This window comes from Collimonas rhizosphaerae, assembly GCF_038896935.1.
In the GTDB taxonomy this organism is placed as follows: Bacteria; Pseudomonadota; Gammaproteobacteria; order Burkholderiales; family Burkholderiaceae_D; genus Collimonas; species Collimonas rhizosphaerae.
In genome coordinates this window covers 57672-115342 of record NZ_JBANDC010000008.1, presented here as the reverse complement: position 1 = coordinate 115342, position 57671 = coordinate 57672, and the positions used below count along the sequence as shown (strand labels likewise).

53 protein-coding genes (2 of these 53 cut by a window edge) are annotated in these 57671 nt (G+C 58.1%); 9 read left to right on the top strand and 44 right to left on the bottom strand.

From position 1 onward, the window contains the following. The 6 genes from V8G57_RS13160 to V8G57_RS13135 form a co-directional block, all read right to left on the bottom strand. Positions 1-186, bottom strand: partial view of an ATP-binding protein gene (locus V8G57_RS13160; protein ID WP_342829783.1) — the start only. The gene continues 375 nt to the left of window position 1, outside the view; 186 of the gene's 561 nt are visible here — the first part of the coding sequence; the start codon lies at positions 184-186; its stop codon lies off the left edge, out of view. After that, positions 183-512 carry a hypothetical protein gene (locus V8G57_RS13155; protein ID WP_342829782.1) on the bottom strand — a complete coding sequence of 110 codons (330 nt, stop codon included), beginning with the start codon at positions 510-512 and terminating at the stop codon, positions 183-185. Before V8G57_RS13155 ends, V8G57_RS13160 begins: the two co-directional genes overlap by 4 nt. 94 nt (positions 513-606) lie before the next feature. Beyond that, on the bottom strand, positions 607-2022 hold the full coding sequence (locus V8G57_RS13150) for a PIN domain-containing protein (RefSeq protein ID WP_342829781.1): 1416 nt from the start codon (positions 2020-2022) through the stop codon (positions 607-609). A gap of 123 nt (positions 2023-2145) precedes the next feature. Beyond that, the gene (locus tag V8G57_RS13145) at positions 2146-3987 is read right to left on the bottom strand and encodes a DEAD/DEAH box helicase (protein WP_342829780.1); all 1842 of its coding nucleotides are present in this window, start codon (positions 3985-3987) and stop codon (positions 2146-2148) included. Between the two features lie 232 nt (positions 3988-4219). Further along, the gene (locus tag V8G57_RS13140; protein WP_342829778.1) at positions 4220-4867 is read right to left on the bottom strand and encodes a CPBP family intramembrane glutamic endopeptidase; all 648 of its coding nucleotides are present in this window, start codon (positions 4865-4867) and stop codon (positions 4220-4222) included. 41 nt (positions 4868-4908) lie between these two features. After that, entirely contained in the window at positions 4909-5175 is a 267-nt protein-coding gene (locus tag V8G57_RS13135; RefSeq protein WP_342829777.1) for an SRA domain-containing endonuclease, read from the bottom strand. A gap of 317 nt (positions 5176-5492) precedes the next feature. On the opposite strand from V8G57_RS13135, the gene V8G57_RS13130 reads away from it, so the two are divergent. From V8G57_RS13130 to V8G57_RS13120, 3 genes are all read left to right on the top strand, one after another. Beyond that, entirely contained in the window at positions 5493-5702 is a 210-nt protein-coding gene (locus V8G57_RS13130; protein WP_092395940.1) for a helix-turn-helix domain-containing protein, read from the top strand. 67 nt (positions 5703-5769) lie between these two features. Further along, positions 5770-6066 carry a hypothetical protein gene (locus V8G57_RS13125; RefSeq protein WP_342829776.1) on the top strand — a complete coding sequence of 99 codons (297 nt, stop codon included), beginning with the start codon at positions 5770-5772 and terminating at the stop codon, positions 6064-6066. A 1-nt stretch (position 6067) separates the two neighbouring features. Next, complete coding sequence (locus tag V8G57_RS13120) at positions 6068-6850, top strand: SDR family NAD(P)-dependent oxidoreductase (RefSeq protein WP_342829775.1); 783 nt, start codon at positions 6068-6070, stop codon at positions 6848-6850. 272 nt (positions 6851-7122) lie between these two features. On the opposite strand, the gene V8G57_RS13115 is transcribed toward V8G57_RS13120, so the two are convergent. The 5 genes from V8G57_RS13115 to V8G57_RS13095 all read right to left on the bottom strand — a co-directional run bounded on the left by V8G57_RS13115 (position 7123) and on the right by V8G57_RS13095 (position 10496). Then, positions 7123-7659 carry a hypothetical protein gene (locus tag V8G57_RS13115; RefSeq protein WP_342829774.1) on the bottom strand — a complete coding sequence of 179 codons (537 nt, stop codon included), beginning with the start codon at positions 7657-7659 and terminating at the stop codon, positions 7123-7125. A 10-nt stretch (positions 7660-7669) separates the two neighbouring features. Further along, a complete protein-coding gene (locus V8G57_RS13110) occupies positions 7670-8020 on the bottom strand; it encodes a hypothetical protein (RefSeq protein WP_342829773.1) in 351 nt (116 codons plus the stop codon). Positions 8021-8082: 62 nt separating this feature from the next. Next, positions 8083-8565: a hypothetical protein gene (locus V8G57_RS13105; RefSeq protein ID WP_342829772.1), complete on the bottom strand. Its 483-nt coding sequence runs from the start codon at positions 8563-8565 to the stop codon at positions 8083-8085. Positions 8566-8578: 13 nt separating this feature from the next. Next, entirely contained in the window at positions 8579-9829 is a 1251-nt protein-coding gene (locus V8G57_RS13100; protein WP_342829771.1) for a PAAR domain-containing protein, read from the bottom strand. Positions 9830-9839: 10 nt separating this feature from the next. Next, a complete protein-coding gene (locus V8G57_RS13095) occupies positions 9840-10496 on the bottom strand; it encodes a hypothetical protein (protein WP_342829770.1) in 657 nt (218 codons plus the stop codon). Positions 10497-11077: 581 nt separating this feature from the next. Between V8G57_RS13095 and V8G57_RS13090 the strand changes: the two genes are divergently transcribed. Next, positions 11078-12247 carry a Fic family protein gene (locus tag V8G57_RS13090; protein ID WP_342829768.1) on the top strand — a complete coding sequence of 390 codons (1170 nt, stop codon included), beginning with the start codon at positions 11078-11080 and terminating at the stop codon, positions 12245-12247. A 106-nt stretch (positions 12248-12353) separates the two neighbouring features. Here the strand turns inward: V8G57_RS13090 and V8G57_RS13085 are convergent, their stop codons facing one another. The 17 genes from V8G57_RS13085 to V8G57_RS13005 all read right to left on the bottom strand — a co-directional run bounded on the left by V8G57_RS13085 (position 12354) and on the right by V8G57_RS13005 (position 32168). Continuing rightward, complete coding sequence (locus tag V8G57_RS13085; protein ID WP_342829767.1) at positions 12354-12941, bottom strand: hypothetical protein; 588 nt, start codon at positions 12939-12941, stop codon at positions 12354-12356. A 23-nt stretch (positions 12942-12964) separates the two neighbouring features. Continuing rightward, positions 12965-13729 carry a DUF899 domain-containing protein gene (locus V8G57_RS13080; RefSeq protein ID WP_342829766.1) on the bottom strand — a complete coding sequence of 255 codons (765 nt, stop codon included), beginning with the start codon at positions 13727-13729 and terminating at the stop codon, positions 12965-12967. A gap of 28 nt (positions 13730-13757) precedes the next feature. Then, the gene (gene gstA / locus V8G57_RS13075) at positions 13758-14369 is read right to left on the bottom strand and encodes a glutathione transferase GstA (RefSeq protein WP_092395961.1); all 612 of its coding nucleotides are present in this window, start codon (positions 14367-14369) and stop codon (positions 13758-13760) included. A 111-nt stretch (positions 14370-14480) separates the two neighbouring features. Continuing rightward, the gene (locus V8G57_RS13070) at positions 14481-15167 is read right to left on the bottom strand and encodes a Vgb family protein (protein WP_342829764.1); all 687 of its coding nucleotides are present in this window, start codon (positions 15165-15167) and stop codon (positions 14481-14483) included. A gap of 57 nt (positions 15168-15224) precedes the next feature. Further along, entirely contained in the window at positions 15225-16451 is a 1227-nt protein-coding gene (locus V8G57_RS13065; RefSeq protein ID WP_342829763.1) for a helix-turn-helix domain-containing protein, read from the bottom strand. A gap of 73 nt (positions 16452-16524) precedes the next feature. Continuing rightward, positions 16525-17232: a hypothetical protein gene (locus V8G57_RS13060; RefSeq protein ID WP_342829762.1), complete on the bottom strand. Its 708-nt coding sequence runs from the start codon at positions 17230-17232 to the stop codon at positions 16525-16527. 22 nt (positions 17233-17254) lie between these two features. Further along, complete coding sequence (gene tmpT, locus V8G57_RS13055; RefSeq protein WP_342829761.1) at positions 17255-17920, bottom strand: thiopurine S-methyltransferase; 666 nt, start codon at positions 17918-17920, stop codon at positions 17255-17257. 239 nt (positions 17921-18159) lie between these two features. After that, positions 18160-19368 carry an MFS transporter gene (locus V8G57_RS13050; protein ID WP_342829760.1) on the bottom strand — a complete coding sequence of 403 codons (1209 nt, stop codon included), beginning with the start codon at positions 19366-19368 and terminating at the stop codon, positions 18160-18162. Between the two features lie 130 nt (positions 19369-19498). Next, a complete protein-coding gene (locus V8G57_RS13045; RefSeq protein WP_342829759.1) occupies positions 19499-22492 on the bottom strand; it encodes a beta-galactosidase in 2994 nt (997 codons plus the stop codon). 419 nt (positions 22493-22911) lie between these two features. Beyond that, entirely contained in the window at positions 22912-23439 is a 528-nt protein-coding gene (locus V8G57_RS13040) for a hypothetical protein (RefSeq protein WP_342829758.1), read from the bottom strand. Positions 23440-23488: 49 nt separating this feature from the next. Further along, positions 23489-24139, bottom strand: a complete 651-nt coding sequence (locus V8G57_RS13035; RefSeq protein ID WP_342829757.1) for a hypothetical protein — start codon at positions 24137-24139, stop codon at positions 23489-23491. A 36-nt stretch (positions 24140-24175) separates the two neighbouring features. Beyond that, positions 24176-24685 carry a hypothetical protein gene (locus V8G57_RS13030; protein WP_342829756.1) on the bottom strand — a complete coding sequence of 170 codons (510 nt, stop codon included), beginning with the start codon at positions 24683-24685 and terminating at the stop codon, positions 24176-24178. Positions 24686-24692: 7 nt separating this feature from the next. Next, entirely contained in the window at positions 24693-25169 is a 477-nt protein-coding gene (locus V8G57_RS13025) for a hypothetical protein (protein ID WP_342829755.1), read from the bottom strand. A gap of 435 nt (positions 25170-25604) precedes the next feature. Beyond that, positions 25605-26567 (bottom strand): SEL1-like repeat protein, encoded by a 963-nt coding sequence (locus V8G57_RS13020; protein ID WP_342829754.1) that lies wholly within the window; start codon positions 26565-26567, stop codon positions 25605-25607. 98 nt (positions 26568-26665) lie between these two features. Beyond that, a complete protein-coding gene (locus tag V8G57_RS13015; RefSeq protein ID WP_342829753.1) occupies positions 26666-28672 on the bottom strand; it encodes a phospholipase D-like domain-containing protein in 2007 nt (668 codons plus the stop codon). A 94-nt stretch (positions 28673-28766) separates the two neighbouring features. Beyond that, positions 28767-29381, bottom strand: a complete 615-nt coding sequence (locus V8G57_RS13010; protein ID WP_342829752.1) for a hypothetical protein — start codon at positions 29379-29381, stop codon at positions 28767-28769. A gap of 69 nt (positions 29382-29450) precedes the next feature. After that, on the bottom strand, positions 29451-32168 hold the full coding sequence (locus V8G57_RS13005) for a type VI secretion system Vgr family protein (RefSeq protein WP_342829751.1): 2718 nt from the start codon (positions 32166-32168) through the stop codon (positions 29451-29453). Positions 32169-32966: 798 nt separating this feature from the next. Here V8G57_RS13005 and V8G57_RS13000 point away from each other — a divergent pair. Continuing rightward, positions 32967-34004 (top strand): AraC family transcriptional regulator, encoded by a 1038-nt coding sequence (locus V8G57_RS13000; RefSeq protein WP_342829750.1) that lies wholly within the window; start codon positions 32967-32969, stop codon positions 34002-34004. A 46-nt stretch (positions 34005-34050) separates the two neighbouring features. On the opposite strand, the gene V8G57_RS12995 is transcribed toward V8G57_RS13000, so the two are convergent. The 11 genes from V8G57_RS12995 to V8G57_RS12945 all read right to left on the bottom strand — a co-directional run bounded on the left by V8G57_RS12995 (position 34051) and on the right by V8G57_RS12945 (position 44858). Next, on the bottom strand, positions 34051-34848 hold the full coding sequence (locus V8G57_RS12995) for an alpha/beta fold hydrolase (RefSeq protein ID WP_342829749.1): 798 nt from the start codon (positions 34846-34848) through the stop codon (positions 34051-34053). A 69-nt stretch (positions 34849-34917) separates the two neighbouring features. Beyond that, entirely contained in the window at positions 34918-35940 is a 1023-nt protein-coding gene (locus V8G57_RS12990) for a Rieske 2Fe-2S domain-containing protein (RefSeq protein WP_342829748.1), read from the bottom strand. 152 nt (positions 35941-36092) lie between these two features. Further along, the gene (locus V8G57_RS12985) at positions 36093-36278 is read right to left on the bottom strand and encodes a rubredoxin (RefSeq protein WP_120233877.1); all 186 of its coding nucleotides are present in this window, start codon (positions 36276-36278) and stop codon (positions 36093-36095) included. Further along, entirely contained in the window at positions 36271-37215 is a 945-nt protein-coding gene (locus V8G57_RS12980) for an alpha/beta fold hydrolase (RefSeq protein ID WP_342829747.1), read from the bottom strand. The genes V8G57_RS12985 and V8G57_RS12980 overlap by 8 nt, the downstream gene beginning before the upstream one ends. A gap of 43 nt (positions 37216-37258) precedes the next feature. Continuing rightward, positions 37259-38359 carry a fatty acid desaturase gene (locus V8G57_RS12975; RefSeq protein ID WP_144740855.1) on the bottom strand — a complete coding sequence of 367 codons (1101 nt, stop codon included), beginning with the start codon at positions 38357-38359 and terminating at the stop codon, positions 37259-37261. Positions 38360-38373: 14 nt separating this feature from the next. Then, positions 38374-38706 carry a phosphopantetheine-binding protein gene (locus V8G57_RS12970; protein WP_144740858.1) on the bottom strand — a complete coding sequence of 111 codons (333 nt, stop codon included), beginning with the start codon at positions 38704-38706 and terminating at the stop codon, positions 38374-38376. Positions 38707-38758: 52 nt separating this feature from the next. After that, on the bottom strand, positions 38759-39733 hold the full coding sequence (locus tag V8G57_RS12965) for a fatty acid desaturase (protein ID WP_144740861.1): 975 nt from the start codon (positions 39731-39733) through the stop codon (positions 38759-38761). A gap of 15 nt (positions 39734-39748) precedes the next feature. Next, complete coding sequence (locus tag V8G57_RS12960) at positions 39749-40699, bottom strand: acyl-CoA desaturase (RefSeq protein WP_342829746.1); 951 nt, start codon at positions 40697-40699, stop codon at positions 39749-39751. A gap of 3 nt (positions 40700-40702) precedes the next feature. Continuing rightward, complete coding sequence (locus V8G57_RS12955) at positions 40703-42586, bottom strand: fatty acyl-AMP ligase (RefSeq protein ID WP_342829745.1); 1884 nt, start codon at positions 42584-42586, stop codon at positions 40703-40705. Positions 42587-42893: 307 nt separating this feature from the next. Beyond that, on the bottom strand, positions 42894-43973 hold the full coding sequence (locus tag V8G57_RS12950) for a Rieske 2Fe-2S domain-containing protein (RefSeq protein ID WP_342829744.1): 1080 nt from the start codon (positions 43971-43973) through the stop codon (positions 42894-42896). A 177-nt stretch (positions 43974-44150) separates the two neighbouring features. Beyond that, positions 44151-44858: an SDR family oxidoreductase gene (locus V8G57_RS12945; RefSeq protein WP_342829743.1), complete on the bottom strand. Its 708-nt coding sequence runs from the start codon at positions 44856-44858 to the stop codon at positions 44151-44153. A gap of 258 nt (positions 44859-45116) precedes the next feature. Here V8G57_RS12945 and V8G57_RS12940 point away from each other — a divergent pair, with 258 nt between their 5' ends. After that, positions 45117-46835 carry a GMC family oxidoreductase gene (locus V8G57_RS12940; RefSeq protein ID WP_342829742.1) on the top strand — a complete coding sequence of 573 codons (1719 nt, stop codon included), beginning with the start codon at positions 45117-45119 and terminating at the stop codon, positions 46833-46835. Between the two features lie 10 nt (positions 46836-46845). Here the strand turns inward: V8G57_RS12940 and V8G57_RS12935 are convergent, their stop codons facing one another. Beyond that, positions 46846-47478: an ABC transporter ATP-binding protein gene (locus V8G57_RS12935; RefSeq protein WP_342829741.1), complete on the bottom strand. Its 633-nt coding sequence runs from the start codon at positions 47476-47478 to the stop codon at positions 46846-46848. 243 nt (positions 47479-47721) lie between these two features. Between V8G57_RS12935 and V8G57_RS12930 the strand changes: the two genes are divergently transcribed. The 3 genes from V8G57_RS12930 to V8G57_RS12920 all read left to right on the top strand — a co-directional run bounded on the left by V8G57_RS12930 (position 47722) and on the right by V8G57_RS12920 (position 51474). Further along, complete coding sequence (locus V8G57_RS12930; protein WP_342829740.1) at positions 47722-48003, top strand: hypothetical protein; 282 nt, start codon at positions 47722-47724, stop codon at positions 48001-48003. 53 nt (positions 48004-48056) lie between these two features. Further along, positions 48057-49682: a PA domain-containing protein gene (locus V8G57_RS12925; RefSeq protein WP_342829739.1), complete on the top strand. Its 1626-nt coding sequence runs from the start codon at positions 48057-48059 to the stop codon at positions 49680-49682. Between the two features lie 94 nt (positions 49683-49776). Then, positions 49777-51474, top strand: a complete 1698-nt coding sequence (locus V8G57_RS12920) for a YadA family autotransporter adhesin (protein WP_342829738.1) — start codon at positions 49777-49779, stop codon at positions 51472-51474. Here V8G57_RS12920 and V8G57_RS12915 read toward each other — a convergent pair whose 3' ends face one another. From V8G57_RS12915 to ahpC, 4 genes are all read right to left on the bottom strand, one after another. Beyond that, positions 51475-53931 (bottom strand): phosphocholine-specific phospholipase C, encoded by a 2457-nt coding sequence (locus V8G57_RS12915; protein WP_342829737.1) that lies wholly within the window; start codon positions 53929-53931, stop codon positions 51475-51477. 217 nt (positions 53932-54148) lie between these two features. Then, positions 54149-55186 carry an isocitrate/isopropylmalate dehydrogenase family protein gene (locus V8G57_RS12910; protein ID WP_342829736.1) on the bottom strand — a complete coding sequence of 346 codons (1038 nt, stop codon included), beginning with the start codon at positions 55184-55186 and terminating at the stop codon, positions 54149-54151. 226 nt (positions 55187-55412) lie between these two features. After that, positions 55413-57008 carry an alkyl hydroperoxide reductase subunit F gene (gene ahpF, locus V8G57_RS12905; protein ID WP_342829735.1) on the bottom strand — a complete coding sequence of 532 codons (1596 nt, stop codon included), beginning with the start codon at positions 57006-57008 and terminating at the stop codon, positions 55413-55415. 102 nt (positions 57009-57110) lie between these two features. Continuing rightward, positions 57111-57671: the 3' portion of an alkyl hydroperoxide reductase subunit C gene (gene ahpC / locus V8G57_RS12900; protein ID WP_092396014.1), read on the bottom strand. The gene runs 3 nt beyond the window's last position; 561 of the gene's 564 nt are visible here — the last part of the coding sequence; its start codon lies beyond the right edge, outside the window; it ends in the stop codon at positions 57111-57113.

Sequence of the window (57671 nt, the reverse complement as noted above, 5' to 3'; positions counted from 1 at the left end):
AATCAGAGCAAGTTGATTATCTTCTATATCGGCCACCAGTTTTCGGTCCCCCCAAGTCGCATGACCCTTTTCTTCACGAATAAGTCGACTTGCCGTGTGATGGACCATTTCTAAAGTTGCCGCGACCGGGGCTCCCAAGTATCCTTTGCCAACCCCATGTACCCCAGCGAGAAAGATTACGCTCATTGTGATTCCTCTTCATCTAACAAATCTGCAAGCCTCTGAAGCTCTTCTTCGGTCAGATATTTGAACGATTGAGGTGGCGTAAATGCTTTAAAAAAAATCTTGGGGTCAATCGGCCTATCGAATATTCGTACCCTGCCCAGCATAAGGGCAAATCCAGTTTTTTTTAATTCGAAGTAGGCCCGCAGCTCTGCCCTTGTTAGTCCACCGCCATTGTCTCTAGCTAAATCCCATAATTTTGATGGGCAGGTCTCAATTGTTTCTCGCACATCGACCAAAGCGATGATGGCCTGTATGGGCGAGGAAGAATAAAGCGCAATTGTGCTCACAGGATGTACCGGGACCGCACGACGTAGTTCAACAAGCTTTGTGCCCGCGACAATAAGGTCCGCGAATCTGGGTTTTACCGAAAGTAGAATTGCCTTACTGCTGGGAGAGTCTGAGTAATCTGGAAAAAGAGTCATCGGAAATCTTTGTAATTGACTGAATTGCGCCTGATACTATATTTTCTTGTATCAATTTCGTATACCTAATTGGGGTTGGGAAATGCCCCACAAGGCGGAACAACATGACTTTTGTCGGTGTCGTTGCCATTACCTCAATATCTCTTTGACTGTATACCGTGCGGCGGCTGACGAGCTGCATGATATTCGTCGCACTATCATGGATTTCGTAACACTCCACAATGCCTACCGTGGTCACCGCCTTTGTGTCCTCTGTCCTGTAAAAGAGAACTATATCGCCAGGTTGAACTTGGTTGGTTGGCGCTTTGCACAAGTAGGCTTGCTTGATGGCGTTCCCAGCGGCAGAACTGTTCTCGAACAATTGAGTTTGTTGTGCTAGCTCAGGGAAAAGTATTTGATGATACTGCGGCTTTATCGGAACTAAGAATTTTTGAACTGCAGTGTCTTTGCGATAGTGCGGAAAATAAAGACGGGCATAATCAAGTGCGGGCAGTTTTGCTTCTGGCGGTGAGCTAGGGTGAGCCTTAACAAGCATTATATCGGCGCCATACATTCCACGTTGCTCAAAGCCGAAGTCACTTAATAATTCCAGCAAATAGACCTGTTCAGGGTTTGTGTGAATAAAGATGTTTTCGCAGCGATTCTCCGTGGCAAAGCGAAATGCCGCCTTGAGGAAAAGTTCACCAATTTTTCTTCCGCGAATTTGCTCACCAACTTTAAAGGTGCATAGTTTCAGTGACAATCCGTGAAGGCATTCTCTATCGTTATTGATGATCTCATCTGTCTGCATCGCATAGATGCATAGTGCCTCGATTTCTCCGTGATCGATTCGAGCCACCCACGTTTTTCTGCCAGTTTGGGCCTTCTCGTGAAACCAAGTATTAAAACTCCGTTCCGGGGTGTCGTAACTTGCCCGCAGGCTGTCAAAAAGTGCCGAATTTAGCTGCCCAGTGAGACTGTACATGTGTACGTCCTCAATATTGGGGAAATGTACTGCCGAAGGCTCATGCAAACGACGTAGCCAATCTTCAGCCGTTTGAATGTTATAGATTCGATGACCAAAACCCGCTAGACGAGCTTTGGCATGGATGTCCTTGTCTTCAGTTACGAGAGCATGAACCGCAGAACATTCGAGCGCGTGCAGAATGTCGTTGTCACAAGAGTCATTTGGCGATGTCTGGGGCGTATTGCGTGGGCTTGGCGGCGTACCTTCAAGCTTGGTGTACAGGTCCAGTCTGGCGAGTGTCCTTGCTCGCCGTACAGAATCTTTATCGCGCTCAATGTCGATCTGGGACGCTGGATGGTAGAGCAATTGATGCCCACCAACACCAGCCAAACGAGCAAAATTTGCCAGACTGGGTTCGAGCACAAGCATCGAATCCTGAAGCGGGATTAGGATGTTTGTATCGAGTAAAAATCTTAGACGTTGGGTCAAAATTTAGCTTTAAAATTTTGGTTAATTTTATTAAAAGGTAATACAGATCCCAATTCAGCACCGCTATAGAGATTGCAATGTCTGCATAGCTTTCTGCATCTTTTCAACAAACAAAGTCTGTTCCCCATGAGTTATGATTAATTCATGCGTTGCCCGAGTCATCGCAACGTAGACTAAGCGCGCCTCGTCATGAAGATCATCATCCGCGATAGCTTCGGCGCCGAGGGCGGGAATGCAGACCATCGGAAATTCGAGCCCCTTACTGCTATGCATAGTTACGATCTTGACGCTGTTGTCCGCAGGATTGTAAGAATGCTTTTTATCCATTTGCGATTCAAATGGAATACTTTTTCGCTTCAGGCTATCTGCAAGCGTGCTACCGGTTGCATAGTGCCTGCAGATAATTGCAATGTCATTCCAGGCGGTGCCTGTCTTGTTGGCTTCAAGCAGTCTTTCGGCAAGATAGTCTGCTTCGTCTTTCAATGTCGGAAATTTGACCAACAAAGGTTTAGGCCCTCTGCGGCCAGTACTCATAGGAAGAAGAGTCGGCGCCTGATCGTCTTCAGCATCGTTTTGCGATAAAAGATCATCAGCAAATGCACGTGCGACCGATAAAATTTCTGCGGTATTTCTATAGTTCAGTTTAAGAATGGTAGTGCGCCCCTGCGCTTGTACACCAACACTAGAGAACGAGAATCGAAGCTTCTTCTTGCCTCCATAAATCGACTGCGCGTCGTCGTACAGCACCAACAGCGAGTTGGAATCTGGATGAATCATTTGGACCACTAACTTGAACCACTCAGGCTTGAAATCGTGCCCTTCATCGATCAATACAGCGTCATATTGCGCAGACGGAATGAGCTTGTTGTCGACGGATTGAATGACCTTCTCAACACAAGCCTCGAAGAAATTGTTCTTGTTGAAATCTTGAGGCGGCATCCCGACGTTGTATGCTTTTATTTGGCGTGCGCACCAGGCGTGGAAATTGACGACGTTAACCTTGTCTTGCAACCCTTTGGCTTCAATCATGCTGCCAAGTTTTGTCGCCAGAGTCTTGTTATAGCAAAGCACCAGGATCGGACGTTGGCATAGCTTGGCGAGGTGTTCTGCGCGATAGCCCAATATTAGTGTCTTCCCAGATCCTGCGACGCCATGAATGACGCGATGCCCCTCGCCTAAGCTGCGAGCCAATTGCTCTTGCTGCAGATCCATGACTTGCAACAAGTCTGGAATTTCAGTCATTTTTTGTCCGACATCTTCAAACATATCTTGCTGCGCCGGGATACGGATTTCTGGAAACATGTGCCAGCGAATACGATCAATCTGCGGCAGAGACAGATGCCGAGTAAATTTGATCGGAAACATTTCCCAAAGCCGTTGCTGAAACGACTCGGCATCAACACTTTCAAGCATCTCATCCTGGCAGATGACCAAATGAGGCGGGATCACCTCGCCGATATCGGTGCTGTCGAATTGCTTGCGGCTGATATTGGTCAACACTACGCCGTGCCCATATGGGAAGGACGGTTTTCCCTTCAACGACCCACTTGGCCAAATCAATTGCGGATCGCGCTCAAACAGATTGGTGACTGCGAACATGTAGTGCCGCGCTTGCACTAGCGGATTCAATACATGCTTTAGGCCTTGGGAGGTGATGATGCTGACGTTTTGCTTGTCGATGCTTTGAATGGTGTCGAGCTTCCAGTCTTTGACTTCCAGCACCAGCAATCCGCGGCTGGGATGAACTACAACAAAATCAGGGTGTTTGGTCTTCTCGCCGATGGAAACGTCATACCAGCAAAGGTAATCAGCCTCGAGCTTCTCTTCCAGCCGGAGCGCGAATCGCCTTTCGCCAGAAGTCATTCTGGAGGAGCAGGAGCCTATTGCGGGAATAAGTGTCGCCATATAAACGTTTCCTCTTGGTAACGTCTATATTACTCGCGTTATTGCAGTATTAACACGTTGAATAAATATTATTTAAGCAAAGGAGATTGATGTGTGTCGCTTAGCGGTTCGTTCGTATACTTATTGCCCGTTAAGACTTGATCAAATATTTATCATCAATGCTCCAGCCTCTAGCTTTCGCACAAATCACTTCTGCATGGTGAAATGCTTTTCCGTCTTGGGCTCAGACAGTTCATAGGAACGGAATGATATCAGCCAGAACATGTGCAAACACTGCGGAAAATAGCGAACCGGTTCGGACGTAATTGAGGCTGAGGACGAGGCCAAAAGCGAAGACCGAGATTGCTCCAAGCGGCCCTTGGTAAAGGTGATAAAGCACGCGTACTAGTAGCGATACCCCCATCGCAATTGAAAGACCATAGCCTCTCATTCCTCGAAGGAGGAAGCCAAGTAAAAAAATCTCTTCGTACGCGCCATTTATCAGCGCCAATGGGACTACGGTCGACAAGGAAACAGATGCATGCGCCACCATGCTATCGATAGGCTGAGCCCCTTGGCTGGATGCGAACGGGGCTGTAGATATCCATACGGCGCCCACTGCCACCACATAAGTAGCGATCCCGACAGCAATCCCAGCTATGGATGGCGCAGGATAGAGCGTGGAGATCGCGAACCCTCGAACGTAAAGGACCAGAAGCGCTATGCCTCCGAGGATGATCTCCATGACCATGAGGGATTGTAGATTTGCGTCTGTAAATGCGCCACCGCTGAAGCCTGCGGATACCATCTGAGTTGAAGAGTAAATCGACCAACCGAAACAGATCATCGTAATTGCAATAGCTTCGAGCGGGCTTGTAATCGTGCGTGGCGTGGAACGCATTCATGAATCCTAACTAGTTTTATGCGGAAAAACTGAAAAAATCAGATCTGGTTTTGATATGGTCGCGGATCGCACGATTTCCCCTGACGAAAGGAACTGCATGGGGCAACCTGCCCTTCATCCGTATAGATGAACAAGCCGTTCTCGTCGTAGCCATCGTGATAGCCGTGCTGTTCGCCAGCTTCGCTCGTAAAAAGAAAGATATAAGGCGCGTTCGCCGGTGTCGAGATTCCGCCCAGCCGCTGTCTTCCGAATTTTTCGTGAATATCTTTGCGATGGCTATAAAGTTTTTCGAGTTCGAATGCCACGGTTATTTTTCATTCTTGATAATTCCCAACATACTAACTTAAGGCAATTGAATTTATGCAACATTTTGCCAATAAGCATCAAGAAAGACCAATGGATGACACAATTTCTTGTGTGCCATCTGAGTGGCTGATGCGAGCCTCGCATGACCCCTCATTTCGTTGATGTATATGGCAAAGACCATTTTCTATATACGTCAACATTTACATGTATAAAAAACGATTTTTCTATACATATTCAGGATGTCCAGGATGTGGGATCACCCATATGTGACGATTAGTCCGTTCACTACTAGCCAAAAAAATGGCCCAATGCGTATGTGAAACCTTTATCAATACACTTCGGTGAACGAATACGAAAGCTAAGAAAAGATCGAGGTCTTTCTCAGGATGGATTTGCCGATTTGTGTGGCTTTGATCGCACATACATTAGCGGCATCGAAAGAGGACGTCGTAATCCGTCTCTGTTAGCCATAGAGGCTTTGGCTAAAGCATTGAGTGTCACCGTAGCGGAGCTTTTGGACGGCTGATGGCTATATACAACTTTGGTTATGAAACAAGAGTGAAGGAGACAAGGTCTTGACGGCGGCCGGATCAATGAACGCTTCCATCGTGACCCAAACACGCGATAAGGAATACGAAATGCCATTATTTGCCTTACCAGATCCCCAGGATCTCGCTGATATCATTGCCGATCGCCTGGATCTGTTGTGCAACGATCCTCTCTCGGTGGAGGCCCGGGCGCAGGTGATCGACAACTGCATCGCGCCAGCAATGCTAATGATCCGAGCCGGCGAAATGGTGTGCGCCGCCGGCGAGTTGGAGCAGATGGTCTTCGTCAACCTGATCGGTTCGCTGGTGGCGCAGGCCGAAACCTCGACATGGTTGAACTGACATGAATCCACTCAACGCTTACTTCCCCCTCAAAAACAAAGTGGCGGTGATTACCGGTGCAGCACGCGGCATGGCTTTACACATCGCCGGCGCACTGTCCGCCGCTGACGCTCGGCTGGCGATTCTGGACGTGCGCGCGCAGGAAGGACATGCCGTCGCCAGGATGCTTGGCGGTGCGCGGGACCGTGCCCGATTCTGGCAACTCGATGTCAGCGACAACAATGCAGTGCGGCGGACGATAGCGGCAGTCGAAGCTTATTTCGGTCGCATCGATATCCTGATCAACAGCGCCGGCGTCCATGCCGACAATGCGTCTGCGCAGGGACTATCGATAAAACAATGGGAAAAAGCGATGCAGGCCAACGTCAACGGCAGCATCTTGTGCAGCAAGCATGTGATCGCTGCGATGGAGCGGGCCGGTGGCGGCTCTATCGTCAATGTGTTGTCGCTATGCGGTATGGACGGTGAGCGGCAGGAGGCCGCCGATCATGCGGCGAAGGCGGCGCTGCGGATGGCGAACATGAATGCGATCCGCTACGCCGCGCATAATATCCGCGTCAATTCCATTTATCCCGGTGTAGCGCGGCCGCCGGCACTGGCGGCGGCCAAGCGTAAGCAAGGCGACCTGACGCAGGCGCTGACCGACACCGCCGAATTGCGGATGATGACGAACCGGGGAGCGGCCACGGATGTAGCGGCGGGGATTTTATATCTGGTATCGGATGCGAGCAGCTTTGTCAGCGGCAGTGAGCTGGTGATTGATGCCGGGTACGGTGGGTGGTGATGCATCGGAATCCTGCCTACCCCTGGACTGTGCTGACGCTGTCTGCACAATTGCAGCCAGCAACGGCGTTTGGTTGGGGGCAACTTATGAGCAGTTACGGCGGAGCCTGAAAATTTCGGCCTCGATCGGCGAGACAAACTGCAACAGGCCAGTTCGATTTCCGGGCCTGACCTAAGTGGCTTCGATCCAGCAGCCGTCATTGCTAAAGCGATGGGGCCTCACTACGAGCGATAAACCAAAATCAGAAATATAGTCGGTTCCCCGTTTCTTCTTCATGTACCAGACGAATTCTTGCCTGGTTTGTTTAATGGCGTTTCTGTACACACAATATCTTCATCCATACGCCATTGCGTAAGTAACGTCACGCCGGCGGAATCGCGCGAAAGGAAAAATATGCCGAAATAGTGATATCGGGCGCCAACGTCGACAAGATAAGGCATTCCGTATTGCAGGGGCTTTGGTTCTGCCAGTATCTTTCCAGCTCGCCAGGTCTCGCTGTATTTGACACATTGGTCTGCGCTGGCCGGCAGTGGCCGCGAACCGCGATCTTCAGAAATATGCCAAGCGATTTCACCTTGCTCGGGTTCCACGGTAACGGATCGCTGCCTTGTTCCTGTATCTTCATCAGTCATTGCGGTCGAAAAGAAACAAGGAACGTCGTCCTTCAGAATGACCTGTGTCGTTAATAATTCATAGATTGCTGGCGCATCATAACCGTCAAACATTGCACCAGATTGGCTTGACATAGCAGAACCGACGACAAGCAAAATACAAGCAATCTGACGTTGCAGAAAACTGCGAAAAGGCATTTTTCAATCCTCAATATGAGTTGTTGTCGGCAACAGTGAAGTACCCGATGTGCGTTGATCCCCAGTATGAGTAGCGCTGCCCAAGCCAAACAAACACGATTGACACAAAGAGAGAAACAAGAGCGATGTTTCGCAAGAATCGCACTTCAGAAGGTCTCTTCCTGACGGCTCCCCAAAAAACTACGTTAGCAATCTGGCAGATAACGACGGAGAGGATGAGATAGGCTGCATAGGTCACGCCGACGCCAACATTTCTCATTTCGTACCTATCAAAGAAAATTGCAAATATGCAGTAAAAGACTGCCATCAGGACTTGCAGTGAATTCACGGCGCAGACAAAAAATCGCTTGGATAACCGCATTACCGTAATCCTTCGTCAAACAGTGTTTGTGTAAGTGAGCTCAATGGATGAACGTTGAGTTTTTATTTACCGAACATGCGTTGCCATATCGACGGCTTGTCTGCATCATTTAATGGTTTATCCGTACATTTATAACCACCCTCAGCCCACTTCGTCGGTACCTGCTCACCCTGAGCGGTACGAGAGAGGCAAAACGTAACCCGGTAACGCGCATTCGACCCGATGTCGGCAAAATACGGTACGCCATCCAGCAATGGCATGGGTTCTTTGACTGTCACGCCTGTGTGCCAAGCTGTTCCATATTTAACGCATCGATCGCTGCTGGATGGGATTTGTTCTGTGCCGTGTGCTTCATAGATGTGCCACACAGTCTGCCCACGACTGATGCTGACCATAATGCTCTGTCCGTATTTCGGTGTTTCTACGTTTGCCATTGTCGCAAAAAAACAGGGCACGCCATCTTTCATGATGACTTGAGCGTCGGCGTCGTAAGGTTTTGAAGTCGCGTCGGAATTACCTGAACAGCAAAGACCGATAAATAGCATGCAGGTCGTTAAGCTATGTCGGATATGCAGGCGACGAGACAGGTTCGTGACGTTCAATCCGAGTAGTGGTGGGAAGCAAAGAAGCATCTGATGGGTTCCTCAGAAAATCGGCGAGAATAATTTGCAAGAATGGCAGATCTGCGACACGTTTTTGATGTGCCTCACTTTCGGCTCTGGATAAATATACTGCGTCGAAATAGTGTGAAATCAAATCGCCCTGCTGTTCCATATTGAAATCTGACATTGCCCTGTGGTGGCTTGAGGTCGCGTCGTATCGATATGCCCTTGCCGTATCGTAGCCAGCGTCAGATTGATATCCGCCCTTGAGTTGGATCTTGAAGCCTGCCCACGCTACCCAGTACCCCAGCTGATACTGCCAAACATGAACCATCTCATGCATGAACCAAATTTTGTCAATATCGCTTTCCGCTGAGTAATCGGATTGATAAAAGTCATTTGGGAAATACATCTCACCATTTGGCGTTATTGCATTGGCGCCAGCGCCGGGTATGTATGCCCCGTTGTGTACTTTGACTTTTGAGTAATCAATCGAGTCGCGAAACATCAGTTGGGCCATGGCAATTTCACCTGTCGTCAGCGGTCGCACTTTTTCTTTAACGACATGTTCTGTCACGGAAGAACCGACATTGTCGGCGTTGGTCTGGATTCCTTCTAACTTCACGTCAATACTCTCTTCATGTAGATCGCCGGCATTGTCCGCCTGTTTTGCGCAGCAAAATATTCGCCTTGGCGTCAAATGAGCGCTGGTAATGAAGCGGCGCTCGTCACTTTCGATACGCGCTGTTTTACCTTCCGCATCGGTAATGCCCTTAATCTTTTTACCGTCATCAAGTGTCAATGTATACGCCATGCCGTCAAGTGCAGCACCCGAGCCAAGCAGAAATTTAATCTGCTCATCGTAGCGCGTTGGGTTCACGGCCTGTCCGCCTGATGTAGAGGATCGGTCAGCACTCGCCGCGCCAAGACCCGCGCCGTTCAATCCAGGGCTTGCCTGGAAGCTGGAAACCAAAGCACACCCGCATTCACTGACATGCCCATCCAAAGCCACCGGCACACCCATCACCCGGTACGACGGACATCCTTCAATAATCTGATTGATCCCATGCAGCGGACAATCGACCAAGTCCCCAATGCGCGCCACCGCCCTGCCAAGCACCTTCTTTGCAGGCGAGCCTGTCATCACCTGCCCGCCAAGTACGTTTTGGTCGCCGGCCCGTATGATTCCTTTTCCAAGCACCATCATTTGTCTCTCCTCATTCCTCTTCCCGTGCAGCGAAGTTCCATTGCCTGAATTCCGGGTCATAGATCGCGATCTGATTGATAGGCAAGTCGTCCGTATGTGCCACTGTTTCCGGAAGGCTGGCAATGGTTTGTGCCAATTCTTGGTCTAGGCGGTGCTGGTCCCATTGGCGATTGATGACTTCCAGCGTGTCGGCAACGGCGAACAGGCCCGCGTCTGCGCGCACCTGGAGATAGGTGTCGTAGATTTTTTCGTCGACGATCAGCTCAAACGGCAGGCGGCTGAAATCGGCGGCGACAGTTTGCTGGTGCGCGATCTTTACCGGAGCGCCTTTGCGCATGACCAGGCGATGATCGGCTGCGGCGTAGCCGGTCAGGAAGAGGAAGCGGAGTGCGCCGTCAATGGCGTGGGCGTCGCGAAAATCGAAGTCGTTGGCGTGCACATTGTGACAAATCCTGGCTGGCGGCGCGGAGGCATAGGCGCCTTCTATCATCGCGTCCAGGCGTGAAAAATAACCGCAAAACGCTTTCTCGTTGCCGGAAAGGTAGAGGCACAGCGCTTCGGCATGACTCGGCGCGCCTCGCCTGGAAGCATATGAGGCCGTAAGCCAAAAGGGAGGGCTGGCATGGATGATGTGGTGACAGCTGCGTTGCGGGTCGGTGTTTAGCATGAAGTGTCTTCAATCAAGAAACTGCTTCGGGCGGATGACGAGAATTGCTCGGTGGCTCGCTCAATGGCTGGCGATGAATTATTTATTAAGACGTATGAAGTTGTCTTTTGAATAATATTTCAATATTAACACGTAACATTCAGGATAAAACAGATCTATTGATTAGCTGAGCCAGAATCAATCACCAGTTCGCTGCCGGTGACAAAGCGCCCTGCATCTGGCGCAAAATATAGGACGCCAGCGACCACATCGCTGTTTGTGTCGTTGTGCCGAGACCGTCGAAGCCGCTCTATGCCGATGACGATTATCTCAAGAGGAGCTGGCGGGGCGGATTGGGATTGAAACGAATTTGCTCAGTCGGCTGGAGCGCGGCGCTCACTACCCGTCGCTGATTAAAATGGCAGTAGCAGTTCATAGTATTGTAGACATGCAAGAAAAATAACTTTATTAGGTTCATGTCGGTAAATAAGTCGGCAAATAAGTCGGCAAAATTTATAAAAAATACTGCTTATATATTCATTAAATATGTTATAAATCAACATGTTGAATATGGCATATATATGGAAAAATAGTCGGCAAAAATGTACGATTCTCCACATCAGTTTGAACCTCTCTTGCCCAGCGCCCATAAAGAAGAGCTTTACGAGCAGGCTGGCCGGATAACTCGTGCTGCGTTTCGCCTCGCTTCCGCGGCACATCCCACCACGTTGTTAACCGTGCAAGAGCTTGTACGCTCCATGAATTCGTATTACAGCAATCGCATCGAAGGGCAAGGGACACACCCTTTGAACATCGAGAAAGCGCTACGCGACGATTTCTCACCACGGCCAGAGATTGCTAAATTGCAACGCATTGCTCTCGCGCATATCCAGGCAGAACGTCAACTGGAGTCGCGCGTAGCGCAGGGAGAATCAGCTCTCACCACGGATTTCCTGATTGAGGCACATGCGGCGCTGTATTCTCGTCTTTCAGAATCCGATCGCACTACCGAGGATGGGCATGTCATCGTGCCGGGCGAGCTGCGTCAGGAATTTGTTCAGGTCGGGCAGCATATTCCCCCCAACGCGGCATCCCTGCCTGCATTTTTTGCCCGTATGAATGAAGTGTACGCAAAGCGTGCTGGCTGGGATGCTCAGCTTATTTCGATCGCCTGCCTGCATCATCGTGCTGCCTGGGTGCATCCATTTTTAGATGGGAATGGCCGCGCCATGCGTCTGCAAAGCCATTGCGCCTTGCGGCCGCTTTCAAATGGGCTCTGGTCGTCCAGCAGAGGATTGGCAAGGGCTCAAAAAGATTATTATGCGCATTTGATTAATGCTGATGCGCCGCGACGAGGAGATCTGGATGGCCGGGGCATGCTCACTGATGCCGGCTTGGCGGAGTGGGTACGGTTTTTTCTGGATGTATGCGAAGACCAGGTCGGTTATATGACGCGCATGCTCGACCTGGATCAAATGAAGCGCCGCATAGAAGCTTTGTTGACGTTCCGGGCTGCGCATGACAAACAGATTCGGAGCGAGGCCATACTGCCGCTTTACCATGTTTTTGCTGCAGGGCCCGTGACGAGGGGCGAGTTTACGCAATTGACTGGCTTGGGAGAGAGGACCGCGCGGACATTGCTGTCACGATTGCTGGCGACCAGGCTGCTGGTTAGCGACGCTCCGCTGGGGCCAGTGCGTTTTGGGCTGCCGCTGGATTCGCTGCAATTTCTTTTCCCTGAGCTTTATCCGGAAGCCAGCTTCCAGCAATGAACTACTGAAGCTGGCATCTATTGGAGCGGCAACAAGAAACCGTCGCTTATCGCCGGTCTGCTATCAGTGCGGTTTCGCCAAGACAACGCGCCACCAGACGTCACCTTCAACGTGTCGCCGAAGACAGCTTCCGCCTGTGGCTCTGCAGTAAGCGCCCGCCAGCGTCAAACCCACGGCAGACCCCACAAGCGATCAAGCCCATGACAGCAAGCATCGCGCCAGTGTGAATCCCTACTGCCGCCAGCGCCAGTATCAACGAACCAGAAGCAGTGATCTCGCGGGCCGGCGTGTTTGCCATGCACAGCGGAATGAACACCGGCACCAGCATCAATCCGGCGCCGTGCGCGGTGGACATCATGAAGGACCAGAGCGCCAGCCCGATATGGCCTGCCGGCGCCCGCGTCTTCTTGGTTTTGCGGCCCGCCAGGTGATACCCCACGATCACCACAAGCAGCACGCCCGCCAAGACTTGCAACATCACACGATCCATAGCCAGCCCAAACACCACCGCACCTGCCACCAGCGCGACTGATGCAGCGTGCCCGATCGCAATCGGCGCCAACGCCCGCAACGCCTGTGCCCGATCGCCCGATCGCACGCCCCAGGCAGCGGCAAACGTCCACCCGGTGGCAGGATTGAGCCCATGCAGGGCGCCAACCCCCGCCACCGCCAGCCATGGCCAAAGGTTCGACATGATGCACTCTGATAGCCAGTGCTTCAGGTATGCGCACAGCAAGAAGACCCAGCCGCCGGCCCCGGCTCATAGCGGTCATGATGACGCACCCACTCCATTTTGTGCGGCACATCCCGCTCGCCGCGCCCCTCGGGCGTGAGGTCCATCATGTAATAAGCCCCCATCATCACCTCCACGCCGCGGCCGTAGGTCGAATAGGTGTGGAAGATTTGACCCGCGTCATCCCTGTAGAACACGCTGATGCCGGGCGCCTCCTCCTGCGGGAAGGACTGCATGACATAGTTGTAGCTGACCTCGCCCTTGGCCCGTTCTTCCGGCGTGAAGCTGACGTTGAAGTCGTAATTGAAATCGCTGCCATGCGAGGACACCCACCGGAACCGCCAGCCCATGCGCTGGCGGAAGGGTTCGATTTCGGCCAGCGGCGCGCGCGAAATGGCCACCAGCGTGATGTCGCGCTGCGCCAGGTGGACGTTCATGCCATCCGTGTGGTCGGCCATGAACGAGCAGCTCGGACAACCCTGCTCCCACCCCGGGCCAAGCATGAAGTGCTGCACCAGCAGCTGGCGGCGGCCGTCGAACAGTTCGGACAGCGTGCGCCGGCCCTCGGCGGTGTCGAACGCGTAATCCTTCTCGACGCGCTCCCACGGCAGCGCGCGGCGCTCGCGGGCAACCTGGTCGTGCAGGCGCATCAGTTCCTTTTCGCGCGCCAGCAGCGTCTTGCGCTCGCTCAGCCAGCGCTCGCTGGAGACCACGGGATGGTTCTTTACTTCGGAAATAGCGGTGTTCATGATGTGCTCCTTGACGGATAGCAAAGGGTCAGGCGGTTGCCGGTTGTTCGCGCCGCATCGCCGCTTGCACGGCGGGGCGGGCGGCGATGCGTTCCTGGAATGCCTGCAGGTGGGGGAACGGCGACAGGTCGAGGTTGACGAACGCTGACCAGCGCGTCACCACATACAGATAGGCATCGGCGATGCTGAACTGTTCGCCCTGCAGGAATGGCGTGAAGCCAAGCGTGGCGTCGATCAGCGCATAGTGCTTGCGCAGATGGGCCATGCGTCCGGCGCGCATTTCATCGCTGGTCTCTGGGTAGAACAAGGGCAGGTAGCCCTGGTGCAGTTCTGAATTGATATAGCCCAGCGTCTCCTGCAGGCGGTAGCGCGCCATGCTGCCGTTGGCGGGCGCGAGCTGCGCTTCGGGCTTCAAGTCGGCCAGGTATTGCACCACGGCCGGTCCTTCCGTCAGCACGCGGCCGTCGTCCAGCTGCAGTGCGGGCACATAGCCCTTGGGATTGATGGCGAGATAATCGTCGCCGTGTTCGGTGCGTTTGGTCTTGGGGTCGACCTTCACCAGTTCGATCGGCAGGCCAAGCTCGTTGGCAACGATGTGCGGCGACAACGAACAGGCGGATGGAATGTAGTACAGCTTCATGGTTTTGCTCCTTGGATTGAGGTTGATCAGGACAGTGTTTGAATCAGACCGGCGTGCGGCGTCCCTCGGCTGCGCCGAAGATATGGCCCGCTCGCCGTGCTCTTGGGGTGATTACGACCCGGCGCCTTTCGGACGCCGCACGGCGCGCACCTTGCCGCTGCCGCCGCCGCCGCAGTAAAACAGGCCGGCGCCGTCGGATTCAAGCCCGCTGACGTTGGTGCCGGGCGGCATTTCCAGCCGTTCGAGCACGGCGCCGCTGTCCGGGTCGATGCGGCGGATTTCGCTTTCGTCGCCTTCCCATGTGCCGTGCCACAGTTCGCCGTCGACCCAGGTCACGCCGGTGACGAAGCGGTTGGATTCGATGGTGCGGAGGATGGCACCGGTGGCCGGATCGATCTGGTGAATCTTGCGGTCGCGGTGCTGGCCCACCCACAGGCTGCCCTCGGCCCAGGCCATCCCGGAGTCGTTGCCGTGGCCGGGCGCCGGGATTGAGGCCAGCACATTGCCGTTGGCAGGGTCGATCTTGTCGATGCGCTGTTCGGCGATCTGGTACAGATGAGTGCCGTCGAAGGCGGTGCCGGCGTCGCAGGGGCAATCCAGCGTGCGCGTCTGCTCGCCGCTCTCAGGATCGAAGGCGATCAGCCTGGCGCCGGTGGCGGCCCAGACGTGCTGGCCGTCGTGAGTCACGCCGGCTATGCTGGTGGCGCCGGCGAAGGGGCCGTATTCGCGCACGATCTCGGCCGTGCGCGCCTTGGCCTGGGGTTTGTCTTTGCTGGGTGTACTGGCTTTGCGGGTCATCGCTGTCTCCTTGCAGTTGTCTTGCAGCACGCCTCGAAGCGGCGCCGTAAGACAACTCTATTCCATCTGGAGCGCGGCGGGGAGTAACAAGATTGTCGTGAATCCCGCCAGCGGCGGCGACAGCCAGCGCTGCGTCCGGGCCCGCCCTATGGAGCGGACCCGTCCGGCGGCCTCCAGCTCGGCCAGCGCGCGCTGCACGGTGCGCTGGCTGGCGCCCAGGGCCAGCGCCAGGGCCGAGGTCGACCAGGCTGCGCCATCGGCCAACAACGCTGCCAGCGATGCCTGGTCGCCGGCTATGGGCGGCGCCAGCACGACCACGGTGCGCTCGACCAGCGGCTTGAGCACGAAACCGCGCGCTGTGGCCTCGATCTGCGCCAGTTCCGTGACGAGCGCTCGCAGGCGGCCGATCTCGACCCGCAGGCGCGCCCGGTGCGTTTCGTCGGGGTGGCGAGTGTTGAAGGCTGCCGCAATCAAGGTTTCCCGGTCGACATCGCCAGGCCACGCCTCGGCCAGCGCGCGCACCAGGGCGAACAGCACCGGCCGCCGCGCCAGCGGTTGCCAAGCGTTGCTGGCGCCGACGCCCAGCCCGCGACGGCAGGCATCGATCACCAGCGCATCGGAAGCCAGCAGTGCTGCTACCTCATCAAGACGCAGCGCCTGCTCGCCGCCGGCAAACAGGCGCCGGGCGGCGGGACGCTCGAGCGCGGCCAGCGCCTCCGCCACCTCGGCCAGCAGCGCCGGCACGCGCGCGCGACCAGCTGCTTCGTGCGCACGAGCCAGCGACTCTCGTGCCGGGGCTACGCGCAACGAGCGCAGCGCCAGTTCCGCCGCAGCCAGTTCGGCCACCGCCGCCAAGGACGGCGGCAGGCTATGTCCATTGAGCTGCGTTAGTGCCGCTTCGGCTTCGTCGAGCCGGCCAAGCAGCAACAGCCTGCGCGCCGCGATCAGACGCGCTTGCAACGCATTGGCGTGATCGCCATGCGCCTCCAGCGTGGCCAAGGCCACCGCCAGCGCGCGCGGCGAACTGCCGAGATCGCGCACGGCCAGCGCTACCTCAGCCTCGGCGACCACACAGCGCGCGCGCGACAGTTCCTCATGAGCACCGAAACCACGGGCGGCACGCCGCAGCAGCTCACGGGAGCGCGGATGTTCGCCCAGCTGAGCCATGGCGATGCCGCGCAAGGCCAGCGCCGGCGGATCGTCGCGCAAGGCGACACGCTTGAGGGCGCCGAGCGCATCGCCGGCGGCGAGAGCCCGCGCGGAGGCGGCTATCAGGGAATCCATGGCGACAGGATACACTGCCGCAGGCCGAATTCGCGCTGCTCTATGGCGCCGTCACCTATGGACAAAATTGATGTCATTTACATTTGTTTTCCGAGAAATACCCGCTCAAATCGTAACAGCCCGCCGGTTTGATTTTATCCAGATAGATGCGTCTTTCCTGCTCCGGGATAGTCGACTTTTTTTCCGCCTTTTCATCGGCAAAATTGCCGCTGGCGAAAATTTGTTTTCCCGTTAGATAGTTAACGCTAAGAGTCCTGTCAGTGTCGCGTGCGGCGAAGCTGGCGTCTAGTCCGATAAGCCGAAACCGCCCATCCTGATAGCGAAAAACAAACTTGCTATCGCCGCCTGTGCCGCTGCCGCAGGCAAACTCATGGTGCAATAAAACATGAAGCTGTTTGTGGCGCACCTGAACATCCTGGATGCTCCAAAACGTGCATTGATCGCCTTCCTGGTTCTGGCTGGGTAAGAAACGGTCCGTTTCTACAACCTTCCGGTATCCCGACGCGGTATGAAACAGGACCAGCAAGCGCCTGGCGTTGAGATTCGCTCCCCCGCCGGAATTGCCGACAGGATTTTCTGTGCGTTTCTTCGGGTTATCCTCTTCCAGAACGAGTGCGGCATCGTCCGAGCCGCCCTGATTTAACTCCCCTGTCGCGCCGGCGAGTATTTTCCATCCGGCTGGCACCCATGCTTGCCACTTGGTTTCATCGAATTTTTCCCCACCGAATGCGACGCCGCTAACTGACAGAAGCAGGCTAAGTGCGAGTGTTGTCCTGTGCATGGGTTATTAATGCTTAACAAGTTTAGCTGCTGATCTTTTGAAGCAGCCAGACAGTCTCGGTTGACGCAACTTTCCCCTTCAATCCGCCCGCCACGTCCTTGACCTCAACCGGCATCAATTGGTAAGCGGCGCCATAATGCTGCCTTACTTCATCCTCGGTCACTGAAAACGGCGGGCCATCGATCTTCGATTGGTCGTACACGTAAGAAATCAGCAGCTGCGGCGCCGCGCCGGTTATTTGCATCAGGTGCGAGGCATATCGCTTTCGCATGTCTGCCGGCAGCGCGACCAAGGCGGCGCGATCGTATATTGCATTTATGGGGCCAAGATACTCCGCAGACACGTCAAAAATATCGCCCACCCATATGTCGATATCGTCAGCGCTGTAGCGGGTCAATTTCCCCGCTTCGGATATTGTCGGCGCCAAGCCGAGCTCCTTGAACAATTCGTTAATTGCTTGTCCGCTCAACTCTGCGCCGGCAACGCGATAACCGCTGGCAAGCAGCCATGCAATATCGTGTGTCTTGCCGCACAACGGCAGGAACACACGGCTGCCCTTTGCCAGGTTTAATTTTTCAAAATGCACTGTCAGCAAGGGGTTTGCTTCGCTTTGATGGAAATTGATTTCGCCCCGCTTCCATTTTTCATGCCAAAAACTTGCTTCCATATCGGCTCCTTGATCTTTCATTTATAAATGACATTCCATCAACTGGATGACGTGATTTGAGCAATGTGCCGAGTCGCGTTCCTGGCCAGGATACAAGTTAAAGATAACTTTAAGTCAAGCTTTAATCGTCGTAGACGAAATAGTGGACATGAGTCCTTAAGACGGGCAGTCGGTTCGTATAAAAATGCTTGAATTTCCAGGCAGAGTTGAACGGAGCTCCTTATCGCCGAAGCCGCAGCTTTGATGCAGATACCCGGCAATCAGCTACTCACCTCTTTCTGCACCAGCCACGACAATGGCAATGTGAACAGCAGGATTGCCGCCAAGGTAATCAACGCAGTGGAAACTCCCGCGACGTCGCCCAGCCGCCCAAACAACACGGGCGACAGTGCCCCGCCGCCTATGGTGCAGGTATAGAACAGCGCAAAAGCCTGCTCGCGTTTGCCTGCGCTGGCCAGTTCCGGCACCACGCCGTACAGCACCGAAGACGTCCCGTTCAAAGCGAGCCCCAGCAGCGGCAGCATCGCCATCATTCCGGCAAGCGGCAGCCATACTGCCAGCAAGATCGACAGCGATGTGGCGGACTCGGTTATCCATACCGTTTTCATCATGCCGATGCGCGCCCCCAGATAGCCGCACAGCAGCTTGCCGAACGCGCCGCCGACAAACAACAGCGACAGCGCGAGACCGATGCCTGCCGTGCCGGCTCCTTTGCTTTTTAATAAAAATGGCAGGAAGGTGAGAAAACCCATCCGCACCGCGCTGTCCAGGGTGCCGGTCAGCAGCAGCGCGCGCAATCCTGTGGCCGAACCGGTTCCGGTGATTGCCTTGGCGGCTTTGCCCTTGCTGGATGCTTGCTCTTCGCGTGCCGGAATCAGCCACCACAGCAGGCCGGCTGCGGCCAGTCCGAGCAAGCCCATCAGCGTCACGCTGGCCTGCCAGCTGACGACCACCAGCAACAGGCCCACCATGCCGGGGATCAGCGTCTTGCCGATGTCGCCGGCAAAGTTGTACTGCGCTAGCGCCTCTTTGACGCCGCCGCCGACCTCATACGTATCGGTGATCAATGAAGATGCCAGCGGATGCTGGGTGCTGGCACCCAAACCGCCGAGCAACAGCGCGACGAGCAGTACCGTGAGACCACCGGCCTGGCCGGCAATCAGGTAGGCGACGCCGGCCAGCGCCGTTCCTCCCACCAGCATGCGTTCCCGTCCCCAGCGTTTTGCCATCCGGCTGGCCAGCAGCTGGAAGCCGGCCATCATGCCGGAATAGGATCCGCGCAGCAGTCCTACCAGCGCGTAACTGATGGAAAACTGCGCCTGCCAGATAGGCAGCAGCACATAGATGAGATCGGTCAGGCCATCGTGTACCGCGTGGGCGCTGCAGGCTGCGATCAGGGAACGGCGGCGGACGGCAGTGTCGGCGTTATCCGAATCACCGGAAATTGACAGGGCTTTCAGGTCGGCCATTATTCTGGGTGCGGGAAATTGAGATGCCGCTAGCTTACTACTGTATGCCGGCGGCCATCGCAAAGTGCGGCGATCATTTTACGCATGCCCTTCTTACGCGTTGCAATGATCGCCGCCGGCCGTTTTACGGCTACCCCACTTTGGTGAACTTCCAGCTCTGGTTCCCGCCGCCATTGTCATCCCACAGCGTAATCGCAGACACATTGGTGGTGCCGTAGCTGGTAGGCGACGTGCCAGAATTGTTATCGTCGATGACGCGCCCGCTCTGCACACCCTTGATCCCGTAGCTCACGCCATCCGACCGCGGCACCAGCGCGAACTGCTGGTTGGCGCCGCCGTTGCCTTGCCAGATTTCCAGCGCGGTGCCGTTGTCGGTCTTCTGGCCGGTCACGTCCATCACCAGGCCGCTCTTGATGTTGGTCAGCTGCCAGTTGCCGCTGGAAATGGTCAGCCGCCATTGTTGCTCCTGGCCGCCGGTGGCGGCGGCGATGCCGAGCCGGGTGCCGGCCGCCGTGCCGCCCTGGTAGACGCCCAGCAGCAGGCTGCTGATGGCGCTGGTGATGGTGTAGATACCGTTGTTGACGATGGCCGGCAAGAAGCGCCACTGCTGGCTGAACGGCCATTGCTGGCTGGGGTTGTCGGCCGGGTTGATGACGATGTTGGCGGATGCGCTGGTGGAAGAGATCGACGTCGGCGCCTTGGATGCGCCGTTGATGTCCAGCAGCAGCTGGCTTTGCTTGCCGGCCAGGGTGTAGATGCCGGTGCTGACGCCGGCTGCTTTCCAGCTCTGGTTGGCGCCGCCGTTGGCCGCATACAGGATCACCGAGGAACCCGCCGCCGTGCTGTTGTTGGCGACGTCGAGCGCCGCGCCGGTGCCGGCGTTGACGATCTTCAGGTTGCCGAAGCTGTCGGTGCTCACCGTCCAGCCCTGCGTCGCGGCGGCGCTTAGCGGCTGCACGCCGGGATAGGTGTAGGCCGATCCCGCCACCGCCGGCATCACGTCCAGGTACAGGCCGCTGTTGACGTTCTGCAGGAAATAAGTGTTGGCGGCTGGCGGCGGCACCGCTGTCGTGCTGGCGGGGCCGGTGATATTCTGCGGCATGCCGCTCGCGCCATAGAAGCTCAGGCTGCCCGCGCTGCCCTGGATGAATTCGAACACCACGATCGTATTGCTGCCGCTGGTCAGCCACACGCCGGGGCAGTACAGCCGCTTCTGCGGACCGGCGGCGGTCCAGTAGCGGCCCAGGTTGTAGCCGTTGACGAAGACATAGCCGCTGCCCCAGGCGGACATGTCGATATACATGTCTTGCGGCGTGGCGATGTTGACCGTGGCTTTGGCGAAGAACGGCTGGCTGCCGGCAGGCGCCGCGGCGCTGAAGGTGAGCGCCGCGACCTGCGCCGCCGACAGGGGCGCGAGCGCCATGCTCCAGTTGACCAGCGCGGTACCGTTGGCGTAGACGTTCAGCGACAATCCCTTGCCCTCGGCGTTCATGCCGCCGGCGCCGAAGTTGACCCGTCCGAACGGCATGCAGACGATCTGCAGCGTGGCGTTCGGCGCGGCGTTGCTGATCGTCAGCGATGTAGTCGGAGACAATGCACCGTTGGATGCCGTGCTGAGCACCTGGCTGGAAGCGCGCACGCCGTTGACGAACACCAGCGCATAGTCGGGAGCGCGGTCAAAGGTAAGGGTGAAGTTGCCGCCGGATGCCGGCAGCGTGGTTTGGTAAACCGCCACGCCGGAGGGGTACACGCCGGCGCTGGCCGGCTGGTTCTTGTTCAGCGCCAGCGCCATCGCTTCCATGGTTTGCGGCAGCCGGTTCTGGATAGCCAGGTTGAGGCCGGGCAGCAAGCCGCAGTAAGTCAGTTGGCTGCTCGGCACCGCCGCGATATCGCCATCGTTGATATGCGGGATGCCGGCCGGCGTGGCGGCGAACGGCACGCTATACGACGCGTTGGCGACATAGGCGGCCTGGATCGGCGAGAAATTCGGATTGGCGCCGCCGGATTCCGAGACCGGCGCGCCGTAGTCGTAGGAGGTGATGGTGCCCTGGCTGCTGGAATCGCTGACGCCGTTGGAGCCGGCGGTAAACCCGAAGTTGGTGCCGCCATGCGCCACGTACAGCACAAACGAACACTTCGACGTGGTCAGCGCCGTGACCTGGTTCACAAAATCCCCGACATGCAGGGTCTGGCTGGCGTCTCCCCAGTGGCAGATCCAGCCCGGATAACACTCCGCGCCGAACGCGCCTACGCCGTAATTGCCGGCGGCGGTCGCATAGTTGCCGGCCGATGCGCCGTCCGCGGTCATGCCATAGGCAGTGTTGGCTGGCAGGGTGATATGGTTGTTCTTGAAGCCGTTGGCGTAACCGTCGCACACGCAGAATTTTTCCGCATAACCGAGCGCCGTCCATTGCTGCGCGATCGCGTTCGGATAAGTACCGTCATCGGGCGACCAGGAGGTGTATTCATTCTCCACCGCCACCAGCATGATAGGACCGCCGGCCGCCAGGGTCCGGCCCTTCACCACATTGTTGTAGAGCGCGGTGTTCCAGCTGTTGACGGCCGCCATGTAACTGGCGAAGTTGCCGCGTATCTGGAGGTTGCCGGCGCTGTCCCTGAACTGCGGATCGGCCAGCATGCGCGGCGGCAGGCCGCCGAAATCCCATTCGGCGCAGACATAAGGGCCGGGGCGCAGCAGCACCCACATGCCGTTCTGCGCGCACAGGTCGATGAAGTGGCCCATGTTCTTGTCGGGCGAGCTGAAATCGAACGAACCGTCGGACAGTTCGTGGAAATTCCACATGAGGTAGATCGAGATGGTGTTGCAGCCCAGCGCCTTGATCATCTTGATGCGGTGGTCCCAGTATTGCGAAGGGACACGCGCCGGATGGATCTCGCCGCCGAAGAACTGGAACGCCGAACCGTCCATGAACCAGTTGCCGCTGCTGTTCCAGGAGAGCGCGTGGCTGCCGCCGCTGGCGAACACGGCGTTGGTGGTGTTGCCGGCTGCGGCAAACGATTTTGCGCTCGGGGTAACGGTTGCCGCGCCGTCCTCGCCGCCGACACCGCAAGCCGCCAGCAGCGGCGTCACTACTGCATAGCCCAGGAAGTCTCTTCTTTTCATGACCTGTCTCCTTTTATTAATTTGTCGTGGTTTTTTTGAAGCTACGTCACCTGCTGAGAAAGATTTTGGGGATGGTTTTGTTGCGGCAGCACGTATCGGGAGGGTGGAATGGCGGTGCGCCGGATTAATGATGCGCCGATTGTATGAGGCACCACGGTAGATATCCAATGAAGTTTCGCATGGCATCGATACCGTATTGGGTATTGATTGCGTGGCTTGTGTGGCGTGTGTTCAGGCGGGACTGGCGGGGAATTGAGGATGGCGGATGTGAAAGGATATCTGCCGATGATGTGTGCGGGTTTGTGCACATTCGGTAGCCTGCATTGCAGGTATGTTTAACATTTAACCTGCGGCGAATGTCAAATTACATGACGCTGGAAAAACAAGATGCAGGGGCACATGATCGAATATGTGATGCGCTATTTTCTGGAAATTCCTACGCTTATGCATGTTCCACTATTACACCAGACAGAAACGCATACTTTCTTTTGCTGCCATTCATATACTTCGTCGCCAAAGTCAAAGCTGCCATAGTCCGACGGGGTTCCTGCAATGGCCTTGATTTTTTCAATGGACATTCCCACAAAACGGTCGGGATCTGAGAATTGCGCTAAAAGAGTGGCCTCATCCTTCGCGCGCAGATGCCATGTGTCGTCGGTATCCATCCTGACGCATTTGTCATTGAAGAAGTAGGCAGTGACTGCAGGAATATTGGTTCCCCACATCATGCAGTAGTGCCCATCTATCCTCCAACTCGTATAAGACAGTCCGAGCTGGCTTCTTGCGTAACTGCGCGTCTTCCCCAAAAAATCATCCACATTAATCGCCCGCCGTGTGGGCTCGGGGAATTTTGTGAAGTCATCACCTTTCCGCCAAAGGAGCAGGCCAAGTAATGCCAGGCTGACGTTGCGCAGCAAAGAGATAAACAGGCTCAGCAGCAGGGCCAATGTCGACTCCAAAGAAGGCACGGAACAGTCTCAAAGTTTATCTTTGCCATTAGCGATCTTCCTTGTAGGGGCCGTTTTCTTTTCGTATCAGTTTTCCGTCTTGCAGGACATAGAGTACGGACTGAGGCTGATCGCTACCCTTGTGGTATTCGAGGATTTCGTAACCGGTTTGTCCATTGCTATGAATCATTCTGTAAGAACCTGCGCAATTAAAGAATCCTCGGTTCAACACCTTGATGCGGCTATTCGTTACGGAGATTAAATATGCTCTGTCTTCGCCCATCCCTGCTGTGCAACCTACCGATTCTGGATTGTATTCATGCGGCCGCGACATTGTCAGCACAAGATAATCTGTTTCCGGCGTTGAAATCACGGAGGTGTCGTCTATTGTTATCTCGAAATTCTGCTTGATCAAACGGTTCACTTCAGGCGAGTAAATGAAATTGGAAGATTCCTTGGCTGAAATATCCAGCATATAAATCTTTTTTGGTGCATTTGAACTGCAGCATCCATTGTCTCTATTCTTTCCTTCAGCATCGACAAAGATGTACTTGATTGGATGTGCTGATGTATTAAACGACTCTCTGTAATTTTTCAGCATGTTCCCATCTGCGACGGGCTCAGCATGAACAAAGCCGGTGAGAAGCGTCATTACGAGAAACAGACAGCATTGCTTAATGGTCGAGCACATGATCTGCACGGTAAGCTCCTATATATGATCGCAGACGTTCTGCGATCATTTTGTTGGAATGTCGCACGTGGGCGCCACGTCGTATCCAAGAGGTAAATATAAGTGGGTTTTTAGATCGCCGTGCTTTGTTGCAAGGAGGTGAATGCCTTCCTGGCTCAAGCAGGTTCTGACGAATGTTTGTCCGTATTTAATGTTCAAGCCTGATGAGCTTTGTCTGACAGGACCGGCTGTTCCAAACACGGCGATACCGACGAAAGGTTTTACGTATTGGTGCTCAATTTTGTAGACATGGACGTCACTTCCGTTTAATTCATCTGTAACGTCAGTTTGTGACACTAGCTTTCCAACGGATGAGGTTGTCTTGCAACACTCAATGTCGCCATTTTTTGCCGGGTACTGGATCAGGATTTTCTCGTTATTTTTGATCGTTTCCGTTGTGTACAGATAGGTTTTCCCATCTGAATTTCCTTGCACGAAACCTTCCCCATGGCCCCGAGCGAATGATGAACAAGAAAGGATCGCTAAGGTAAACGGTAGACATTTTTTAATATTCATCGGTGGATCACAATAGGTAACTTGTGTGCATACTCAGCTCGATAATGTGGTGTCCGCGCGGGGTTGTCTCTGGCATGTGTTCGCTGAAAGTGAATTCCGCGGTACGGTCAGGATAAATGTGAATACCCAGATAGTGCACACTTGGTGAGATTTGATTTGGAGAAAGGTTTAAGGAATTTTTAACGGCGAATGTCTCGCCAGAACCCGCGTCGCGCCAAGTCAGAGTCTGCGCTCCTAAGGGGATCGAAACGCCTGAGACGATACCTGTTCCGCCATACGAATTTGCGACACCTAAATCAATCCCGTTTAAATAGATATCGAATATCGGCCGATTCAAATAGTTGTAGAGAACGACATCCAAGACGATTTTTTTCTTTGTAAATAAACTTCCCTTTTGTTTTTCTTCTCCGCAAGCGAAGAGTGGGACAAACAATCCAAGTGCCAGCATGTTGCTCAGCACCTTACGGCGAGTGATGAGCTTCATTGTTAATTCCATCGCTCGGTATGAAGTATGTAAAACTGAAAGGATGCGATTAAGATCGTGCACAGCAAAGGCACGGCATTTAATAAACCTGCGACCCAATATCCAGTCTCACCTTTCTGATCCATCTGTCGCTTGAACTTAACCCAGCTGACAACGGAAAGCATTACACCCGCAGGGGTCATCACAAAAATCGGGATTACCAGGAAAGATAGAGGCACCGACATAGCGCAAAGTGCAACTGCCACTCCGTGCTGAGCTACATAATCTTTCCCAATTTTTTTGGACACAAACCAGGTAAGAATTACAGGTGGGCTACATATCAAAAGCAGCATTAATAACGGTGTCAGCATCTGATGATTTCTTTTTTCTACAAATATCTGCGCCGCTTAGTTTGATATAACGGTAACGGGTAAATGGCTGGGAGCTATTGTTTACCTAGCTTGCGGCGTCTGATGCGGACTTTGGCGGCACCGGGTGAATTTCTTGGGCAGCGTTGATCAGATCTTCCGATTTGCCACTCCATTGCGGCAATTTGGCCGGAGGCAATGGCAACACGTTGTCTAAATTAGGAAAGCGCAGGTCAGGATTATGCTCAAGGGCTTTCCCAAACACCCGATAGCGCCTGCTTCTTGCTTCGTCAATGCCATAAGGCGCGAGCCCGTTAATTTCTGAGAATTCAGAAAATAACGCGTTTGCAGCTCCGGCGCTGCCGAATTTCACGGCTTCATGGAAATATTGAAGCGCCTTTGGCTTGTTATTCTGAATGAGGTTGTAATCTCTTCCAAGGGCTTCGGCTGCGTCACCATTGCCCTGCGCGAATGCACATTCGAGCATTTTGAGGCCAATGACCTCGTTGCTCCAGCGTTCGCGTTCCGGTTCATCTTTTTCCAGTACCGCATTCAAGCTGCGCCCGACAGTAAATTGTGCAAAGCTGCTTCCCATGTCGGCGGCCTTTTGCCAGAACGCCCATGCTGCTGTCGGATCTTTTTTGACTACGAAGCCATCGGCATAATAGTTACCCATCACTGCGTAAGCCAGTGGTACGCCCATCCTCATGGCATTTTCGGTCAGCGCCATCGCTGCCTCTGGATTCCGCGGCACGAGCACCTTGTTGGAATCTTTTAGACCCCATACTCCTGTCTGGTATAGCGTCGCCAAATTATTCATCGCTTTCCAATGTTTGCGGTCCGCAGCCTTTTTATATAGTTCAATGATGAGCGGCCAGTTTCGGTCGTCCTTCCATAGATCGGGCGTATCCAGCGCCAGAGCCTCTTGATACCAGATCTCAGCCTGCGGGTCCAACGGCGGCGCCACGTTCAATTCGCGCTTGCATGCAAACTCGGTACGATGCGGATGAAATAATTCAGGAATTTGATTACGAGGCAAATTGTTATCCATGGAGCAGGCCGTTTGAGAAAGTGGGAGACAAAGAAGGAGTAGTGAGAGATAGCGGCGCCAAGTACCGTATTTCTCGTTTGACGATGTGGAAAATGGAATCATGCGACAGCGTCCCCCATGTCGCCAGTTCCAGCAGGAACTTGCGCTAAACGAACTCCCATTCCAGTACCGCCACGTGAATCGGAGAATTTGATAATGTGGTCGCTGAGACGGGCTGTTTCACCATTGTTTTTTGCTGCTTTATCGATGATTGTCGCATTATTGTTCATTTTATTAATCCATTTGGTATGCGTGTCTTCAATCGACGTGCCCATTCCATCGCCGCCGTTCAATCCACCTCCTGCCAAATTCTCCCACACTGTCCGTCGCATTGTTTTTGGCAAAGCTTTATCCATGCAAGCGATGTTGATCTCACTGTCGCCAGCCATGCTGCGTAAATTCAGGTTGGCGCTGCCCAGTGTGAAGAAGGCATCGTCAATAATCATCAATTTACTGTGTATATAGATTTCTCGGCATTTACCATTGCCGCCCTGTGTATATAGTTTGCCAATCAAGACTTTGATGCCAAGTGCTTCTAGATCGGCTGCGCTGACTGGCGGTCGTTTTGCGGAATCCATAACATCGCCGGCTCCGATCCGATTCCCGATTTGAGTACCAAGATCGGACTGTGCGCGGCTTTTCATCACTTTGGCGAACAGCGAGTCATTTTCCTTCGGTTGCATATCTCTGAAACGGCCGACGCTATCATCGTATTTCTTGATGCTGGCGCCTTCACCGAGTTCGGCTACGGTATCGTAAGTACGCGGCACCATCCCGCCTTTTTCCGGTTCAGGTATGAGGATAAATACGTACAATTCAGGAATCGATGGTTTCCTGGAGGCTTTTTGCATAGCCTCCGCATACTTGGAGCGAATGGCCTTGAGATGCTCAGCCCAGGGAGTGTGCTGGAAATACTGGTTCTCAATGTAGATGTAGTTACGCGCCTGGCTGGTCGCTAGCCAGTAGATATCCTGAATGGTTTTATCTTTTTCTTCAGGCTGCGTACGGACGATCTGGGAGATATGCTTGTCCGCGCCGGCCGGCGGGACGAATTGGTTCCCTTTGAACCGCGCCCGTAGCGCAGACAGCGATCCCGCAGAAGGAGTAGTGTCCCATTCCTTATTGGCGCGGTCCCATGCCGTCGAAAAATTACGATTCAAACAAAATAGAGCTGGCCCTTGCACCCTGATTGCGTAGTCACGATAAGGTTTCAGGTGCAAGCTAAGATTAGACGTATCGGTTGTCCCTTCCCACTGGTAGCCGCGCAACGGATCATCGTAAATATGTTCAGGTGTATCCCAGTAATCGGTGGTTGAATTGAGTCCCATCACATACCCCACCGAGGTAGGCCCAGGGCATTCATAATCGATCAGGATAGGTTTTTGATGGTGCGTCGGCACTCTCTTTAATCCCGCAATTTCAATGGACGTATAGCCATTGGTTTCGCCCTGCATGCTCTGCGCAACGGAATCGGCGCTCTGACAGCGGTGACGCACATGCAGATTCGGCATCTTCCCTGACATGGCTTTTTTCCACCAGTCGACACAGTGTTTCGCGCGCTCAGGTGTTTGATGGAAAGCCCGGTAATAGTTTGCGAGATCGGGATCATCCTTGTCGTTGAACGCTCTGACAACGCGTTCGAGATCGTCCTTATTGGTATAGCCGGGCAGGTTGTTCGCCATCAACCCGAGTTCCTTGCCGACACCGGCGGGATACCACACCATCAATCGAACGATGACACCCCTGGCAGCGACCTGGGATAACAAATCACCATACGTCAGGCCGCGTGGCCAGGTTCCGCCTTGGCGTTTGCCGATCTCCATGCCAGGGTCGAATCCCCAGCAAATCAGATCGACGGTTTCTTTTGCTGCTTGAATATCTTCAACGATCTTCGGAAACGCATTCGAAGCGCAAACAAAAAAATCCAGATGATTTGCAGAGATCGGATGACCCCAAGCGTTGTTGAGATTTTCGAGCAACCACTGCTTGCTGATATTGGCCTCGCGGGACAGTTCATCAACGTGAAATTCCCCGGTTCGAAACAGCTTGTTGATATCTGGCGGCATGGTATTCGTGTCCTTCAAATCGTTGAGAACAAATCAGTCTCAAGTGGTTTTCGATTTATTAATGCGATGTCGGATCATTTCGCACGGCATCAGTTTATTTTTTTTCCAGGGGCAAAATTTCCGGCACCGGCATGCCTGTTTTCCAATCCAGGAAAATGGCGACGTAATGAGTTTTTTGTATGGTGTCGGCATTCAGTGCACGCGGCGGCAGCGTTCCCACATCAAATACGTGACTTTTTCCTCTGTTCTGTGCATCTTCTAGAAACGCGCCCCAGTAGTCAGTAATACCTTTTGTCACTTCTTTGAGAGTTTCTGCATCACTCTTGCTGAAATCGACCTGATACACAATCAGGTCGTTTCCGATTTTATAGAGGCATGGCGTATCGATTCCATCGGCAAAAGTATCTGAGCCGCCAGGCTGTGTGGTTTTTAACTCTATCAGGACACGCGTCCCGCTCACTAGTCCCGTATGCCAGGCTTTGCCATTATCTATCGCCACTGTAAAAATGGGTTCGCCTGGCACATACGTTGGGATATCCAACACATATCGGCTGATTTCAGCCAATCCGCGCGGCTCGGTGATGGGGGCGACCTGATATGTTCCTGTCATGTCTTTGCATTCTTTCGGTATATCGGAAAGCGCCGCTTGCGAAAATGCCATGATGCTCAATGCAAGGAAACCCTTGGAAATCTGACGGTGATAATTCATTGTTGCCCCAAGCTTTGTACGGGATAAAATAATTTCCTGGAGACCTAATCAGGGCCAGGGATTGTTCCTCTACACTTGCGATGTCAGTCCATCCGATGCATCGCCCAAATCGCGGAATCCAAGATTTGAGATGCGCTGCTGTTCTTCCTTGTTTTCCGGATTCACAGGCAAAGTAAGGCTGCTGCCTTCACTCAGTTTCACTTCATATTTGCTGGTCGGAATGTGATCCTTCACGACGATGCGTCCCCATTCGTCGGTGACGCCATGTTCTACCAGGGCGCCATCGCGATACAGTTCATATGGTTCAGGGATGCTATGCGTCTGTCCCGCCAAGGTATGCAGGTTGAAAACCATTTGTTCTGGCGTTTTCACTGGAACGGGCAATTTTGGCGTCGACAGATTGGCTGGGCCGGGCAGACTATGTGTAGCGGCATGGGCCACATAGGTGCCATTCGTCCCATGCTCGATGCCGGCGGCGTTGTACTTGGCATAGCTGCCGCCGCCGTTAATCATCACCTCTTCCTTGGCGACGATGGTAATGCGATTGGCTGTGTGCGTGATATTGAGTTTGGCAAGAATATTGATGCCGTTGGTCAGCGCCTGCACGTCAATGTCGCCTCCGGCCGCAATCAATTTCATGCCGGCTTTGTACACGAACAACCTGAAGGTCTGGCGGATGCTGGCAAACAGGCTGTCGCCGCTGGCGATGGATAAACTCTTGCCGGTAGTGATCGCGGTGTTCTGGCCGCTCGCGATATGGGTGCTGCCGCTTGTTGTGGTTTCGATACCGGCAGGACTGGCCAGCACCAGGTGCGGTGCCGACAGCTCAGGAAAACCGCCATCGCCACCAGCACCGCTACCCTTGATCGCATCATTCTGCGCCTTCAGGATTTTCGCAATATCGACCTGCTGCCCTTGCTTTTCCTGCGCCCCCGCCTGCTGCGCCATGTCGGCCAGCGTTTCATGCTGGTCGCGCGCAGAGGTGAGGCGCTGCACGGTCTCGCCCATGTCCTTGATATGCGAAGCGGCGCTGCCACGGGCTTCGGTGGTGATCAGCATCCCCTTGGCCGAACGCACCACGCCGTGCCCGTCGGTCCGCAATTCCCACCCTTCGCCGCGCGCATCCTTGCGGCCCGCATTGTCCTCGATGCGGGTGATATGCCCCAGGCTCAGCTGGCTATGCTGATGATCGCTCTTGAGCTGCGCCTGGATTTTTCCGTTGGAGTCGTCCAGGATCAGGTGATTGCTGCGGCCGCCTGGCTGGTTGCCGCCGTCGGGTGTCAGTTCGCGGCTCCTGAAGCCCATCAGCGGCTGCTGGGTCGCCAGCTTCCACGGCGGCATGTTGCGCTGGTTGTACACGCTGCCGGTGACGATAGGCCGGTCCGGATTGCCGTCCAGCCACTGGACGACGCATTCCGATCCCACCCGCGGAATCGATTTGGCGCCGAGCTCGCCGCCGGCCCATGAACTGGCGACGCGCACCCATGCCGAGCTCTTTTCATCGTTATTGTCGATGCGGTCCCAATGGAACTGTACGCGGATGCGGCCGTATTCATCGGTATGGATGCTGCCCTGTCCTGACGGGCCGACCACCGTGACGGTTTGCGGCGACAGGATCCTGGTGGCGGTGCTGTTGAAACCGCGGCCCGGCCGCCATGGGATGCTCTTGCGGATGCAGGTCAGGCGGTTGCTGTAGTCGGCTTTCTGGTCGGCCTGCTGCAGGTAATTGTTGCTGGCGATGTGATGGACGGACAGGATCAGGAATTCGCTCTTGCCTGCTTCTTCATTGCTGCCGAAAGGATTGAAGGCAAAGTGGCCGGTCAGCCGGTACCAGCGTCCAGGCAGGACCGAGCGGTTATTGCCCGCTGCTTCAAAGTGCTTGCCTGACGCCTCGATTTCTTCCATGCGCAAGCGCGACAGCTTGTCGGCATCCTGCGCGTTCTTGACGCCGTAGGCGCCGACATATTCATAGGATTCGATGTCGAGCACATTGCCTTGCTTGTTCAGCGTCGGCACGCCGGCGTTGATCGGCACCGGGCTCTTGAAATTGAATGCCGACAGCGATACCGAGCCGGGCACGATCTGCCGCACCGGCGAAAACTCGCCGATGCCGTCTTCCTCGATGGCGCCGCCGTGGCGCTGGAAGCGGATCTCCGGGCCGCCGTCGATCGCCGCTGCTTGCGTCGAGTCGTCGGTGACGATCAGCTTGTGGCCTTGCGCGGTGTGTTCGTAGTAATACAGCAGGCCGGCAGCTTCCAGGCGGCGATGCACGTAGTTGCTGTCGGATTCGTTGAACTGGAAGGCGTCGGTCATGGCCGGGTCTTCGCCGCCGACGCGGAAATCCCAGTCGGGCAGCGTGCCGTAGTCGCTGAAGATGCTGTCGAGCTGCTGGTGCAGGGTCTTGCCGTGGAAGATGTAGTTGTCCTTGCGCAGGTGCAAGTACTGCAGCCAGGGGCCGAGCCTGGCCTGGTAGAAGCTGATGCTGCCGTCGGTTTTCATCAAACGGAACTCAAAACAGTAGCCGCTGAAGTGGCGCAGGCTGCCGTCGGCGCGCACCAGTTCCACGGTAAACAGCTTGCCCTGCAAATCCTTGAGCGCCAGGCTGGCGTCGTCAGACAGCAGTTCTACCGTGAACGCAAAATCGCGCGACAGGCTTTCGACGGCATCGAGCTTGTTGACCAGCAGCTGTGCATGCGGACCGTCGTCGTGTGGGAAAGAGAGACGCAATATACGATCATGCTGCCGGCCTTGTATCAAGGCCGACAGGGATTGAAGCAGGCTGCTCATGAGGGATTCCCCGAAATGGAATTGCTACCAGTGGAATATTATTTTGACAACATATCGTGCTGGTATATCAATTGATAAATATCCCACAATCATACCCGTTGCCATGCTTAATTGCTAAGGGGAAATGTCTGGAAGCGGCGGATTTTGCAAGAGTTAACACTCTTGTTGCCTATCCGGCCGCGGGCGGCGTTTGCCTGGAAAGACGGTCATGTTGCTCTGCACCCGGCTCTGAAAATATTATTCATTTTGCCTGGTAACGCTATCAGTTCCAGGGCTGCTAGAGCACCGGTTCAGTTTCCCGGTCAAAACCGGGTTACCTGTCAATACTGTCAGTTGATTTCACGTATTCCTGCTCATATGCTGCATTACAGCAATATTTTGTAGCAGACTACAGCCGCTCAATTTGGCGCCAACAGAACGGCATTCGCATCAATACCATCCCGGCCGGGCGGGACGTCTGGCTCAGCCGATACCGGACCAAACATCGATAGGACCAGGATTGTCCAGCCGTCATGCGGCCTGGCATGACTTGCTGACGCTGACGTATTGCCATTGGGAGCCAAAAAGAATGCAACATGCGACGCCGTGCCAGGCCATGGACAAGATGCCGAAGCCGTTTGTGCGCCGCTCGGCCGCGGGGCCTGATCCTGTCCCTGCCCGCAGCCCATGACCGGGCCGCATGTGCCGCCCTCTTTCCCATCACATTCAGACAAAGGATTCCGGCAGCTCCGTTTCCCGATTTCCACGCCGGGGAGCGATCGCAACAGTTTTCGAAAAGATGCAAAGAAAGGAGAAAAAATGAACCCCAGCCATCGCCAGGTAAGTGCGTTGACCTGTTCCACTACCTGGGTCAAGGGCGTGGCAGAGATGTTCAAGAATGTCGGCCTGGATGTCCCGGCGCTGTTCGCCGAAGCAGGCATGGATATCGCGATACTGAATGATCCTCACGCCAGTTATGCAACGGAAAAACTGTGCGCCCTGTGGAAAGTCGCCGCCCTGCGTTCGAATAACCCGGCGATCGGGTTGTCGGTTCCCGAGGTGACCACGCCCGCCATCTTCGACGTGGTCGGCTACGCCATGATGTCCAGCGAAAACCTGTACGCCAGCCTGGAGCGGCTTATCTGCTACCTGCGCCTGGTGACCGACGCCGCCACCATCGAACTCACTGAAACAGACGGCGGCTACTGGTTTACGCTGGCCATCAACGGCGACATGCAGAAAAACGTGCCGCGGCAGCGCTTTGATTTCAACCTGATCACGCTGGTCACGTTCTGCCGCTGGGTCACCAAGCAGGACATCCGGCCGCTGGCGGTCGAATTCACCCACCCGGAGCCGGACGACCGGGCGCCGTACGAAGACGCTTTTCGCTGCCCGCTGCGTTTCGGGGCGGCAGCCAACCGGATCTTTCTTTCAAAGACAGACATATCGACGCCCCTGCCGTCATCCAATCCGTCGCTGGCAAGCTTGCATGACAGGTACGCCAGCGAGCGCCTTGGCCGGCTCGACCAGCACCGCATCCGCGCCAAGACGCAGGACCTGATCATGCGCCGGCTGGCGGACGGCGAGCCGCTAAGGGCCGACATCGCCAGCGCGCTATGCATCAGCGAACGCACCTTGCAAAGGCGCCTGCAGGACGAAGGCACCAGTTTCCAGGAGCTGGTGGAGCATACGCGCTACAGCCTGGCGCAACAGTACCTGGGGCAGCATCAGCTGCCGATTTCGGAAACGGTTTTCCTGCTCGGCTTTACTGATCAGAGCGCGTTGTTCCGGGCCTGCAAGCGCTGGTTCAACATGTCGCCCAAGCAGTACCGCGACCATCTGCTGCTGTCGAGGTGATGCGCCGCATCGCTGACCGGGCCGCATGGTCATGTCCTGGCTGTTCTCAGGCCGTCCTGGTGCGGGGCGTCAGGAATGCGCGGGCGGCGTCGATCACTTCCTGCGCTTTCAGTATCCGGCGATGGCCCAGGCCGTCGAAGCGGAGCAGCTGGGCGCCTTGCCAGGCCTCGGCGATTTCCACGCCAAGCGATACCGGCACCACGCGGTCGTCGTTCGAATGCACGATCAGCACCGGCTGCTTGAGGCTGGCGGCGGCTTTCGGCGTATCGACGTCGGCGACATCGACGCCCTGTTCTTTCAGCAAGGCGATCATGGCCGCCACCTGATGCCGATCCAGGCCGGCCTGGACGCCGAAGCCGACCGCGTAATCGAAGTAGCGCGCCGGCGGCGCGATCAGCACCAGGCGCTCGACCTGCAGGCCGTGCCGCACCGCTTCCACGGTGAGGGCGCAGCCGACCGAGTGGGCGATGGCGGCATATACCGGACCGATCAGGTCCTGGAATTTCAGCAGCGCGGCGGCGCAAGCCGGGATCGACGAGGTCGTTCCTTCCGACTCGCCATGCGCCGGCAGGTCGACCAGCACCACGCGGTAGCCCGATTCAAGCAGCGGCCGGATGAACGGCGCCATGTCGCTGGAGCGGCCTTCCCAACCGTGGACCAGCAATACTGTCGGGCCCCGGCCGGCTTGCCAGGACACCAGCTTGCCGCTCGGGCCATTGGTCTCCACCCGGCTGGCGCCTTCAAAACCGGCCGTGGCCGGGGTCCGCTCATCGGTCCGCGGCGTGAGGAACGCCTTGGCGACGGATTCGGGGGTGGGCGCTAACTGTTCGGCGGGGGTGCTCACGATGACGGTCTCCTGTTGGTATCGATATTGTGGTTTGCGGTCTGGTGCTGCTGCGTGCAACCGGTGCGGTTACGCGGATTTCACCAGGGTGGGTGGCAGCACTTGTGTTTCCTTTTGCAGCAGCACGTCCAGGATCTGGCGCGCGGCGATCGATGCCTGGTCCACCGCCAGGTGGATGAACACAGCGTCGTTGTCCCAGTTTGCCTGCGCCTGCTGGCAGATATACACGTCTTCCGCGATGGTGGTGCGCAGTTCCTTGGCGATGGCGTCCGACAGCGGCTGGCTATCGATGCCGAAATCGCGGTAGAGGCCGGCCCAGAGATGGCAGGTGGTCTCGGTTTCCGGGGTAAAGATGCCCAGCGTCGAGATGCGCATGTTCATGCCTTCCGGCTGGCCCGGCGGATGCGCGGTGGTGTCTATCCTGGTGTTCCCGACCGGGAAGAAGATCGCATCCTGGATGCGGTCGATATGCTCGAGGTTCATCATTTTCTTGAGCAGCGGCGAACTCTTCTCCATGCGCAGGATGCGGCGTACGCGCACTTCGCTTGGCGTCACCATGATCTCCGGCGAGGCTTCGGTGACCGCTTGCGACATCACGGTGCTCAAGTGCACGAAGGACACATGCGATGGATCAAGGAAATTGTCGATGCCGAGACGGTAGTCGGTATTAGCGTGGGCGTAGAACATCTCGCCGGCGTGGCGCGGCGAAGTGCAGACGGAATGGTCCGGGATCAGCGCTTCGTCGCACAGGTCGCGGTCGCCCATCCAGATCCATGCGAAACCGTATTTTTCCACCAGGGGGAAAGACTTGACGCTGGCGCGCTGGGGGATGATTTTCTGGCTGGGTATGTGGACGCAGGTGCCGCCCGCATTGAAGCGGATGCCGTGGTAGGCGCACTGGATCTGGTCGCCGACCAGGCAGCCCTTGGACAGCGGCACATGGCGGTGCGAGCAGCGGTCTTCCAGCGCCGCCAGCTTGCCGTCGGAGGTGCGGTACATCACGACGTGCTTGTTCAATACGGTCCGCGGGAACAGTTCGGCCTTGAGGTCGGACGCCAGCGCCGCGACGTACCATGCATTATGAATAAACATAGTGTCTTCCATTTCTAGTGGTATCGATGACAACCTGCAAGCTGACTGGCGGCGTTCGGAAATCTTACCGCCGCCGCAGGATTCCGGCACCCTGTCAAAGTTGATAGGTTCCCATGCGGTTGTGGCAACGCTATTGGTGCAACTGGTGCAGCTTAAAATTCCACCATGGTGAAGTCCTCTTTCTTGACGCCGCACTCAGGGCAGGTCCAGGTGTCCGGGATATCGTCCCAGCGCGTGCCGGGCGCCAGGCCTTCGCTGGGAGCGCCATCCTTTTCCGAATAGATCCAGCCGCACACCAGGCACATCAGTGTCTTGAATTCAGTTTCTGTTTCAGTCATTGCTAGGTTCCAGGCTAGTTGAGGTCAGATGGGATTCGCTGATGAAGCGGGTGATCAGTTCCTTGACCGGGGCGGCCGACAGTATCCGGCTATGCCCCAGGCCAGAGGTCTGTTCCAGGCGCACGTTTTTCAGGCTGCGCATCAGCCTCTGGGCCTCGGTCAGCGGCACCACCGGATCATGCTCGTCGTGCACCACCAGCACCGGCACATCCATGGCCGCACCCAGCACGCTGATATCCCAGTGGCTGACCGGGACGCCGTTCTGCACGTGCAGGCGGTCGTAGATCTTGCCGATCACGGCCGGCGGCAGCTGCTGGCGCTGGTTGCTCGACCAGCGTTCCAGCACGGTGGAAAGCGACACCGGGGCGGCAATCAGCACCATGCGCTTGACGGCTTCCGCATGCCTCGGGCTGGCGTGGGCGATGGCGGCCACCGAGGCAATCGAACCGAGCGAGTGGCCGACCACGATCTGCACGTTGTCGAGCGACTTGATGGCCGCGCCGACCGCTTTGACAAAGCGCGTCATGGTGGTCTTGTTGCCGGCCGATTCGCCATGCGCCGGTGCATCGAACGACGCCACCTGGAACCCGAGCGCCAGCAGCGGCTTGACGAAACCGATCATGCTGCTGCTGTCGGAGCCCCAGCCGTGCACCAGCAGCACGGTAGGGCCCTGGTTTCTCCAGAGATAGCCGTGGCGTACGTCTTCATTGCCGGCGATCTCGAAGGTTTGCGCGCCCAGCGGCATCCTGAACAAGGTGCGGCCGCCTTTCGAGCGCGAACGGCCGAAGGCGTCGGCCGCAATCCGTCCGGCCAGCCCGGGCGCCAGCATGCCGCCCAGCTGGTAGCCCGCCTTTGCCAGGCTGGCGCCGATGCCGAGGGCCGGGGCTGCCGCCGGCTGTTGCGACAGCGGCGGCGATGGTGAAGTGATGTCAGTCATATCGTCAGATCCTGCGGTTGGCCCGGCGAGGGTTGATGAAGGATCAGGTATTCGGAACCGAGGTGGCGCCGCCGTTGACCACGGCACGCTGTTCCGCCGAATCCTTGTAATAACCAGAATCGAGATCGTAGAAATGGCAGTTCTTTATGACCCACAGCAAGTCGCCGAAGCTGAAATTCTTTTCCCTGATCATGCCCGGATAAGCCTGCTTCAACGCCGTCTGCGCTTTCTGCAGGTTATAGAACGGCACCACCGGCGCCACATGGTGGGCGGTATGGATAGAGATATTGTGGGTCAGGAACAGCAGCCATTTCGGATAGCGGTAGTCGGTGGTGACCAGCATGCGGCTAGCGTTCGGCGTCCAGTGTTCCGAGGTCAGGAACGGGATGTCGGCCGAGGTGTGGTGCATCAGCGTAGTCACGCTGAACCAGGTATGGATCGCGATCCACGGCGCAAAGAACAGCAGGAAGAAGCCTGCGATGCCGGTAAAGTAGATGAGCGCCGAAAAATACACAATCGACGCCAGCACGACGAAAGCGATCGAACGTTTGACATCGCTGCGCATGTCCTTCTTCGGGAAAAATCCTGGACGAAAGCCCGACACGATCCAGTAATTGATGGTGCCGGCCCAGAACAGCCAGGTCCGGGTGCCCATGTAGACGAAGCGCTGGCCGAACGACATGCGTTTGTACATGTCGCGCGGGATCGGCCGCCAGTCGGTATCGAGCTCAAGGTTGTTGGTGTGGAAGTGATGCAGGTTGTGCACATGCTTCCATGAATAGAACGGATACAGCAGCGGCAGCAGCGACAGGTGGCCGATGGCGATGTTGAGCTTCTTGTTGCGCGAGAACGAATTGTGCCCGCAGTCGTGCGCGATGCAATGCAGGCCCCATCCGCCCAGCCCGGCGACGATGTACAGGGGGATATAGAAGCCCCAGTGCGGCGCATAGGCGACGCCGACAATGGCGCCGATATACAGCGCATAGCTGATGAAGAAACCGGCCAGGCCGCGCCAGGCTTGCGGTTCGAAATACGATTTAGGGATCGCTTCGGCCAGGCGGGCGCCTTCCAGGGTCTTGCTCTTGTCCAGGAACGCCTCGAATTCGGGTCCCGGCGATGAAGGGTAACTAGTTGCGGACGGCATTGATTTCTCCCAGATTATGCGATGGCGTTGAGCCCGAGTTCGGTGGCCAGGTGAGCGCTCAGCTCGTCGATGCTTGGGTGTTCGAACAGCAGCGCCGGCGACAGGCGCTGCTCGACCAGTTTTTCCAGGTCGCCGGAAACCCGCACCGCGACAATCGAATCGAGGCCGTACAGCTCGAACTTCTTGGCGGTGTCGATTGCGCTCGGGTCGACCTTCACCTGCTTGGCCAGCCGCTTGACCAGCCACTGGCGGATCACTTCTTCGCTTAACGGCTCATTGCTTTGGACTTCCTCTCCGCCTTTGCGGAAGAAGCCGAACAGGCCGCCCGACTTGTTTTCTTGAGACATGGTTTCTCCTGGGATGAATGTGAATCAGATATGTGTTTGAGTTTTGCAGCGTTCAGCGGGCGCGCATCCGCATCTTTTCAATCGCTTTTTCGTCAGGCGAGCGCAGGTTCCAGACCACGCCGATTTTTCCCAGCCCGGCCAGCAGCCAGCCGCTCAGGTCCGGCTCCCACCATTTCACGCCGTGCCGGTACGATCCCGGGAATGCATGGTGGTTGTTCTGCAAGCCTTCGCCGAAGGTGAGGATGGCGACGGTCCAGTTGTTGGCGCTGTTGTCGTCGGTCTTGAACGGTTTGCCGCCGATCATGTGGCACACCGAGCCGACGCACCAGGCAGCCTGGTTGGCCAGGAAAATCCGCGCCAGCCCGCCGAACAGGAAACCGCTGAACGCCGCGTCCCAGGTGCCGCCGACCGCGCCGCCGATGGCCGCCGGCAGCGCCAGGCCGAGCACGATCCAGAGGCCGTAGGTGCGGTGGTAGAAGAACAGCTTGCGGTTGGCGAGGATATCCGGGGCAAAGAAATTCCAGCCCGACACGTCCCTGGCCAGCATCCACGGCATGTGCGCGTACCAGATGCCGCGCAGGCGGCCGAGCAGCCCCGGGCCGTGCAGGTTGGGCGAATGCGGATCGCCGTGCTGGTCGCTGTAGGTGTGGTGGCGGCGGTGGGTGGTGACCCAGAACATGATCGGCCCCTGCGCCGCCATCGAGCCGCTGATCAGCAGCAGCCCTTCGAAAAAGGGCGAGGTGCTGAATGTCTTGTGCGCCAGGTAGCGATGGAAACCCATCGTGATGCCGCCCATGTGGAGGAAATAGAAGACGCCGAACAGCACCACGTCGATGGTCGACATGCGCCCTTCCAGCGCGCGCTGCAGCGCCACCGCGAAGCCGGCCAGCGGCACCAGCATGACCACCAGCGCGGTGACCTGCTTGATGGTGGCGCCGGTGCCGGTCAGCGGTGCGACGCCCGGCCTCAGTGCAGGACCGGCGGCGCTCGCCGGCTTGGGAGGTAAGACATTGGTTTGCGTAGTCATGGCGTTTTCCCGACGTTAATCGTTATTGAAAAGTTTCTGGTCCAGCGGATCGGCGCTCTGGCGTTGCCGGATATCCCATGCCAGGCCGACCAGGCCCAGGAAGCGGATCACCCAGGCCGTGGTGTCGATCTGCCAGAAATGGAAATCGTTGTGCGCCAGCGCCGGATTGGCGTGGTGGTTGTTGTGCCAGCCGCCGCCGGCGGACACCAGCGCCAGCCAGCCGATGTTGCCGCTGGTATCCCTGGTCTGGTTAGGCCGCTTGCCGAAGGTATGGCCGATCGAGTTGACCGCCCAGGTCACCTGGTCGAGCAGGAAGATGCGGGCAAGGCCGCCCCACAGCAGGCCGCCCACCGCGCCTTCGATGCCGCTCAGCGCAGCGCCGGCCGCGGTTGGTATCGCCAGGCCGAGGAACACCCAGATCAGGTAGTGCTGGTTGACGAACAGCACCAGCTTGCTGCCGAACAGGTCCGGCACGTAGCTGCTCCAGTTGCTGCGCTTGACGGTAAACAGCCAGCCCACATGGCCGTGCCACAACGCCTTGATGCGCCCGCGCAGGCCGGGCGACAGCACCCGCGGCGAATGCGGGTCGCCGTCCTGGTCGGTGAAGACGTGGTGCATGCGGTGCGTCGCCGCCCAGAACAGGATCGGGCCTTGCGCCGCCATGCAGCCGAGGATGCCGATGGCGGCGGTCACGACTGGTCCTGCCTTGAAGGCACGATGCGAAAAGAAGCGGTGCAATCCGCCCTCGACGCCGAACGAAGTCAGGAAATACATGACGCCGAGCAGCACCATGTCTTGCTGCTTGAAGCCGAACTGGATCGAATACCAGAGCGCGGCGATAAAACCGACGGCAGGTGTCAGCACCGTCAGGTAAGCCAGCCTGCGCGCCTTGGTGTCGCCGTCCCTGAGCGCTTGCACTTTCTCGCCAGGTGCTGCCGCCACCGCTGGAGTTTTGGTATTGGTCACTGCTCACCCCTGTTGGAAAAGTGTGGTGCTGTCGGTTTCGGTTTCGGTTTCGGTTTCGGTTTCGGTTACCGCTACCGTTGCCGATGGCGCGGGACGGGCCTTGGCGTACGCCAGCGAGCCGGCATTGAAGGCGTCGCGGCAGGCGCTGCGGCGCACCTTGCCGCTGGTGGTCAACGGAATCGTCGATACCGGCGCCAGGTGCACGGTGTGCGGCGCCAGGCCGTGGCTGCGGGTGATGGCGGCGGCAATCGCGTCTTCGACGTTCTCCAGGTCTTCGCCGCTGAGCTTGGCTGAACGCAGGATCTCGGCCACCACTACCAGCTGTTCCGCGTCATCCCGGGTCACCGAGAATGCCGCCACGCCGTTGGTGCGGATCGCCGGGTGGCTGGCCTGGGCGGCGGCTTCGATGTCTTGCGGATAGAGATTGCGGCCGGCGAAAATGATGACGTCCTTGATGCGGCCGGTGATATACAGCTCTTCATCGAGCACGAAGCCGAGATCGCCGGTGCGCAGGTAGGGGCCGTCCTGCGGGTCGCCGCCAATAAATGCATTGAATACTTCGGCGCTGGCTTCGGCCTGGTTCAGATAGCCCTGCGCCACGCTGGCGCCCTTGAACCAGAGTTCGCCGACAGCGCCCGGCGGCAACTGTTGCAGGGTATCGGGATCGACCACAGCCATGACGTGGCCGCTGGCCACCGTGCCGCAGCTGATGACTGCAGCGGCGGGCGCATCTGTGCCGGCTGGGCGGGCCAGGCCGCAGGCCAGCGATTCCTGGTCCAGCAGCAACGTCCGGGGCGTGGCGTCGCGGTCCGATTTGCCTGAAATGAACAGGGTGGCTTCGGCCAGGCCATAACACGGCACAAACGCCGCGCTGGAGAATCCGGCCGCTTTGAATTTTTCCGTGAAGCGGTCAAGCGTGGCTTGCCGTACCGGTTCGGCGCCGCAAAACAGCATCTTCAGCCTGCTCAGGTCGAGCTCGGCGATTTCTTCCTCGGTAATCGTATCGACGCACAGGTCGAGTGCGAAATTGGGCGCCACCGAAGTGGTGGCCTGGTGCGTCGACAAGCCTTTCAGCCAGCGCAGCGGGCGCTGCACGAAATGCGCCGGAGTCATCACCACCAGCGTGAATCCGCTGTAGATAGACAGCAGCAGCGCGCCCATCAGGCCCATGTCGTGATAGGGCGGCAGCCAGGTAAAGCCGATATGTTTTTCCGCCGACCCCAGCCGGATGTCGAGCACGCGGCTGTTGCTGATCAGGTTGGCGGCGGACAGGATCACGCCCTTGGGATTGCCGGTGGAGCCGGAAGTGTATTGCAGCAGCGCCGGAAACTGTGCGCCGCTGCGCGCAGCGTCATCCGCCTGCGCAGGTATTTGCTGCGTGTCCTGCGTCTCGAAAAAATCGCTGCCGACAAACAGCCATTCAGGAACATTTCCTTCGGCGGAGAGCGAAGCATTGAGGCGGTCGACCGAGGCCTGCAAGCTGCCTTCGGCGATCACCAGCTGCGCATTGCAGTCGTTGCAGATGCTGGCGAAGCGCGAGACGGCGCGGGTCCCGACCGGCGGAAACGACGGCACCGCGGTGGCGCCGGCCTTGAAAATGGCGAACAGCGCCGTGACGTAGTTCAGGCCCGGCTCCAGCACCAGCAGCACCCGCGCGCCCGGCGCCAGCTGCTGTTTGAGCTGGCGGGCCAGGCGGGCGGCGCGCAAGTCGAGTTGACGATAGGTCAATTCAACGATGTCGTCTTCGCCGTTTTTCAGGAAACGCAGAGCGACCTCGTCCGGCGTTGCCGCGGCGCGCCGGCGCAGAATCGCGTCCATGTCGATATCCTGCGCGGCCAGTTCCTGAACCAACAATGCCGCTTCGCTCATGCTCAAGCTGGATGTCATTCGATACTCCGTTATTTGATTGCCGGGGAAACGCTGCGCTGCGCGGCGAGGGCAGGCCGGCGTTGCGCCGTTGTACACGGCCGCTCGATCTACGAGACGACTATATGGATTACGTTGTGCCGTGTCTGTTGCGGCGGCGGCCAATTTGATTGCTGCGCGAGACAATTTGCTGCAGCGCACTGTCGTACGTATATCGATGTGCACATTATTCATATGGCGCGGAGCGGAGCCATGCGCTCCTTGCCATATCGACGCCGGATTACCGAACGAACTGTCGATACCCGGCAAGCCTGCCCTGCCGCAATAGCTAGACGACTTCGACGCCGGCTTCGCCCATCCTGCTATCTACGGGCGTCGCGTTGCGCAAGTCGAATTCAACGATGCCCCGCTCGCGCACGCCTGCCTCCTGCAGCCGCAGGTCGGCCAGCATGCGGCGCGCAGCCGCGGCGGCCTGGTCGACCGCGAGGTGGACGATGGGTGCGCTCTGTTTCCAGTTCTGCTGCAGGTGTTCGGTGACGTCCTTGTCCTCGAGCACGGTCTTGACCACTTCTTGCAGGATCATCTGCGTCAGCGGCTGGTTGTCGAGCGCAAAATCACGATGCATGCCGACCCAGATATGGCTGCTGTCGACCGTTTCAGGCGTGAAAATCGACGTGGTGAACAGGCGCAGCGCGATGCCGTCCGTTTCGCCGGGCGCGCGCGCGGTGGTTTCGACCCGCGTGTTCCCGACCGGCCAGAAAATCACTTCCTGGGTGCGGTCGATATAGTCGAGCCCCATCATTTTCCTGAGCAGCGGCGAATTCTTTTCCTTGCGCAGCACCCGGCTCACACGCACTTCGCGCTCGCTCACGGTGATAGCGGGCGGCGTTTCGGCCACCGCTATCGAACTGATGGTTTCCGTATGCACGTAATTGATATGGGTCAGGTCGAGCAGGTTGTCGATCGCCAGGCGGTAATCCGTCAGCACGTGGGTGTAGCACATTTCACCGGCGAACTGCGCCGAGCTGCATACCGAGTGATCGGGAATCAGCGCCTCGTCGGAGAGCGCGGGTTCGCCCATCCACAGCCACACGAAGCCGTATTTTTCGGCGGCCGGATACGTCTTGACGCAGGCGCGCTGGGGAATCAGCTGCTGGCTGGGGATGTGGATGCACTTGCCCTTGGCGTCGAACTGCAGGCCGTGATACCAGCAGACCAGCGTGTCGCCCTGGAGCCGGCCTTTCGACAGCGGCACCTGGCGGTGCGGGCAGCGGTCCTCGAGCACCGCCAGCGTACCGTCCGAGGTGCGGTACATGACGATGTTTTCGTTCAGGATTTTGCGAGCGAACAATTCGGTCTTGATTTCAGACGACAGTGCGGCGACGTACCAGGAATTTCGAATCAGCATAGTGCGCTTTCCAAGTTTTTTGTGGCGCGGCAGCTGCGAAACTGAGTGCGCAGGCGTGCCGGTCCCGGGCCGTACGGCAAGTGCAGTACGGCCGGTAGGCAAACGGCGGCGGTTTTGTTTCGCAACAGCCTCGGTGTTGTGAATGCGAGGCTTTGGTTGAGAGAGCTTGCGGTGGTCTTATTTACTCCATTCCCGTACGTAGATGGGAAGTTCGGCGTTCAATTCCAGTTTTACCTTTTTCGTGATGTCGTCGCTCAGGACTTCTTCGCGGCCGAGTTCGATGGCTTCCAGCGTTTGCCGGACTACCTCTTCCGGGCTGGTTTTCGGGCCTTCGACGTGCTTGGCCATGTCGGTGTCGATATAAGCCGCATGCACGGCGACCACCAATGTGCGGTTGCCCCGCAACTCGTTGCGCAGGCCGTTGGTCAGCGCCCATGCGGCGGCCTTCGACGCGCAATAGGATCCGATCGGCGGCAGGTTGAGCCAGCTCAGCACCGACAGCACGTTGACCATGGCGCCGCCGCCGTTCTCGTGCAGGACCGGCGCAAATGCCTGGGCCATGGCCAGGGTGCCGAAGAAATTGGTTTCCAGCTGCCGGCGGCTGGCTGCGGCGCCGTTCTCGCCGAGGAAGGCGCCTGGCGCCAGGATGCCTGCGTTATTGATGAGTATATTGGTGTCCGCGGCGATCGTCGCCGCAGCCAGTACCTCGTCCGGATTGGTGATGTCGAGCTTGATGGTCTGCACGCCCGGTATCGAGATCGTTGCCGGATCGCGCGCGCCGGCATACACCTTCCTGGCGCCGGCGGCCAGCAAGCCGTGCACGAACGCCAGGCCGAGGCCGCGGTTGGCGCCGGTCACAAAAACTACAGAACCTTTGATATTCAATTCATTGCTCCTTTGTGTGGTCGCTGACTGGCGAGGTTGTACGGTCAGTCAAACCTTCGGAGTGACTATAGGTACTTAAGCGGTCCATGTATGTTGCGCGGGCGGCCAATTTTATTGCTGGCCGGGACAATCGCGCGGCGTAGATCTTGTCGGGTATCGATTGTCTCCGTCAGCAATAAAATTGGCCGCCGACGCAACATACACAGCTGCGCTTAGTACCTATAGTTTCCTGCCGGTTTGGCATCAACGGGAGATTCAATGGACCACGACATGAGCACAGGATCGAAGATCGACGAACTGGAGCGCGCAGCGCTCAGCGGCAGGATCGGCCGCCGCGATTTTCTTGCGCGCTTGCTTGCGCTCGGCGTCAGCGCCAGTTCGGCCAGTTTGCTGGCGATGCATGCCGAGGCCGCCAATCGCAACCAGGCCGCCCAGCGCGCGGCGCTGCGCGACGAATATGACTATATTATCGTTGGCGCCGGTTCCTCGGGATGCATACTAGCTAACCGCATTTCGGCCAGCGGCGCTTCGGTGCTGCTGGTCGAGGCAGGCGGCGCCGACATCGACCAGCCGAAGATAGCGCAGGCCCAGCTGTGGCAGCAGAACCTGTTCAGCGATACCGACTGGGGACGCACCAGCATCCCGGAGCCGGGCCTGGGCAATCGCCGGCAGGCGGCGTCGGGAGGAAAAATCTGGGGCGGATCGGGCAGCATCAACGCCATGATCTGGCTGCGCGGCGATGTCCGCGATTACCTGCACTGGGCGGAACAAGTCGGTCCGGAATGGAACCTGCCGGCGCTGCATCGCGCCTACCTGCGGCTGGCGACGCCGCTGCCGAACGCACGCCCCTTGCGCTCGCCGGCCGGCACCGGCCCGATCACCTTCGGCCGCTATGCGCCGCAGCATCCGCTGACGCCGGCTTACCTTGCCGCCGGACGTGAATTCGGCCTGGGCGAAATCGAACTGAATGCGGGCGGTTTGCTGGACGGCATCGGTGTCGCGGAAGTAAATGCGACCGCGGACGGCCGCCGCTCGGGGCCGGCGCAAGCCTACCTGGTGCCGGTGCTGACGCGTTCGAACCTGACGGTGCTGTCAGATACGCTGGTGACCAGGCTGGAGCTGCAGGGAGACAGATGCCACGGCATCAACGCCATCGTTGACGGCGTGCCGAAGAAAATTACGGCCACGCGGCAAACCATCCTTTGCGCGGGCGCTTTCGAATCGCCGAAATTGCTGATGCTGTCGGGAGTTGGCTGCGCCGACCAGCTTGCACCGCTTGGCATCCCGCTATTGCATGAGATGCCCCATGTCGGGAAAAACCTGCAAGACCATATCCTGCTGCTGAATATCCTGTTCAAGTCGCAGGCAGCCTTGCCGCCGCCGATATCGAACGGCGCTTCCGCGTTCGCCTACTTCAGCAACCGGTCGCGCCTGTGGGCGCCGGATGTCCAGGTAATGTGCCTGCAGAGCCCTTTCCTGACCAATGCCTTGCCGGTTGGCGCCGGCTTCAGCATTGCGCCCTTCCTTGCGAAACCGCGCAGCCGGGGCACCGCCAAGCTGGTCAGCGCCGATCCGCGCAAGGCGTTGCGCATCGATCCGCGCTACCTGCAGGAACGGGTCGACCAGGACAACATGATCCTCGGCCTGGAGCGCGCCATCGACATCGGCAACAGCCGCGCCCTCAAACCGTTCTCGGCGGGACTGAGCACCCCGTCCGTGCTGAATACGCGCAGCGAGAAACTGGCGTTCATCGCGCAAAACGGCGGCGCCGGTTTCCACTATGTCAGCACCTGTTCGGCCGGCGGCAGTCCTGACAACAGCGTGGTGGACGCGCGTTTCAGGGTATGGGGCGTCGAGCGGCTGATGGTGGTCGACGCTTCGGTGATCCCGGAGGTGACGGCGGTCAACACCCACGTAGCGACCATGATGCTGGCGGAGCTTGCTGCCGAACAGCTGGGCATGGCGCCGCAGGTTTAGGGATTTGTTTTCAATCCCCTAAATCTATCAACGCTGCCAGCGGCACTCCCTCCGGCGCTTCGTAAAGCGCTATCACCCAGGCTTGCGCCGGATCGGCCGCGGCCTGGTTGAGCGTCTTGACGACAAAGTTGATGGACGCCTTGTCCAGTCCGGCAAACGGATCGTCCAGCAGGTTGAGCCGGGCGCCGGCGGCAAACGCCGCCGCCAGCCAGACTTTCCGTTTGCTGCCGGTGGACAGCATGAACAGCTTCTTGTCCAGGTGCGGTGTCAGCGACAAGCCGTCAGCCAGGCTGGGCAGCTGCGTTTCGTCAAACCCCGGATACGCCGCGTGCAGCGATGCGAAATATTCACGCGCCGTCATCTGGTCGAATTCTTCCGAGCGCGGATCCATCCAGAATACCTGCCGCCGGTAGCGCTCCGGCTGTCCGGCCAGGCATACCCCATCGATAAACAAGCTGCCGGCCTGGGCCGGCAGCGCCCCGGCCAGCAAGCGCAGCAGGCTGCTCTTGCCCCGCCCGTCGCCGCCGCGCACCAGCGTCACGCCGGCAGGAATGGCGGCCGACCAATCGCTGAACAATTCCCGCTCGGGATAGTGGAAAACCAGGCCGGTGGCCTGGAGGATGACTGTGGAGGGCTGTTTCATCGGTGTGCTTTTCAGGTTTCCATGCGGTGATGTTTGTACCGCGATTGTAGAGGAAAGCATTTATGTATAAATAATTTGCCGGTCCATGGCCCTTTTTTTTATCTTGCGTGGCAACCCAAATGAGAATCAGAGAAAGAGTCTCGTCGCCGTGATGCGCGGTTTGGTACGAGATCCATCCGTAAGAACCGGTATCACCTACCATTCCCGCAGGAACAAGCAAGGCCTCATAAAGGAATCTCGGCAATGAATATGCATACCAGGTACACATGTAGCGGTTTGTTCGTCTTGTCGCTGGCTCTCGCAGCAGCAGCATCAGCAGCGGCGGCAGACCAGCCTGCCGCCCCGGCCAACGCTCCCAAGGCAGGTCCGGCAACCCAGAACCAGGCCAAGCGCCCTGGCGACGGCGTCGAGATGGTGGAAACCGCGCCTTCGCCGCTGGTCGCGGTGAAAGGAGCGGACGGCCGTGTCGTCGTGCAGCACTCCAATGACACGGTAGCGCCTGAGAAGAAAAACGAGGTGCGCTGATGAGAAACCTCGCTTGCAGTGCCGGACTTGTCGTCCTCCTTGCCGGTATGCCGATGGCGCACGCCGCTGATTTTGTCCTGGTCAACCAGGATGCGCCCGGGGCTGGCTTGAATGACCTTACCGCGGCAGCGCCGGTGGGCGGCAATCCGGGCAAAACCCTGGGCGAACAACGCCGCCTGGTCTATCAGTTTGCGCTCGAAATGTATGGCGCGCTGCTCAACAGCGCGGTGCCGGTGCGAGTGCAAGCGTCGTTCGCTTCGCTCGGCCAGAATGCCGCCGGCAACAATATCCTGGGCCAGGCCGGTCCGATCAGCAGCTATCGCGATTTCGCCAATGCTCCGCTGGCCAATACCTGGTACAACGCCGCGCTGGCCAATGCCCTGCGCGGCGCCCAGAACAATCCGGGAAAAGACGATATCCAGTCGCAGTTCACCACCGACATCGATATCGGCGGCGCCGGCCAGGGCTGGTATTACGGGCTGGACGGCCGCACGCCGAAGGGACAAACCAATTTCCTCGACGTGGTCACCCACGAAATCGGCCACGGTCTGGGTTTTACCGGCGACAATTCCACTGTGCGCGCCGCGGCAGACCCGAGCCGGATCTACAACCGCTACATGCGCAGCGCCGGCGGACTCGACTGGAATGCGATGAGCGACGCCCAGCGCGCCGCCGCCCGCATCAGCGACAACCTGGTATGGACCGGGCCGCAGGTGACGACGGAAGTGCCGGTCAAGCTGCAGCCCGAAATCGCCCTGCACATCTCGGCGCCGGCCGCGGCGGCCGGTTATAACCCGTTCGCCACCGCGGATTTCGGTTCGCCCGCCAGCAGTGCGGCGTTTACCGGCAGCCTGGTGCAAGCGACCTATACCGACGCCGGCAACGTCATCCATACCGACGGCTGCCTGCCGGTCACCAACGGCGCGGCGCTCGCCGGCCGCATCGCCCTGATCGACCGCGGCGTCTGCAATTTCTCGCAGAAGACGCTCAATGCCCAGCAAGCCGGCGCGGTAGCGGTGGTCATCGCCAGCAACAAGCCTGACGCGCTGGCGCCGATGGCCGCCGGCGACGCCAACGTAGCGGCGCAGATCACCATCCCGACCGTGCTGGTGACGCAGGCGCTGGGCAACCAGCTCAAGGCCAACCTGCAAGGACTGGCCGCGGCAGGCATCGGACCCTATGCGGACCGCCACCTGGCTGCCGTGCTGGCGGATGGCGTGGACGCCAACGGCCAGGCCGTGCGGCGCGTCAAGCTCTACGCACCGCCGGGATTCTTGCCGGGGTCGACCATTTCGCATTTCGACCAGCTGACGGTGCCTACCGCCTTGATGGCGCCTAGCGCCAGCGCCACCGTGATCGCCCAGGCCGACCTCGACCTGACGCCGGCGCTGTTCATGGATATCGGCTGGAGCGTCAACCGCGGCCCGCTGAGCCTGCTCGATTGCGCCACCAATGTGCCGATCTCCTCCCCGGGCGGCCTGATCCCCGGCGCCAACGCCTTGACCAACCTCAAGCTGTGCGCCAAGACCTCGGCCACCGTCGGCGACTATCGCGACTGTACCGGCCGCTACGTGCAATCGCGGCTGGAAGCCAAGCTGTTCAAGCCGGCGCAGGCGCAGAGCCTGAAGATGTGCCTGGTCGGCAGCAAGGCCGACGCGCAGTTCGCAGCCTGGCACTGACTCCTACCGTCCTTTACTCTAGCCTTGGGAATTTCCGATGATGAATAACCGCAAATGTGGAAGAGACGGCGTACCTGGTTTTGCGCTGTTGCAAATGAGTGTGTGCATTGCTGCGCTGGGCTGGCTGCCGGTAGAGGCCGGCGCACAGGTTGTACCTGCGTACTTTCAGGCTAAAGGCTTGAACGACGGCACCGATGACGCCAAGGCCACGGGCGTCGACGCCGTGTCTGCCGGCAGCAGCAGCGTGGCCTCGGGCGCCCAGGCGACGGCCTTGGGCACAGGCGCCCTGGCCAGCGACGACAACACTACCGCTGTGGGAGCTTACGCCGCGGCCGCCAAGGCCAACGCATCGGCTTTCGGCGCCAACAGTTTTGCCGGTGAGACCGGCAGCACGGCGCTGGGAGCGAACGCCAATGTGTTTGACGTCAACGGTACGGCGGTAGGAGAGTCGGCGCTGGTCAACGGCAAGAACAGCACCGCGCTGGGCCGGCTGAGCCGGACCAACAGTGACAACAGCGTGGCGCTCGGCGCCAATTCGGTGGCCGACCGCGCCAATACCGTATCGGTAGGCAGCACGCAAAGCGTGACCGACGGCGCCGGCGTCGTCACCGCGCCGTTCCAGCGCCAGATCACCAACCTGGCGGCAGGCACGGCGGATACCGACGCTACCAATCTTGGACAATACCGCGCCGTGGTGTCGGCGCTGGGCGGCAACGCTTCCATCAACGCTGCCGGCGGCCTGGTCGCGCCGTCTTATGTGATCCAGGGCGTGGCTTCCTCCAAAGTCGGCGATGCTTTCTCCACCGTCGATGTCTGGATGACCGGCATGCGTTCTTCGTTCACCACGCTCAATACGCAAGTGGGCGTGATCGACAACCGGGCGACCAAGCTGGAGCAGACAGTAGGGTCCGGCAATACGGGCGCCACCGGCAGCAACGGCGCCGCCGGCAACCCGCCCCAATACAATAGCGGCGGCACCGCCCTGGTGCTGAATGCCAACGGCGGCAACGGCACGGTGATCAATAACGTCGCCGCCGGCACCGCGGCTACCGATGCGGCCAACGTCGGCCAGCTGACCGACATGCAGAAGGCCCTGGTGTCCCTGTTCAACAGCGGCGCTTGCCGTGTCGGCGCCGGCGGCGGCATTGCTTGCGGCAACGGCGTCAGCGCCAAGGGCGCCAATGCTGTCGCCCAAGGCAACAACGCCAGCGCCGATAGCGACAACACGGTTGCCGTCGGCGCTGGCGCTACCGCCAGTTTTGCCGGCTCGGTGGCAATCGGCGCCGGCGCCAAGGCGATTGCGGATCCGGCCACGGCGGTCGGCAACAATGCGATCGCCAGCGGCAACAATTCGGTTGCGCTGGGCGCCAATGCAGTGGCTTCCGCTTCCAATTCGGTAGCCTTGGGACAAGGTTCGGTTGCGGCGCGGGCCAATACGGTGTCGGTCGGTTATGCCGGCGGCGAGCGCCAGGTCAGCAATGTCGCGGCGGGCACCGAAGGCACCGACGCCGTCAACCTCAACCAGATGAAGGCGGCGGCGCAGGATACGCTGAACCAGAGCAAGAGTTACGCTGCGCGCGCCACGGCGCAAGCGATGGCCATCCCGCATGTGTATATGGCGCGCGGCGACAGCAGCGGCATCGCAGTCGGCACCGCCAGCTATGGCGGCTACGGCGCGCTGGGGGTGGCTTTTGCTTCCAGCGTTTCGCAGCATACGCAGCTGGCGGTGGGCGCCAGCGCCGCCAACGGCGGCAAGATGGCGATCCAGGGCAGCGGCAGCTTCTCCTGGTGATCAGGCCACTACGGTGAAAACGACTGGCCCGGCCAGTTGTTCCGCATAGGCGTCGTTGGCAAGGAACCAGGTTTTGTACGAGCCGGGCGCAAGCTTGCGGATATCCAGGGTGACCTGGCCGCTGAGCGAGGATGCGTATTGGTACACGCTGTAGGTTCTGTAGCCTGCCTGGTCGGGCACCGTGCTGCTTAACGGGAAAACGCCGATCCAGTTGCGGCTGTTCAGTTTCTGGATCGGCGTGCTGTAGTCGAAGACGATCGTGCCGCCCTGGCGTACGACCGGCGTTGATGTCGACAGTCTTGACGGCGCCACGACGCCGATCTGCGGATCGGTCCATGCCGGCCAGGGACTTTCCACGTGGCCCGCCAGCCGGCGCCAGAAGCTGGCGTCGGTATCGGCTTTCACGCTGAAGTCGTACCAGCCCTTGGCAGCCCACACCGGCATCGGTATGCTCAGCGCCTGTCCGGCAGCCACCGTATAGCGTCCCGGCACCTTGGCGAACGGACCGGAGTTGTGCGTGACGGTGAAGGTGCAGGGTTTGGATCCGGCCTGGTTGGACAGTGTCAGCATCAGCGCGGCGCGGAAAAAGTCGTCGTGGGCGCGCACCTCGGGCGAGCCGTTGTTTGCGTTCAAGAAGCTGCCGCGCATTTCCCTGAAGAATCCGTTTGGCCCGTGCACGCGCAGTTCGTAGTCATTGCTTGCCCAGTTGCCGATACTGGCTTCAGGCAGGCTCTTGCCCGCTTCGACTGCGTAATGCCACGGCCCGTCGGTGCGCAGGTTCGAGTAGGCGATGAACGCCGCGCCGCTGCGGCCGGTGTTGCCGAACCTTAGCGTCAGTTCCCGATGTCCCGAGGATGCCGCGATCTTGCCGTCGACACTAAGCTGGTACGGCAGCGGGCAGGCGGGACGCGGCCTGCGGTCGGTTTCTTGCAGCGGCAGCGTTTGTTGTACCGGCGGAACTGCATCTACCGGCGAATTCACTTCGTGATAAGGCGGCGCCGGCGTGATCTGCGGCCATGCCTTGTTGGGATTCTTGAAATCGAACGCGGACGTCAGGTCGCCGCACACTGCGCGGCGCCACGGCGAGATGTTCGCGCAGCTGACTTTTTCCCTGTCGAGGCCCTTGCCGGCCGCCAGCCACTCCTCAAGGAAGCGCAGCACCGAAGTATGGTCGAACAGCTGGGAACAGACGCGCCCGCCTTTGCTCCACGGCGAAATCACCATCATCGGCACGCGCGGCCCCAGGCCTTTCGATTCCTGGCTGTAGAGTTCGCCCTTGGTCGGATCGGCCAGCGTGGTCAAGCCTTTGTCGGAATTCAGCGGCGGCATGTTGACCGGCACGTGATCGAAAAAGCCGTCGTTCTCGTCGTAGTTGATCAGGAAAACCGTTTTCGACCAGACTTCGGGATTGCTGGCGAGCGCATCGAGCAGGCGCGATGAGAGATCCTCGCCGGCATTGGGCGAGGCTTCGGGATGTTCGCAGTATTCATACGGAGCGAAGATCCACGATACCTGCGGCAAGGCCGTCTTGCCGTCGACGCCGTCGATGTCGCGCTTGAATGCCTGGACCAGCAGGTCGCCCTTGGTGCCGGCGGTGTTGCCTGCGGTCGAGCCAGGGATCAAGGCCCGCCCCTTGAGATACAGGGGCGAGGTCGGTTTTAACCTGCTGCCGTCGCTTTCGACGCGGAACTGCTTGAAGTAGGCAAGGTAGTTATCGCCGTAGTTATCGAATTCCTGGTAAGCCTTCCAGCTGACGTTGTTGGCTTCCAGCACCTCTGCATAAGTCTTCCAGTCCGGCGCGCCGGCAATGGTTGCGGGGCTGATGTCGTCGTTGTTGATATCGCCGTTGTAGATCGGGCTGGCGTTGTAGAGGCTGCCCTGGTTCAGGCCGGTGATATTGTCGCCGGCGGTGCCGGACAAGGCGTAAAAGCGGTTGGGATCGGTCGGCCCGAAAATAGAGCAGTGGTAGGCGTCGCAGATGGTGAAGGCATCGGCCAGCGCGTAGTAGAAAGGCAGGTCGCCGCGGTCGAAGTAGCCCATGGTCTTGGCTCCCTTCTTTGCGATCCAGGCGTCCCAGTTCTTCCAGGTGTTTTCGGATCCTTTCCAGCTGTGGTTCAGGCCGACCTTGGTGGCGTTGGTGCCTTGGGCGTCGAAATGATAGGGCAGCACGTAGGAAGCGCCTGCCGGCGTTGGCTGGTACCAGACCGGCTTGCCGCCGGGCAGGGAAATGGCGCGCGGATCGCCGTAGCCGCGCACGCCGGCCAGCATGCCGAAGTAATGGTCGAACGAGCGGTTTTCCTGCATGAAGATGACGACATGCTCGACGTCTGCAATCGTGCCGGTGCGGTTGTTGGCGGGCACGGCCAGCGCTTTCTGGATTGCATCGGGAAGCGCGAAGGTGGCGCCGGCTGCGGCTGCGGCGCGCAGGAAATTACGTCTCGCTCTTGAATCCATCATCGTCCCTCAGTTGGCTCAGTTGATCTGCACACCAGGATTGATTTGAGCGCATCGCCTTGGCCGGATAGGCAAGGTTGCGCATCAGCGGCGTTGAGTCTAACGGGGGTTTGTTACTGCCTGATGACGGTGCAGGGGGCGCTGCGCGCCAGCGGTGCATGCTGGCGGCAGGATTGGATCTCAGATGAAAGGAAGATCAGGGTTCGACGAGTATTGCAATTCAGGCGGCCTGCAGCCTGCGTATGATCGCTTCGGTGAATTCGCGGGTAGATGCCTTGCCCTTGAGGTCGCCGGTAGCCACATGGTCTTTGTTGAGCGTATCGGTGATCGCGGTGCGCAGGCGCAGCGCCAGGTCCTTGTGGCCGACGTGGTCCAGCATCTGCCCCGCTGCCAGCAGCAGGGAAATCGGGTTGGCGATGCCCTTGCCGGCGATGTCCGGCGCCGAGCCGTGCACCGCTTCGAAGATCGCGCAGTCGTCGCCGATGTTGGCGCCGGGGGCCATGCCCAGGCCGCCTACCAGGCCGGCCATCTGGTCGGACAGGATGTCGCCGAACAGGTTGGTGCACAGGAGCATGTCGAACTGCCAGGGATTGAGCACCAGCTGCATGGCGCAGGCATCGACGATCATGTCGTTCATCTGTACCTTGCCTTCATATTCGCGTGCGATTTCGCGCGCGGCTTCGAGGAAGATGCCGGTGAGCGCCTTGAGGATGTTGGCTTTGTGCACCACGGTGATTTTCTTGCGGCCGTTCTTGAGCGCGTATTCAAAGGCGAAGCGCGCAATCTTCTTGCAGGCCTCGCGCGTGTTGATGCCGGTGGAAACCGCTACCGCGCGCGGATCGTCGCCGACCGGGATGTAGTACTCGTGCGCGACATAGAAGCCGCCGATGTTTTCCCGCACCAGCACGATGTCGATGTCTTCAAAGCGGCCCGGCACGATGGTCACCGCCGGCCGCACATTGGCGTACAGCTGGAATTCTTCGCGCAGGCGCACGTTGGAGGAACGGAAGCCCTCGCCTATCGGCGTGGTCAGCGGGCCCTTGAGGGCCAGCTTGTTCTTGCGGATGCTGGTCAGCGTGGCTGCCGGCAGCGGATCGCCGGCGCTGGTGACGCCGGCCACGCCCGCCTGCTGTATGTCCCAAGAAAACGGCGACCCCAGCGCCTCCAGTACCTTGACCGTGGCTTCGACTACTTCAGGGCCGATGCCGTCGCCGGGAATCAGCGTGGCGGGGATTTGCTTAGGTATTGGGCTATTCATGGAATCCTCTTGAGAACACATTCATGGAACGGGACAGTGAGACCGGCAATATTAGCACCGCGAAGCTTTCGGACAGTTTACAAAGGCGTCGCGCAGGGGGAAGCCCCGCGGCATTGCTGTCGCGTTGCGTTTCAAACAGACATGGGAGCAGAGGAGCCCGCCGTAGCGTTTTGTGCCAGCCGCGGAACCGGGCTGGCGCAAAACGCTACGGCAGGTTGATTACTTCTTAGGCAGCGACACTTTCGGCTGCAGCGGCGACATCTTCTTCATCCGACACCGAACTGCGGATCAGGTGGTCGAATGCGCTCAGCGATGCCTTGGCGCCCTCGCCGACCGCGATCACGATCTGCTTGAACGGTACGGTAGTGACGTCGCCGGCGGCGAACACGCCCGGGATCGAAGTCTGGCCCTTGGCGTCGACTTCGATTTCGCCATGGCGCGACAAGGCAATCGTGCCCTTCAGCCATTCGGTGTTCGGCACCAGGCCGATCTGTACGAACACGCCTTCCAGCTCTACCGTGTGCACTGCGCCGGTCTTGCGGTCCTTGTAGACCAGGCCGTTGACCTTCTTGCTGTCGCCGGTGATTTCGGTGGTTTGCGCCGAAGTGATCACAGTGACGTTTTTCAGGCTGTGCAGCTTGCGTTGCAGCACGGCGTCGGCGCGCAGCTCGTCGCCGAATTCGATCAGCGTCACATGCGACACCAGGCCAGCCAGGTCGATCGCCGCTTCCACGCCGGAGTTGCCGCCGCCGATCACCGCTACGCGTTTACCTTTGAACAGCGGGCCGTCGCAGTGCGGGCAGTAGGCGACCCCGTGGTTGCGATATTCGCGCTCGCCCGGCACGTTGATTTCGCGCCAGCGGGCGCCGGTGGCCAGCACCACGGTCTTGCTCTTGAGCGAGCCGCCGTTGGCGAGCTTGATTTCGATCAGCTTGCCCGGCACCAGCGCCGAGGCCAGCTGCACGTTCATGATGTCGACTTCGTAGCTCTTGACATGCTGCTCCAGCGCGGTGGCGAACTTCGGTCCTTCGGTTTCCTGCACCGAAACGAAGTTTTCGATCGCCAGCGTGTCCAGCACCTGGCCGCCGAAGCGCTCCGACACCACGCCGGTGCGGATGCCCTTGCGCGCTGCATAAATCGCAGCCGCCGCGCCGGCAGGACCGCCGCCGACGATCAGCACGTCGTAAGGCGCCTTGGCGCTCAGTTCGACCGCCTTGCGGGCGCCGGCGCCGGTATCCAGCTTGGCGAGGATTTCTTCGACGCTGGTGCGGCCCTGGCCGAACACTTCACCGTTGAGGTAAGTGGTAGGCACCGCCATGATTTCGCGTTTTTCCACTTCGTCCTGGAACAGCGCGCCGTCGATGGTGGCCTGGCGGATGCGCGGATTGATCAGCGCCATCACGTTCAAGGCTTGCACTACTTCCGGGCAGTTCTGGCAAGACAGGGAGATATAGGTTTCAAACACATAATCGCCATCCAGGTTGCGGATCTGCTCGATCACGGCTTCGTCCAGTTTCACCGGGTGGCCGCCGACCTGCAGCAGGGCCAGCACCAGCGAAGTGAATTCGTGGCCCATCGGAATCGCGGCAAAGCGGATGCCGGTATCGACGCCTGGGCGGTTGATGGAGAAAGACGGCTTGCGTTCGTTGTCGTCGCTGCGCTCGATCAGCGTGATGCGATCCGACAGCGTCGCGATTTCCTGCAGCAGCGATTGCAGTTCACGAGACTTGTCACCGTTGTCCAGCGACGCAACGATCTCAATCGGTTGCACGATTTTTTCCAAATAGCTTTTCAATTGGGTTTTGAGATTTGCATCCAGCATGGCGGTTCCTTGCATTCGTGACGATAAATTGGGGTACTGCTTGGGGGGATACTGCGGGTCCGGACCCTGTTCGGGACCCGGACCGTGAAACACTTGCGGGTATTAGATCTTGCCGACCAGGTCCAGCGATGGCGTCAAGGTTGCTTCGCCTTCTTTCCACTTGGCTGGGCAAACTTCACCTGGGTGCGATGCAACGTATTGCGCTGCCTTGACCTTGCGCAACAGTTCCGAAGCGTCGCGGCCGATGCCGTTGTCGTGGATTTCGTACAGCTTGATCAGGCCTTGCGGATTGATCACGAAAGTGCCGCGCAGCGCCAGGCCTTCTTCTTCGATCAGCACTTCAAAGTTGCGCGACAGGGTTGCGGTTGGGTCGCCGACCAGCGGGTAGTTCACTTTCTTGATCGCGTCCGATGTGTCGTGCCATGCCTTGTGGGCGAAATGGGTGTCGGTCGACACGCCGTAGATTTCCACGCCCAGTTTCTGGAATTCAGCGTAGTTGTCGGCCAGGTCTTCCAGTTCTGTCGGGCAGACGAAAGTGAAGTCAGCCGGGTAGAACACGAATACCGACCACTTGCCCTTCAGGGTTTCCTGGGTGACCGGCACGAACTTGCCGTGATGGAGAGCAGTTGCAGAAAATGGCTTAACTTGGGTATTAATCAAAGA

Bases quoted from the DNA above. Each gene is read 5' to 3' on its own strand.
- V8G57_RS13025 (WP_342829755.1), bottom strand. From the start codon at position 25,169: ATGAAGCTCATCACTCGCCGTAAGGTGCTGAGCAACATGCTGGCACTT.
- V8G57_RS13150 (WP_342829781.1), bottom strand. From the start codon at position 2,022: ATGCTTGTGCTCGAACCCAGTCTGGCAAATTTTGCTCGTTTGGCTGGT.
- V8G57_RS12920 (WP_342829738.1), top strand. From the start codon at position 49,777: ATGAGTGTGTGCATTGCTGCGCTGGGCTGGCTGCCGGTAGAGGCCGGC.
- V8G57_RS13005 (WP_342829751.1), bottom strand. From the start codon at position 32,168: ATGAGCAGCCTGCTTCAATCCCTGTCGGCCTTGATACAAGGCCGGCAG.
- V8G57_RS12910 (WP_342829736.1), bottom strand. From the start codon at position 55,186: ATGAATAGCCCAATACCTAAGCAAATCCCCGCCACGCTGATTCCCGGC.
- V8G57_RS12985 (WP_120233877.1), bottom strand. From the start codon at position 36,278: ATGACTGAAACAGAAACTGAATTCAAGACACTGATGTGCCTGGTGTGC.
- V8G57_RS12975 (WP_144740855.1), bottom strand. From the start codon at position 38,359: ATGCCGTCCGCAACTAGTTACCCTTCATCGCCGGGACCCGAATTCGAG.
- V8G57_RS13120 (WP_342829775.1), top strand. From the start codon at position 6,068: ATGAATCCACTCAACGCTTACTTCCCCCTCAAAAACAAAGTGGCGGTG.
- V8G57_RS13110 (WP_342829773.1), bottom strand. From the start codon at position 8,020: ATGCGGTTATCCAAGCGATTTTTTGTCTGCGCCGTGAATTCACTGCAA.
- V8G57_RS12990 (WP_342829748.1), bottom strand. From the start codon at position 35,940: ATGTTTATTCATAATGCATGGTACGTCGCGGCGCTGGCGTCCGACCTC.
- V8G57_RS13050 (WP_342829760.1), bottom strand. From the start codon at position 19,368: ATGGCCGACCTGAAAGCCCTGTCAATTTCCGGTGATTCGGATAACGCC.
- V8G57_RS13115 (WP_342829774.1), bottom strand. From the start codon at position 7,659: ATGCCTTTTCGCAGTTTTCTGCAACGTCAGATTGCTTGTATTTTGCTT.
- V8G57_RS12955 (WP_342829745.1), bottom strand. From the start codon at position 42,586: ATGACATCCAGCTTGAGCATGAGCGAAGCGGCATTGTTGGTTCAGGAA.
- V8G57_RS12930 (WP_342829740.1), top strand. From the start codon at position 47,722: ATGAATATGCATACCAGGTACACATGTAGCGGTTTGTTCGTCTTGTCG.
- V8G57_RS13045 (WP_342829759.1), bottom strand. From the start codon at position 22,492: ATGAAAAGAAGAGACTTCCTGGGCTATGCAGTAGTGACGCCGCTGCTG.
- V8G57_RS13070 (WP_342829764.1), bottom strand. From the start codon at position 15,167: ATGACCCGCAAAGCCAGTACACCCAGCAAAGACAAACCCCAGGCCAAG.
- V8G57_RS12935 (WP_342829741.1), bottom strand. From the start codon at position 47,478: ATGAAACAGCCCTCCACAGTCATCCTCCAGGCCACCGGCCTGGTTTTC.
- V8G57_RS13095 (WP_342829770.1), bottom strand. From the start codon at position 10,496: ATGCTAAACACCGACCCGCAACGCAGCTGTCACCACATCATCCATGCC.
- V8G57_RS12925 (WP_342829739.1), top strand. From the start codon at position 48,057: ATGGCGCACGCCGCTGATTTTGTCCTGGTCAACCAGGATGCGCCCGGG.
- V8G57_RS13000 (WP_342829750.1), top strand. From the start codon at position 32,967: ATGAACCCCAGCCATCGCCAGGTAAGTGCGTTGACCTGTTCCACTACC.
- V8G57_RS13010 (WP_342829752.1), bottom strand. From the start codon at position 29,381: ATGAATTATCACCGTCAGATTTCCAAGGGTTTCCTTGCATTGAGCATC.
- V8G57_RS13015 (WP_342829753.1), bottom strand. From the start codon at position 28,672: ATGCCGCCAGATATCAACAAGCTGTTTCGAACCGGGGAATTTCACGTT.
- V8G57_RS12965 (WP_144740861.1), bottom strand. From the start codon at position 39,733: ATGACTACGCAAACCAATGTCTTACCTCCCAAGCCGGCGAGCGCCGCC.
- V8G57_RS13100 (WP_342829771.1), bottom strand. From the start codon at position 9,829: ATGATGGTGCTTGGAAAAGGAATCATACGGGCCGGCGACCAAAACGTA.
- gstA (WP_092395961.1), bottom strand. From the start codon at position 14,369: ATGAAGCTGTACTACATTCCATCCGCCTGTTCGTTGTCGCCGCACATC.
- V8G57_RS12950 (WP_342829744.1), bottom strand. From the start codon at position 43,973: ATGCTGATTCGAAATTCCTGGTACGTCGCCGCACTGTCGTCTGAAATC.
- tmpT (WP_342829761.1), bottom strand. From the start codon at position 17,920: ATGAAAGATCAAGGAGCCGATATGGAAGCAAGTTTTTGGCATGAAAAA.
- V8G57_RS13105 (WP_342829772.1), bottom strand. From the start codon at position 8,565: ATGCTATTTATCGGTCTTTGCTGTTCAGGTAATTCCGACGCGACTTCA.
- V8G57_RS13020 (WP_342829754.1), bottom strand. From the start codon at position 26,567: ATGGATAACAATTTGCCTCGTAATCAAATTCCTGAATTATTTCATCCG.
- V8G57_RS12915 (WP_342829737.1), bottom strand. From the start codon at position 53,931: ATGATGGATTCAAGAGCGAGACGTAATTTCCTGCGCGCCGCAGCCGCA.
- V8G57_RS13060 (WP_342829762.1), bottom strand. From the start codon at position 17,232: ATGCACAGGACAACACTCGCACTTAGCCTGCTTCTGTCAGTTAGCGGC.
- V8G57_RS13080 (WP_342829766.1), bottom strand. From the start codon at position 13,729: ATGAACACCGCTATTTCCGAAGTAAAGAACCATCCCGTGGTCTCCAGC.
- V8G57_RS13125 (WP_342829776.1), top strand. From the start codon at position 5,770: ATGAACGCTTCCATCGTGACCCAAACACGCGATAAGGAATACGAAATG.
- V8G57_RS13140 (WP_342829778.1), bottom strand. From the start codon at position 4,867: ATGCGTTCCACGCCACGCACGATTACAAGCCCGCTCGAAGCTATTGCA.
- V8G57_RS12970 (WP_144740858.1), bottom strand. From the start codon at position 38,706: ATGTCTCAAGAAAACAAGTCGGGCGGCCTGTTCGGCTTCTTCCGCAAA.
- V8G57_RS13145 (WP_342829780.1), bottom strand. From the start codon at position 3,987: ATGGCGACACTTATTCCCGCAATAGGCTCCTGCTCCTCCAGAATGACT.
- V8G57_RS13085 (WP_342829767.1), bottom strand. From the start codon at position 12,941: ATGTCGAACCTTTGGCCATGGCTGGCGGTGGCGGGGGTTGGCGCCCTG.
- V8G57_RS12980 (WP_342829747.1), bottom strand. From the start codon at position 37,215: ATGACTGACATCACTTCACCATCGCCGCCGCTGTCGCAACAGCCGGCG.
- V8G57_RS12940 (WP_342829742.1), top strand. From the start codon at position 45,117: ATGGACCACGACATGAGCACAGGATCGAAGATCGACGAACTGGAGCGC.
- V8G57_RS13065 (WP_342829763.1), bottom strand. From the start codon at position 16,451: ATGGATTCCCTGATAGCCGCCTCCGCGCGGGCTCTCGCCGCCGGCGAT.
- V8G57_RS13030 (WP_342829756.1), bottom strand. From the start codon at position 24,685: ATGAATATTAAAAAATGTCTACCGTTTACCTTAGCGATCCTTTCTTGT.
- ahpF (WP_342829735.1), bottom strand. From the start codon at position 57,008: ATGCTGGATGCAAATCTCAAAACCCAATTGAAAAGCTATTTGGAAAAA.
- V8G57_RS13090 (WP_342829768.1), top strand. From the start codon at position 11,078: ATGTACGATTCTCCACATCAGTTTGAACCTCTCTTGCCCAGCGCCCAT.